Below are 57,671 nucleotides of genomic sequence, written 5' to 3' on the forward strand. Positions count from 1 at the left end.
TAAGAACTTCGGTAGCAGCCTGAATAAACTCAGGCTCATTTGCGTTTTTTGCTTTCAGCTTTTCAAGCTGTTCACTTACATATGACATAAGTAAGTCCTCCTTAATAAAATTCGCATAAATTATACGGAAAAAATTCCGATTATGCTGTAGCACAGTAAAGCACTACAATCAACATATTTATAATACTATACTTTCAACGATTTTGCAATATCTTTTGTGAGTTTCTTGCAAATTTTTTTAAAATTATTGAAAAAACAGCCGATTTCATTCCTTTTCTGCAATTAATTTTACAAATCTCCCAAGTTTAGTTGCATTTTCGTACATTTTACGAGCTGAATTTTATGAAAATGTATTCATGAATCCAAGAATTTCATTTGCATTACAATATTTTGTATAATTCATATTTGATTTACCAATTAAATTTTAGTTGCAAACGGACATATTTTATGATAAAATCCTATCAGTAATACTATCTGTAATATTTTTAAAGGTGATTTATATGGACTACTGCAAAAGATTAAAAGAATTAAGAGTCAAAAACGGATACACTCAAGGGCAAATTGCATTTATACTTCACACAAGACAGGAACAATACAGCAAATACGAAAACGGAAAACGAGAACTGCCTATCAGACATTTGATAACACTTTGTTGTCTTTATAAAACTTCAAGTGATTATATTCTCGGAATAGAAAAATTTGTAAAATAAAGCCGTCGTCAATACCAAATCCGAGTATTGACAACGGCTTTATTGTTATATAAAATTGCCGGATTATTGAATTTTTTCTTTAAACATCATCAGAAAACTTACAAGGAGCAATCCGCATGAAACCCATATTATATGCGTTCCAAACGATAACGAAAGATTTCCTCCCAGACCTGCTCCGACTGCAAAGAAAAATATAACACCAAAATAATACATTGCCTGTCTGAGCTGTTCGGGCTTTCTTTCGTGAATAAAACCTGACAGAGCAGCCGTACCGCTTCTCAAATTACCTATACACATTGTACTGGCATAGGAATATCCTCTGACTTTTCTGAAAGTCTGAACCTGCATTGCACAGGAAAACGATACAATTACCGCCGCAACGGTATCCATACTCTTCGGCATGAATCCAACCGCAAATAATATGATAATTTCAAACAAGAGTATTCCCTGTCTCCAATGTATCTTTTTGAAATACTTGAATTTTTTCTGTATCAAATCAGCTACAAGGACACCTAACGCAAATGCAAGAATAGGAAAAAGATATTTAAGCCCCTCTCCCCACTTTCCTGTCATAAAATTTGTACTCATAAGCACAACGTTACCCGTCTGTGCATTTGCAAATACTCCGTCACGGGTAAAATATGTATATGCATCCTGAAATCCGCCTGATAACGCAAGAAATATACAATTTCTAAATGCCTCAGACATCTGTCGTGTCGGCTCAAGTTCCTTAAAAAAACTTCTTATCCTAAACACAATACTCAACTCCGAATCTATGCGCTAATCTACACAACACCGAACACAATTAAACGGTTCGGTGTTGCACAATAATTATAATTCGATTATCAGATATCGTTCTTTACTATATCCTCGTAGCTTTCACGCTTAACAACAACTCTTGCCTTGCCGTCTTTAACCATTACGATTGCAGGACGAGGGATTCTGTTGTAATTTGACGCCATAGAATAGTTATAAGCACCTGTTGAAAGAACAGCAAGTGTATCGCCTACTTCAACCTTAGCAACCTTTGTATGCTCCTGAACGAGGTCGCCGCTCTCGCAACACTTACCTGCTACCGTTACGATTTCATCAGGCTCTTTGTCAGCCTTACCTGCATTTACTACGGTATAAGCAGACTGATAAAGTGCATACCTAATGTTATCAGTCATACCACCGTCAACGGATACATATGTTCTTACATTAGGAATTTCCTTTTTGCCGCCAACTTTGTAAAGTGTAATACCTGCTTCGCCGACAATTGAACGACCCGGCTCAATAAAGATATACGGAACAGGAAGTCCGTGTTCTTTAGCCTTTGCCTTAACAGCCTCAGAAACCTTTTCCATATAGTTTTCGTAAGGAACAGGTTCATCATCCTTAGTGTACATAATACCAAAACCGCCGCCGAGGTTAAGCTCTGAAATAACGATTCCAAGCTCATCGTGAATCTTGCCCATAAAGTCAAGCATAATTTCAGCTGCAGTGACAAACGGATCAATATCAAAAATCTGTGAACCGATGTGACAATGAAGTTCCGTAAGATTTACATTATCGTACATCTGTGCCTTTTTAACTGCCTCAAAAGCTTCGCCTGTTTCAAGAGCAAAACCAAATTTTGAATCAATCTGACCTGTTCTGATGAAGTTATGAGTATGAGCGTCTACACCGGGCTTAATTCTAAAAGAAATATTAGCCTTCTTACCCACTTCACCGCAAATTTCATTGAGAAGTTCAAGCTCGTAAAGATTATCAACAACGAACTTTCCTACATTAGATTCAAGTGCAAATCTGATTTCATCAGCAGTTTTATTGTTTCCGTGGAAGTGAACTTTTTCCATCGGAAAGCCTGCCTGTACGGCTGTATAAATCTCACCGCCTGATACTACATCAAGACCGAGTCCCTCTTCCTTTGCAATTCTGCAAAGCTCCTTACAGGAAAGAGCCTTACTTGCATACAACGGCATACCATTACCGTGGTAATACTTTTCAAAGGACTTTACATAAGCCTTGCACACATTTCTGATTGTTGTTTCGTCAAGAACATATAAGGGTGTACCAAATTCTTTGGCAAGTTCGAGTGTATCACAACCGCCGATTGTAAGATGTCCCTTATTGTTCACATTAAGACATTCGCTAACGAACATTTTACTCATACCTCCGTATTTTTAAAATTTGCTATTGAAGTTTCAATAAGTTTCCTTATTTCATCATTTCCGAAGCCTGTTTGTGCAGAAAACGGTATCAGCGGAACATGTTCAATTGTACTGAAAATGTCCTTATAATACTCAATCTGCTTTTCAAACGCAGTCTTTTTGAGTTTATCACTCTTTGTAAGAACTGCGGCAAAGTTAAATCCGCCTCTGTAAAGGAAATCTATCATATGCAAGTCATCATCAGTCGGAGGATGACGCAAGTCAAGAATCTGAATAACGAGCGGACGCTGTCTGTCCTGTGCAAAATAGCCTTCCACAAGCTTTGCCCATCTGTCTTTTTCTGCTTTTGAAACCTTTGCATAACCGTAGCCCGGCAAATCAACCATACGAAACTCTTTGAGTTTATAAAAATTAATGGTAGCCGTTTTGCCCGGCTGAGCGCTTACCCTTGCAAGAGCTTTTCTCTGAACAAGTTTATTGATAAGAGAGGATTTTCCTACATTTGAATGACCTGAAAATACAATTTCAGGCATATCCGATTCCGGCAACTGATCAACACGACCTGCCGCAAATTCAAAAGCGACTTCATTAAAGTTCATAAAATCCCTCTCTTTCACTGTTTTACTGCGTTTACAGTTTTCGTTGCAGAACGAACTGCTGTCATATCAATTCCGTTCCATTGGTTATCGGTAATTCTTACGGTATTATTCACCGCAAGTGCAACTACCTCCGAAAAATTCCTAACAGGAATAAACTTAACCTTTTCAAGAACCACCTTATCGACATCTTCAAGATCAGGTTCGTTATCCTTTGGAATAATTACTGTTGTAATTCCGTTTTTAAAAGCAGCCATGCTTTTCTCTTTAAGACCACCTATAGCAAGAACATTCCCTCTGAGGGTAATTTCACCTGTCATGGCTATATCGTGTCTTGCAGGCTTTAAAGTCAGCGCTGAGTAAATTGCGGTTGCCATTGTAATACCTGCAGACGGTCCGTCCTTTGGAACAGCACCCTCGGGAGCATGAATATGAATATCCTTGTTTTTGTAAAAATCTGGATCAATTCCAAGAACCGCCGCATGACTTCTAATACAGGTGATTGCTGTTTTAGCAGACTCCTGCATAACATCACCGAGAGAACCTGTAAGTTCAATCTTTCCTGTACCCTCCATAACGGCAACTTCAATAGGTAAGATTTCTCCGCCCACTGAGGTCCATGCAAGTCCGTTTACTATTCCGATTTCATCCATTTTGGCAAGTGAATCAGGAATAAACTTTTTATGGCCTAAAAATCTTTCTACCTCTTTTTCGTCAATCTTGAATACTTCTGTACCCTCTGTAAGCTTTTCAACGGCACATTTTCTCATAACTGATGCAATAAGCCTTTCAAGAGTTCTTACGCCGGCTTCTCTCGTATAGAAGTCTATGAGAGCGTATATGGCTTTCTGAGTGAATTTGAGTTCCTTTGAAGTAAAACCGCACTCATCAAGCTGTTTAGGAATGAGGTGCTTCTTTGCAATATGGAATTTCTCTTCTCTTGTATAACTGCTGATTTCTATAATTTCCATTCTGTCACGAAGCGGTGCCGGAATAGCTGAAATGTCATTTGCAGTTGTAATAAACATCACATTTGACAAGTCAAACGGAAGTTCAATGTAGTGATCAACAAACTTATTATTCTGTTCGATATCAAGAACCTCAAGCAATGCAGATGTTGGATCGCCCTTATAATCAGCGGCAAGCTTGTCTATTTCGTCAAGAATAAGTACAGGATTATTAGTGCCGGCATGTTGCAATGCATTAATAATTCTACCCGGCATCGAACCGATATAAGTCTTTCTGTGGCCTCTGATTTCAGCCTCGTCACGAACGCCGCCAAGAGCGATTCTTTCACTTTTTCTGCCTATTGCCTTTGCAATCGACTGAGCAATTGAGGTTTTACCGACACCCGGAGGTCCTGCAAGACAGATGATCTGTCCCTTTTGCTTTTCACTTAACACACGAACGGCAAGCTGTTCAATGATTCTCTTTTTAACTTTGTCAAGTCCATAGTGAGTCTTATCAAGAGCCTTCTGAACTTTAGGTATAACGATTTTATCTTTAGATGACTTATTCCACGGCAAATCAAGAACCGTATCAAGATATGTACGAATCACAGCCGCTTCCTGACTGCCATAAGGCATTTTACTGAGTTTCTTACATTCTTTATAAAGAATGTCGGCAGACTTTTCATCAAGATTAAGCTTCTCAATTTTATCGACATAGTTTTCAGCATCGTCAATCGGTGAATCATCTTCGCCGAGTTCTTCCTCGATTGCTCTTTTCTGTTCACGAAGAAAATAATCACGCTGATTTTCATCAATTCTCATTTTAGCTTTTTGAGATATTTCGTCCTCAAGTTTAAGAACAAAATTTTCATTTACAAGTACATCAAGAACAGATTCAAGTCTTTCGGATTCCGGGAAAGTTTCAAGAATCGACTGTTTAACTCTGTAGTCAAGAATGAGATTAGCTGTGATAAAGTCGGCAAGTTCACCCGGTCTTTTGCAAAGGGCAACCTTAAAAATAATATCCGACGGCATCTTCGGAGAAATCTCAAGATACTTGTCAAATTCATTTTTTACGGTTCGCATAAGAGCGGAATCTCTTGCTGTAAGATACTCGCTTTCTTCCTCATACGGTTTAACTTCTGCAACAAGACACTTTTCGTCAAAAACAGGATTTATAATTGTAGCCCTGCATTGACCTTCAATTACAATTCGTGTAGTATTTTCAGGCTGTTTCAAAACCTGAACGACCTTGGCAATTACGCCCGTGTCATAAACATCAAATATATCCGGTTCGTTTATTGCGGCATCCTTCTGAGAAGTAAGAAAAACAAGTTGATCGGCTTTCATAGCTTTATTTATAGCCGTAATACTCTTTTTCCGTCCAACATCAAAATGAATAAGTGATTTTGGAAAAACCACCAACCCTCGCAACGGGAGAACAGGGAGAGTCAGATTTTTTTGCATATCAAAATCCATTTAAATTCCTTTCATAAAAGCAAAAAGCTGTATTGTAATTGCAATACAGCTTTAATTCACAATATCAAGACGCTGTGCTGCGCTTCTGACGCTTCTTTGCATCTTTTTGAGTCAATTTTACGGAATTTGTCTGTAACAATTCCTTTTTGCGAGTAATTTGCGGAGCAGCACCGTTTTTGATAACGCCCTCTGTAATAATAATCTTATCAATAGTAGGATCAGACGGAGCCTCAAACATAAGGTCTGTAAGAATATCTTCCATAATTCCTCGAAGTCCTCTTGCACCTGTATGCTGATCCTGCGCCTGTTGTGCAATAGCTCTGAGTGCCTCTTCTTCAAAAAGAAGTTCAACACCGTCAAGTTCAAAAAGTTTCTTATACTGCTGAACAATAGAATTTTTCGGAACAGTAAGAATCTTGACAAGTGCATCCGTGTCAAGACCGCTCAAAGCAGTAATAACAGGCAAACGACCGATGAGTTCAGGAATAATTCCGTACTTTACAAGATCATGTGCTGTGACCTCTTTCATCCAATCGGTCGAATCAAGCTCCTGCTTTGACTGAACAAGTGACTCAAAACCGATAACAGAAGAGCCCTTGCGCTTTTCAACTATCTTTTCAAGACCGTCAAATGCACCGCCGCAGATAAAAAGAATATTCTTAGTATCAATCTGTAAATATTCCTGTTGCGGATGTTTTCTGCCACCCTGTGGCGGAACATTGGATACAGTTCCCTCAACAATTTTAAGCAAAGCCTGCTGAACTCCCTCACCGCTTACATCTCGTGTAATAGAGGGGTTTTCGGATTTTCTCGCAATTTTATCAATTTCATCAATGTAAATTATGCCGTGCTCTGCCTTTTCAATATCAAAATCGGCTGCCTGAATGAGTTTTAAGAGAATGTTCTCTACATCCTCGCCGACATAACCTGCTTCGGTCAGCGTAGTTGCATCAGCAATTGCAAAAGGAACATCAAGAGCCTTTGCAAGCGTCTGAGCAAGTAATGTCTTACCGACACCTGTCGGGCCGAGAAGCAACACATTACTCTTAGCGAAATCTACGCTCTGATCATTTGAAAAAGCACGCTTATAGTGATTGTAAACAGCAACGCTCAGGGTAACTTTTGCATGATCCTGTCCGATAACATATTCATCAAGAATTGCCTTGATTTCCTTTGGCTTTAAAAGTTCATCAACGGACAGTTCGGGGGTCTGAGGTTCTCCCGATTTTGAAAGTTTATTTTCATTTTCACGTTCAAGCTCGCCTGATTCGCGAAGAATATTCATACAGAGCTCAACACACCGGTCACAAATATAGACACCGTTGCCGGCAATAAGTCTGCCTGCCATCTCCTGAGGTTTTCCGCAGAAAGAGCAATAAATATCTTCGTTATTTTTGTTAGCCATCAGTTTACCTCACCTTTATCTTTTTTCGATAACCTTATCAATCAAACCATACTCAAGTGCCTGCTGTGCAGTCATGAAGTTATCACGATTGGTATCCTTTGCAATAACATCAATCGGCTGACCTGTGTTGTCAGCAAGAATCTGATTGAGTCGTTTTTTCATATCAAGAATGTGTCTTGTGTGAATTTCCATGTCAGTAGCCTGACCCTGAGCACCGCCTGAAGGCTGGTGAATCATAATGTCACTGTTAGGAAGTGCAAGACGCTTACCCTTAGCGCCTGCGGCAAGAAGGAATGCACCCATACTTGCAGCCATACCCATACAGATTGTGGAAACATCACACTTGATGTAATTCATTGTATCAAAAATAGCAAAGCCGTCTGTTACGCTGCCGCCGGGGCTGTTGATGTAAAGACTGATATCCTTTGTCGGATCTTTACTTTCAAGGTAAAGCAACTGAGCAACTACAACGCTTGCACTTGCACTGTTTACCTCTTCGTTAAGCATAACAATTCTGTCTTCAAGAAGACGGGAATAGATATCAAAAGAGCGTTCGCCCCTGCTTGACTGTTCGATAACATATGGTACTAATGCCATTTAATCATAACCTTTCTTAAATAGTGATTAACAGATATAAGAAAAATATTCAAATTACTTAATAACAGCTTTGTCCTTTACGAGATTAAGAGCCTTTTCAACCTTAACATCTTCTGTGAGTGATTCAGCAGGAACAGCCTCCTTAACCTTATCAACATCCATCTTGTAAGCCTCTGCCATCTTGCCGTATTCAGCGTCAAGGTCATCCTCTGTAACTTCAATATTTTCTTTTCTTGCAACTGCTTCAAGAGCAAGTCTTAACTTAACTCTCTTTTCAGCCTCTTCTTTATACATACCCTTGAGTGCGTTTGCATCCATACCCATGTACTGCATATATGTCTTCATATCAAGGCCCTGTGAACGGAGACGCATATCAAATTCTCTTACCATCTCGTTAGCCTGATTGTCATACATTGCCTCAGGAATTTCACCCTCAAGGAGTTCCATAAGCTTTTCGGAAATCTGATTGTCAACATCCTTGTCAGCCTCATCCTGAAGGCGTTTAGCAACAGTTTCTTTAAGCTCAGCCTTGTACTCGTCAAGTGTTTCCTTATCGGAAACATCCTTTACAAACTCATCATCGACTTCCGGAAGTTCCTTAGCCTTAATTTCGTGAAGGTTGATCTTGAATTCAGCTTCCTTACCTTTAAGCTCTTCAGCCTGATAATCATCCGGGAACTTAACTGTGATTGTAAACTCTTCACCTGTCTTGTGACCTACAATCTGCTCCTCAAAGCCGGGGATGAAGTTGCCTGATCCAAGCTTAAGGTTGTAGTTTTCAGCCTTACCGCCTTCAAACGCTTCACCGTCAACAAAACCCTCAAAGTCAATAACTGCTACATCATCATTCTGAGCAGCTCTGTCGTCAACAGTTACCATTCTTGAGTTGCGGTCACGAACCTTCTCAATTTCTTCGTCAACGAGCTCGTCTGTAACTTCTGTTGACTTCTTTGTAACTTCAATGCCGAGGTAGTTATTAATTTCCATTTCAGGCTCAACAACAACATTAGCCTTAAATGAGAAACCTTCCTTGCTTGCCTCAATAGCCTCAAGAGTTTCAACCGAAACTATCTTGATACCTGCTTCTTTAGCGGCCTCATAAAGAGCGTCCGGATAACAATCCTGCATAGCATCTTCATAGAATACTTCCGAGCCGTACATTTTCTCAATTACATGACGGGGAGCTTTGCCCTTTCTGAAACCGGGGATATTGATGCTTTTAACCTGCTTTTTATAAACTCTGTTAACAGCGTTACCAAAAGTTTCACCGTCAACATTAACCTCTAATTCATATGAATTAGCCTGTTCTTTTTTTGTACATTCCTTTAATGCCATTTTAATATTCCTCCAAAGTTTAAATTCAAAATCAAGAAATCATCTTATTATATCACAACAAAATAATTTTGCCAATAGAAAATACAGAATTTATCTGACTAAAATTGGCATAAATGACAACCTGTCACAAGAAATCAGCTTAAAATCAATACCTTCGTATTCACCTTCAATCGCAAACCTCATATTCTTTTTTCCGTGAAGGTGTCCGTAATAACATTTTTTGATGTCATATTTCAAAAGAACATTAAATATTTCGTCACATTTTGTTGTTCCGTAAACAGGAGGATAGTGTAAAAACACTATTGGTTCCTTTCCTGTTTTTATAGCTGATTGTATTGACATTTCAAGTCTGCCGACTTCCCTGTTCAGGACTTTTATATCATTTTGAGATTCATTCTCAAGAAACCATCCTCTTGTACCGCAAATTGCGTAATCGTCAACAACATATGAATTATTGAAAAGGATAGATATCGAATCAAGTGAATTATTTTTCAGAAACACATCCATTTTTGTCTTGGTGCTCCACCAATAATCGTGATTGCCTTTATTGAAAATTTTCTTACCGGGAAGATTTTCTATGAAAGTAAAATCCGTAAGAGTTTCTTCAAGCTTCATTGCCCAGGAAATATCGCCAGACACAACAACCGTGTCATTATCGGTAACAAGCTTTCTCCAGTTATTTTCAAGTCTTGAAGTATAATCGTTCCAGCCTGCGAAAACATCCATAGGCTTATCTTCACCAAGTGAAAGATGTAAATCCGCTATAGCAAATAATGCCATTAATCTATACCGAGTGCTCCGAGAACATAATTCTCCATATCACTAACTTCTGTAACATCAGAGAATCGAGCCGTTTTATTTTTAAGATTTGCAAGAGGTGCAGGCACTTCGGCACCGGAAACCTTATGAAGTTCATCAACCATATCAAATTCTGTTTCAGGAAGTGTTGCGTTTGGTTCAACAGCCTCAAGAACAGCCTTAGAGAATTTATACGGACTTGCAGTTGACGCAATTACAGATGGTGTCTTGTCGCCTGTTTCCTCAACATACTGCTTGTACACATTGATTGCAACAGCTGTGTGAGTGTCGCAAAGGTACTTATCCTGTTCAAACATCTCGTGAATGGTAGCCTCTGTGTTCTTATCATCACAGAATCCGCCGTAGAACTTTTCGTTGATAACAGCCTTTACATCATCACTTACTTCATACTTGCCTTCTGATTTGAGTGCATTCATCCAGCCTCTTGTAACTTCGTCATTATCACCTGAAAGCTTGTAGAGAAGTCGTTCAAGGTTACTTGAAACAAGGATATCCATTGAAGGTGAAATTGTTGTATAGAAGTTTCTGTTCTTATCATAAACGCCTGTTTTGATAAAATCTGTAAGAACATTATTAGAGTTTGACGCACAAATGAACTTGTTGATTGGAAGTCCCATGAGACTTGCATAGTATGATGCAAGGATGTTACCGAAGTTACCTGTCGGAACAACAACATTAATTTTGTCACCAAGCTCGATTTTACCGTCATTTACAAGATCGCAGTAAGCCGAAATATAGTAAACAATCTGCGGAAGAAGTCTGCCCCAGTTGATTGAGTTTGCTGATGAGAAAAGCATATTATTCTCAGCGAGCTTTTCTGCAACCGAAGGTGTAGTGAATATCTTCTTAACACCTGTCTGAGCGTCATCAAAGTTACCCTTGATTGCACAAACACGAACATTTTCACCTTCCTGAGTATTCATCTGATGCTTCTGCATCGGACTTACACCGTCAACAGGATAGAAAACAACAATCTTTGTGTGGTCAACATCTTTAAAGCCTTCAAGAGCAGCCTTGCCTGTATCGCCTGATGTAGCAACGAGAATAACAGCCGTCTTGCCGTCATATTTCTTCTTGAGTGACTTTGTGAGAAGATGCGGGAGAATCTGGAGTGCCATATCCTTAAACGCACATGTAGGACCATGCCAGAGTTCAAGAATATTCAGGGTTGTTCCGTCAAGATTACAGTATGAAATAGGAGCAGGATTTTCACCGCCGAATTTCTGAGCTGTATAAGCCTTTTCTACGCAGTCACTGATTTCCTCTTCTGTGAAATCAGAAAGAAAATCAGAAAATACTTTCTTTGCTCTTCCTTTGTAATCTGTTTTCAAAAGTGCCTTGAAGGTATTTTCATCATACTTAGGAAATTCCTGCGGTACAAAAAGACCGCCGTCCTTTGAAATACCCTGTGCAATGGCCTGTGCCGCAGAAACTACTTCTTTGGCATTTTGTGTGCTGTTGTATAACATTGAAATCTTCCTTTCAAATTGCTTTAAACATCAAGTATTTTACTACATTATTCGCTGATTGTCAAAGTTTTCAAAGAAATTATACGCATTTTCGTAAAAAATCTTTTTCAAAACGCTTTCGTTGTAGTTATTTCTAAGAAAAAGTTCATAAATTTCGCCGATTGAATCGCTTCCGACAATATCCCTCGGCAAATCGCAGCCGTCAAAATCCGTACCGAAGCAAAGAGAATTTTCGCATCCGAGCGACAGCATATATTCGCAATGCTTTAAAATATCGTTCATGCATGCTTTATCCGGGTTATTATTAAGAAAAGCATTGTGCAAATTTAGACCTATAAGTCCGCCTCTCTGTATTATAATTTTAATCTGCTCATCTGTAAGATTTCTCGGATTTTGAGTAATTGTCCGTGAATCTGAATGAGTTGCGATAAACGGCTTATTCGTCTGATTGACAACATCATAAAACAGTTCATCGCTTGCATGGGATATATCAATTACAATACCGTACTTTTCCATTTCGGTTACTGCAAGTTTTCCGAAGTCCGTTAAACCGCATTTATCTTCCGATAAAACACCTGAACCAATCTCGTTCATCTCATTCCATGTGAGAGTCATTATTCTGACGCCGATTTCCGCAAATCGTTTTACATTCTCGATTTTGCCGTTCAATGCTTTTCCGTTTTCTACTGTAAAAAACGCTGAGTTTCTATACTTTGAAAAAGCATTATCCGTGAATTCACCGATACCTAACAATTCAATTCCAAGTCGGTTACATTCGGATTTCAGATAATCAGCCGATTCAAAGAACAATTTTTCCGCCGCATTACCGTCAAGCGTGTCGGGCAACCATATAGCATAGCACTGTAACCTGTGGGATTTGGAATTGTTATTTAATTTCACTTCATATAAGGGATTATCCAGTTCGGACTTTTCGGTTACTGCCTTATAGAGCGTGTCACAATGCAAGTCAAAAAAATTCATGGCAACCTCCCGTCAGAATGCATCTTCAATATAATTAATGCCGACAAGCTTAAGATTATCACTGTTGACAAAAACTTCGCATACATCAAATCGACATTCTTTATCTATATTGTTTTCATACATATACATATCGGCAGTTTTTAATATTTTCATCTGCTTTTTACGGTTAACCGCATCAACGGGTTGTGTAAGAGAATTCTCTTTTCTTGTTTTAACCTCAACAAAGGCAATTACTTCCTTATTCTCGGCTATGATATCTATTTCGCCGTAAGGCTTTTTATAATTTCTGGCAATAATTTTATACTTATGCTTTTTCAGATATTTTGCGGCATAAGCCTCTCCCTTATCACCTGTTTGTTTAGTAGTAAAAATCATTTCTTATTGTATATTTTCTTCAAGAAGCTCGGTCTGTGATACTTACACGGTCCGTATTTAAGAATCGCCTCAATATGAGCCTTTGTGCCGTAACCCTTATGCTTTGCAAATAGGTACTGAGGAAATTCTTTGTCGTATTCATAAAGAAGTCTATCCCTTGATACCTTGGCAAGAATTGACGCACAGGCAATTGACATTGACTTTGCATCGCCTTTTACAATACATTCGCCTTCAATTGACAACGGAGGCATTCTGTTGCCGTCAATCATAGCATAATCAGCCCTTGGTTCAAGTCCTTCAACTGCCCGTTTCATTGCAAGCATAGCAGCGTTAAGAATATTCATTTCCTCAATTTCTTCAACGCTTGCAAATGCAATGCTGTATGCCAATGTCTGTTCCTTTATTACATCAAACAAAGCCTCTCTCTTTTTTTCAGAAAGCTTTTTTGAATCATTGACTCCTTCAATAACAGTGTTTTCGGGAAGTATAACTGCGGCGGCACACACAGGTCCTGCAAGCGGTCCTCTGCCGGCTTCATCAACACCGCAGATATTCAGAAAACCTCTTGCAATATTTTTATTTTCATATTCAAGCCAATCCATTGTTATCTCCCCTGCGGCATTTCAACTGTAATTCTGCCAAGCTTTGCACTTCTGAATTCATCAAGCAACATAATTGCGGCTCTCTCGGTATCTATCTCACCGCCTGAAACAAGCATACCTCTCTTTTTGCCAATCATTTTCAAAAGCTCGTATGAATCAATATTTTCGATATCTTCGTTTTCTAATTTGAATCTTGTTATAAAATCAGCAGGCTTGAGTTCCTTGATGAAATCAAGCAGTCTTACCGCCAATAGTTCGATATCAAGAATTTGGTCTTTAACCGCACCTGTGAACGCAAGATGCTCTCCGACTGTCTTATCGTCAAACTTTGGCCAAAGCACACCCGGAGTGTCAAGCATTTCAAGGTTCTTTGCAATTGTATACCATTGATTACCTCTTGTAACGCCCGGTCTGTCCTCAACCTTTGCACGGTTTTTCTTTACCATTTTATTGATAAAAGAAGATTTGCCTACATTCGGAATACCGACAATCATAATTCTGATTGTGGGATTTACCATTCCTTTTTCTTTTAATCTTGCAATCTTATGGCTCATAACCGTATTTACGGCAGGTGCAAATTTGTCAAGACCTCTGCCGCTTTTACAGTCAACAGGGATAGCAACAAGATTCTGCTTTTTAAAATAGTCAATCCACATTTTCGTGGCAGTTTGATTAGCCATATCGCATTTATTGAGAAGAATAACTCTCGGCTTGTTCTGAACAAGTTTTGCAAGGTCGGGGTTACGACTGCTGACAGGAATTCTTGCATCAATAATTTCTGCGACAGCATCAACAAGTTTAAGACTTGACTGAATCTGTCTTTTTGTTTTGGTCATATGACCGGGGAACCATTGAATAGTCTGCATTTCGCTCATATATGTACATCCTTTAAAAATTTTCTGTTAATATAAATACTTGAATCTGTCAAGCGGGAAAAATATAAATTGTGCTTTTCCGATTACATCATCGACAGACACAAGGCCTATACTCTTATCACGGCTGTCAAGAGAAATAATTCTGTTATCACCCATTACAAAGATATAACCTTCAGGGATAACATACGGAATTTGCAATGGATTTGACGGTTCTCGTGTTAAAGAAGAAACATACGGTTCATCAATTTTTATACCGTCAACATAAACTGCATTTTTACTGTAATCCACAACAAGCGTCTGTCCTTCAACGGCTATAACCCGTTTTATAATTCTCTTTTCAATCTGATTTTCAGCGTTGATAGCTACAATATCGCCGCATTTTGGCTCATACATAAAATTTGTAATGAAAATTTTATCATCGCTGTGAAGGGTGTCAAGCATCGAATTTCCCACAACATTGGCATCTCTGATGATAAAAGTAAACGCTACGGATATAATTGCAAACACAAAAATTATTGTCCGTGTAAAATCAAACATATAATCCGTGATTTTTTTATCGTTAATTTTAATTCTGATTTTATTCTTTTTAGGTTTTTGAGGCATATAACCCTCCGTAAAAAATAAAGCTTATTTCTATTATAAAACAGAAATAAGCTTTTCACAATATCAAAATTTAAATTAACATTAAATTTTTACAATCTTTAGCATCAGTACAGATAGCCGAAGTGGTCAAACGGATAAACTACAAACTGTGCCTTACCGATTACATCATCAACATCTATAAGACCGATTTTTGTACTGCGGCTGTCCATTGAATCCTTTCTGTTATCACCCATAACAAAAATTTTGCCCTCAGGAATAACTTCCGGAATTTCATTGTCACCTATATTGTTGCCGTAGGTTGAACCCTCTATGTACGGTTCATCAAGAACAACACCGTCAACTATGATTTGGTCGTTGTCATAATCGACCTTAACAGTCTGTCCCGCAACAGCGATAACACGCTTAATAATCGGACTGTTATACTCTGCACCGTGAGAAATAACAACGATATCGTTATTTTTGGGAGTGTAGAATAGATTTGTTACGATAACCTTGTCGTTAGTGGCAAGTGTGTTATTCATTGATCTGCCTTCAACATCAACAAGGCGGAACAAAAAGATAAGGCAAACCACAACAACCGAAATTGCAAACAGGATGCATCTTACCCAGTCATAAAAACCGGACATTGCGCCTTCCTCTTTTGCAACAAGAAATTGTTTTTCGGAAATTGACGGTTTCTTATCCACATACATTTCAGGATTGATATCTGAAGAATCGTTCACACCCTCAGGCTGAAGCACAGCCATATTAGCCTCATTGACATTATTTTTGCTTTTCTTCAACTTTGTCACCTGCTATAAAGAAAAATAGTAAAAAAAGGGACTTTTAAAAGTCCCTTTTGATTTCGTGAATTACTTACGAATCTGCTCTTTAACCTTAGCAGCCTTACCAACTCTGTCACGGAGATAGTAGAGCTTGCTTCTGCGAACCTTACCGTAACGAACAACCTGTACATCTTTAACATTGGGTGAATGGAGAGGGAATACTCTTTCAACACCAACGCCGTAAGCTACTCTTCTTACAGTAAATGTTTCAGCTACGCCACTGCCTCTTTTAGCAATAACAGTACCCTCAAACATCTGGATTCTTTCTCTTTCGCCTTCACGAATGTTTACTGATACCTTTACAGTATCACCTACGCTGAACTCAGGTGTTGTTTCCTTCACGCTTGATGCAGCAATAGTCTTTAATGCGTCCATTTTTTATCCTCCTTATTTTTCCGACATTCTTACTCAAACGAGCAGCGGACTGTCACATCAAAATGACGGTTAAACCGTTATTTGAACCTCGTCGAGAGTTACGACGGTTTCAAATGCTTTAATATAATACCACATACGGAATAATAATGCAAGTGTTTTTTCAATTTAGTTTAAAAAAATCGGAATATATCCCGTCAAGCTCCGATTAATGTGATGATATATTTTCAAGCTTTTTAAGATATTTTTTGAAATAATCAGGCAATTCGGAAGTGAATTCAATATATTCATTGGTTTTTGGATGAATAAAACCGATTTTTCTTGCATGAAGGCATTGTCCTTCAAAATCAACTTTTTCATTCTTTACGCCATACACCTTATCACCCGACACAGGATGACCTATATAAGCCATATGAACTCTGATTTGATGAGTACGACCTGTTTCAAGCTTGCATTTTATATGTGTGTAACCTTTATACCTTGTTATTACCGAATAATGAGTAACCGCATTTTTGCTGTTCTTTTCGATAACACACATTTTCTTTCTGTCTTTAGGATTTCTTCCAATTGGAGCGTCAACTGTTCCCTCATCATCTTTCAGATTACCAAATACAATTGACTCATACTCCCTTGTAAAAGAATGCTCCTTAATTTGTTCTGCAAGAGAACGGTGAGCAAAATCATTTTTTGCAACAATCAAAAGACCGCTTGTATCCTTGTCGATGCGGTGAACAATGCCGGGACGAAGTACGCCGTTAATTCCCGAAAGGCTGTCACCGCAATGATAAAGCAAAGCATTTACAAGAGTACCGTCATAATTTCCTGCGGCAGGATGCACCACCATTCCCTTTGGCTTATTCACAACAAGCAAGCATTCATCTTCATAAACTATATCAAGAGGAATATTTTCCGCTTTAGCCTCATAAGGCGTCGGATCGGGAACATTTACAACAACAATATCACCTTGTGAAAGCTTGTACTTTTTTGAAACAACAGAGTCGTTTACAAGCACAGCTCCGTTCTCAATAAGATTAACAGCAGCAGAGCGTGATAAATCAATATTTGCATCCGAAATAAATTTATCAAGTCTTACACCGCTTGTTTCACAATTAAGTTTAAATTCATTCATTGCTTTTGTTGACCTTTTTTTCGGATTTCATAACATTAGAGAAAAACAGAACATAAACTATAAGAAGTAGTGTTCCGACTGTAATGCAGTAGTCGGCAAAGTTACAAACAGGGGGAAAGAATGAAACGCTGATGTAATCGACTACAAAACCGTAAAAAATCCTGTCAATCAAATTACCTATTCCGCCGCCGATTATAAGTGCCGCAGAAATATAGAACATCTTTCCTGACGGTTTCTTCTTGAACATAATATATATTATTATTGCAATAAGAACAACAGTAACCGCTACGAAAAACCAACGCATATCCGAAAACATTCCGAAAGCAACGCCTCGATTCTCAACATAAGTAAAATCGAGTAACCCGTCAATGGCAGTTACCGAACCTACAGGCTGAAGATAGGTAAGCACAAAATATTTTATTATCTGATCAGTGGCAGCTAAAAGCACACCGATTATAAGAGCAATAACAGGCATTTTATCCTCCATAAACATAAATCGGTGTGTTTTATCACACCGATTTATTGTAATAGCAGTTATTATTTAAGATTCTGAACACAGCGGAAACAGATTGTAGGATGCTCTGCACACTGACCCACCGTCTTGCTGATAGCCCAGCAACGCTCGCACTTTTCACCCTCAGCTTTTTCAGGCTTGATTTCAAGCTCACCGCCGTTATCAACAATTTCAACTTCGGAAACTATGAATGCTGCACAAAGCTCAGGCTCAGCCTTTTTAAGGAATTCAAGTGTTTCGCCGCCTGCACAAAGTTTTACCTTTGCTTCAAGCGAACCCTTAATTGTCTTATCCTTTATAAGAGATTCGAGTGACTTTTTAACATTATCACGGAGTTCGTGGATTCTGTCCCAGAAAGCCATAAATTTATCGTCAACATCAATAGCGATGTTTTCGGGAATCTCATTAAAGATAACATGTTCTGCATTCTCATTTGAGGAATGAGGCATGTATTTCCAAATTTCATCTGATGTATACGCAAGGAGCGGAGCAATCATTCTTGTCATTGCGTCAAGGATAACATAGATTACGGTCTGAGCGGCTCTTCTTGAGAGGCTGTCAGCCTTTTCTGTATAAAGTCTGTCCTTGAGAACATCAAGATAGAAGTTAGACATATCAACAACACAGAAGTTGTGAATGCTGTGATATACAATATGAAACTCATAATTATCGTATGAAGTTCTAACCTTTGTGATAAGGTCATTAAGCTTTGCAAGCGCCCATTTATCAATCGGCAACACCTTGTCAAAGTCAACCATATCTGTATCGGGATTAAAGTCAGAAATGTTACCGAGAATATATCTTGCGGTATTTCTGATTTTTCTGTATGACTCGGAAATCTGCTTGAGGATATCCTTGGAAATATGAACATCAGTCTGATAGTCGGTTGATGCAACCCAAAGTCTGAGTACATCAGCACCGTACTGCTTAATAACATCCTGTGGGCTGATGCCGTTACCAAGTGACTTACTCATCTTTCTTGATTCATCGTCAAGAATCATACCGTGAGTAAGAACAGCCTTGTAAGGTGCTCTGCCTCTTGTAGCAACGGATGTAAGAAGTGATGACTGGAACCAACCTCTGTACTGGTCGTTACCCTCAAGGTAAAGGTCAGCAGGTGATTCAAGGTTATCACGCTGTTCAAGAACAGCGGCATGTGATGAACCGCTATCGAACCAAACATCCATAATATCTTTTTCTTTATCAAATTCAGTACAACCGCACTTTTTACACTTTGTGCCGTCAGGAAGAATCTCTGCGGCTGTGTGATTGTACCAAGCGTTTGAGCCTTCTTTACCGAATAAGTCAGCAACAGCAAGCATAGCATCCTTATCAATAAGAGCCTCTCCGCAATCCTTACAGAAGAAAATCGGAATCGGAACACCCCATTTTCTTTGACGGGAAATACACCAATCTTTTCTTTCTCTTACCATTGATGTAATTCTATCCTTGCCCCATGCAGGAATCCACTTAACCGTATTGATAGCGTCAACAGCCTCATCCTTGAAATCATCAACCGAACAGAACCACTGGTCTGTTGCTCTGAAAAGGATAGGAGTTTTACATCTCCAGCAATGCGGATACTGATGGACAATTTTCTTTAATGCAAAAAGTGAGCCGTTTTCTTCAAGATAGGCGGCAATCTTCTTATTAGCCTCATCAGTTGTAAGACCTGCAAACTGACCTGCTTCTTCTGTAAGAACACCGTTAGAATCAACAGGACAGATAATCGGAATCTCAGGGTAATTCTGACATACATTATAGTCGTCAACACCGTGTCCGGGAGCTGTGTGTACACAACCTGTACCGCTTTCGAGAGTTACATGCTCACCAACGATAACAAGGGACTCTCTGTCAAGGAAAGGATGTGCTGTTTTTATATACTCAAGCTCACTGCCCTTTACCGTTGCTACAACTTCAAAGTCTGTTATACCTGCCTCATCAAGAGCAGACTTATAAAGCTCTGACGCCATAACAAGGTATTCATCACCTGTTTTGATTACAGAATATTCAAATCTCGGACCTACGCAAATTGCGACATTTGCAGGGAGTGTCCAAGTTGTAGTTGTCCAAATTACAAACTTAACCTTTGAAGGATCGATTCCCATATTTGAGAAAACGCCCTTATCGTCGGTTACATTAAACTTTACATAGATTGAATGGCAAGGATCTTCAGCATACTCAATCTCAGCCTCTGCAAGAGCAGTCTTACACTCCGGACACCAATAAACAGGCTTTAAGCCCTTGTAGATATAGCCCTTTGTAGCCATTTCTGCAAACACTCTGATCTGTTCAGCCTCAAACTCATGGTTAAGAGTGATGTATGGCTTATCCCATTCACCGATTACGCCAAGTCTTTTAAACTGCGTACGCTGATCGTTAATATAGCCTTTTACGAACTCTTCGCACATTTTACGAAGTTCAACAACAGAAATTTCAGCAGAATTACCGATACCGGCTTTCTTTCTTGCTTTAAGTTCCGTAGGAAGTCCGTGTGTATCCCAACCCGGAACATACGGAGCTTTAAAGCCTGCCATATTCTTATATCTTACGATAAAATCCTTAAGAATCTTATTAAGTGCATGACCAAGGTGAATGTCACCGTTAGCATAAGGAGGGCCGTCATGAAGAATGAACAGAGGCTTTCCCTCATTTACTTTCATAAGATTTTCGTAAACCTTTTCATCTTCCCAATTTTGAAGTGTAACAGGCTCGCTTTTCGGTAGACCTGCTCTCATAGGGAAGTCTGTCTTTGGAAGATTAAGTGTTGAATTATAATCCTGGGACATTTTATATTCTCTCCAATATCTAAAATCTAAATAAAAATCAGTCGGCAGTTACATCATAGTTATCACCGAACTTGAGATGACTGAACTTGCTCTGTCTTTTAGGATGAGCAGATACTTCTTCAGTTTCAGCAATAGGCTCAGCTTTCATTTCCGAAGGTACTGCAATCTTAACATCATCTTCAACCTGAGGCTGTGCAGGAGCTGTCACTTCCTCTGTAGGATACTTTTCGTCAAGTTCAGCTTTTGAAGCCTCAACATCGGAGGTTGAAGGAAGATCATCAATTGACTTAATATGCTTACTGTAAAGTGAAATAAGTTCATTTCTGAGATTAGCCGCATCTGACTGAAGCTGTAAATAATGCTCTTTCTCGGCAGCAGTCATATTGTTTGCGTCAACAAGGAGAGTCTGAGCCTTTGTTTCAGCATCACGAACAATCTTTGCAGCCTTTTCCTTTGCTTCTCTTATGCAGGCATCAGCAACCTTCTGCGAAGCAAGCAAAGCATTTCTTACTGTTTCTTCATCTGCTCTGTATTGTTCAACTCTTGTTGCAAGAACATCAATCTTATGAACAAGGTTAGTTTTTTCTTTCTTCAATTGTTCAAAAGAAACAATGACTTCATCAATAAACGAGTCAACATCTTCAGCTCTGTAACCACCGTTAAGAGTGGCTTTTCTGAAGCTTATATTTTTAATTTCATCAATTGTAAGCATTTATCTGCACTCCTTATTTATAATGTATAACCGAAATTCTCATTCGACCTTTTCCTGTAGTTCCAAGTATACCTTTTAAAACGAATTTGCCTTTTCCGCGAATTGTAAAAACATCATTTTCCTTTAGGTTAAAACTGACATTTTTAGTTTCTTCAAAATTAACACATACGCTGTCCGACATAATGACAGTTTTTGTTTTTTCTCGTGACAGTTTACATACAGCGGCAACAATATTATCAAGTCGTAAAGAAGAAACTATAAATGTTTTTTCTTCTACTCCTCTTCCCTGCGGAAGCTTTGACAAATCAGCATCATCAACCTTAACGCCTACTCTGCTGACTTTTGAAATCTGCGACTTGACATAATCGGACAATTCCGCTTTTACAAATACAACAGCCCGTCCGTCCTCAACAAGAATATCCCCGACAGTTTCACGCTCTATTCCGAGCGACATCAAAGAACCGAGGAAATCACGATGAGTGAGTCGGTCGCATTTTCTGAATGAAAATTCAATGCCGCATATCGGGAACATACTCGTACTCGGTTCGTCAAAAAACAAGCCAAGCATTTTTCTCTCGGAATCATCATACCCGCCAAAGAAAAGGTAGTTGTCGAAATATGCTTTTTTAAGTTCGGAAACAAGAAGAGCTTGTTTCCTTTCGCTCATAAAAGGCATAAAATACGGTTTCTGTCTTGTCAGACAAAGGTCAATACCGTTATTAAGCCGAGCAATCAGCTGTTTGTCATCATCCGAAGTAAACACCGTTGTTCTCAAGCTCATCAAGCAAATCGTCGCCTGTCAGGTCAACATTGCTCGGAATAATGATATATGTATTTGTAGCGACACGCTTGATTTTACCACGGTTTGCATACGCAACACCGCTGAGGAAATCAAGGATTCTTCTTGCCATATCTTTATTTGTATCTTCAAGATTAAGAACTACTGTGTGAGCCTTCATAAGCTCATCGGCAATTGTGCGGGTTTCTTCGCCGAAACGCTCAGGCTTGAATAAACCAACCTGAAGATTGGTGGTAGCATTAATGTTTACGACCTTGTTTCCGCCGCCGAGATCTCTTTCTTTTTTAGTGTTTCTTACAGGTTCTTCTTTATAGTCTTCTTCTGCACCTTCGTCAGCATAACCATATTCATCGTACTCATACTCATCATCGGGGGCGTCCCACATGCGTTTAAACTTATCTACAAAACCAGCCATTATATAATCCTCCTAAAATTATGTATAATTCCTTGCGCCGAATAATGCCGAACCAACTCTGACCATATTTGCACCTGCAAGTACGGCTTCGTAATAATCGGCAGACATACCCATTGAAAGAATATTCATATCTATATTATCTAATTTTTTTTGCGAGATGTCAATAAATATATTATGCATTTTATTGAAAAATTCAGAAATTTTCTGTGAAGATTCACAAATCGGAGGTATTGCCATAAGACCTTTAACTGAAATACCGTCCAATTCGGCAATCTGACAAAGTAATTCTTCAAGCTGTTCGGGCATAACGCCTGACTTGTTTTCTTCTCTGCCGATATTTACCTCAACAAGAACATCACAGTTTTTATTGATTTTTAAAGCCTGTTTAGAAATTTCCGATGCAAGCTTTATTGAATCGACAGACTGGATAAGATCAACCTTATCGATAATCTGTCTTACCTTGTTTGTCTGCAAGTGACCGATAAACTGAAGAGAACAGTTGTCAAGGTTATACTTATCATACTTTGACAAAAGCTCCTGAACCTTGTTTTCACCTATGTGGTCAAGTCCGAGTGAAATTGCGTGGTTAATAACCTCAGGTTCAACCATTTTTGTTGCAGCAAGAAATGTAATATCCTCACGCTTTCTTCCGGACTTTTCGGCAGCCTCGGCTATTCGCTCATCAATAAATTTGTAATTGTATTCAACGTCAGTTAACAACTTTTCCGTCATACAAATCATCTCCTTCAAGAATTACCTGATCATATAACTCAACTGTTGTGCCGTCAACAAGGTCTTTGCTGTCCGGCTCCGGATCGCAAATAACATAATCATCGTCGGCATACAGAATAGATATCTGTTTGAATCTCACTTCACTTCCGTGAAGCACATATACACCCTGAACCTTAACCTGTTCGGTATGTTTATTGTCATTGTCATCATAGGTTGTCTTTGTTACATAGTCATCATGAATAGCCTTTTTGCTGATTCTCAAGCCAGTGTATGAACCAAGACCTATTTCAATCGGTTCCTGTCTTGCCTGAGCAAGGTCGGAATTCATATAGTCACACTCAAGAATAAGAAGGGCGTCGCTGTCTTTTGATTCCTGATAAATCCTCTTGATAGTGGCAGGAATGCTTTCAGACGATGCGTCAGAGAACAGCACCGTAGCGGAACCGTCCCACAAAGAAAGTCTTGTTGCCTCATCAGCCGTAACCTTACAGGCAACATACCATTTCAATCCGGTTACAACCTTGCCTGCAATATTGTCGGACACTTTTGTCTGCTTTACATTATCAAGGTCAGAAAGCGTCAGACGATCAAGATTATTGTAATCAAGTGCATTTTCATATCCGTCACAATGCGAGAGAAAACAACCTGATTTTTCAGTCGTAATATTACCTGTTGATTTCCCTGTTTTGCCTTCAAGAGTGGCTATTTCAGCCTGGAGTTCTGAAATTCTGTCATTAAAGTTAGTGGCTTTGCCTGTGTAAATCTGTCTTTGGTTTATTGAATAAAGCAGATTATTTGTGACATTATCAATATTTGCCAAATCGCCGTCATTGATACTGCGAATTTGTGAAATGATATTATTATTTATATTGTTGTTGATAGTATCAATACCTATGTTGCCGGCCGTGCTTGTTTTTTGAAGTGTCTGCAAATCGGAAAGCTGTTCCTGTAATGCGCTGATTTTTGACTGTGAAGCTGCGTCATCATCATTTGCATATGATTTTGCAATTTCACCGCCGGCTTTTACCTCGTCACCGTCATGCACTGTATATGAAAGCACACCTGAAGTATTATTCTGAATCATATTTTCATCACGGATAATAAATCCGTTTGAATAAATTTTATCCGTGACTGTTGTTTGAACAGCATTTTCAGTCGGATACATTTTAAAATTTGTACTTATCAGAAGATAGGCGGCATAAACAACTGCAAGAACTGATAACGCAATCATCAAAATTCGTCTGAAAAGCAATTTATCCATAAAGTAAGCCTCTTTCGATTACAGCCTTTGCATAACTGTATATTTCTTCAAATGAATTATATTCATCAATATAAATCCAATTAATCTCCGAATCCCGCTTAAACCAAGTAATTTGTCTTTTTGCATATCTGCGGGTTTCCATTTTCAATTTTTCAACACAATCATTCAGGTTTTTATTTTCTTTAAAATAAGGAATCAATTCCTTGTATCCTATCGCCTTTATTGATGTATAGCTCAGGTCGGAATTAATAACCCGTTTAGCCTCCTCAAGCAAACCTTCTTCAAGCATAATATCTACACGCTTGTTTATTCTGTCATAAAGCACCTGTCTGTCACGGCAATTAAGACCGATTTTTACAGTTATATACGGAGACGGAATTTTATGTGATTCTTCAATTTGTTGTGTGATAGTTTTTCCTGTTGTTTTGTAAAATTCAATGGCACGGATTATTCTTTTAAGATTTCTGCTTTCACGAAGTCTTTCAGCCGATTCCGGATCGAATTTTGCAAGCATTTCAAGCAACCTGTCTGTTCCATGTTCTTCGGCAATCTTGCGAAGTTCTAAACAATATTCTTCATCCCGTTTATCATCACTGAAAGAAACATTGTTCAGAAGTGAATCAACATAAAGACCTGTTCCGCCGACGATAAACGGTAATTTGCCTCTTGAATGGATATCTGCTATACATTTTGAAGCATCAGTTACATATGACGCAACCGAATAGGTTTTATCAGGCGGAAGAAAGTCCATCATATAATGAGGAATTCCGTCCATCTCTTCTTTGGTAGGTTTGGCTGTTGCAATCTGCATTCCCTTGTATATCTGCATGGAATCGGCAGATACGATTTCACCGTTAAAATGCTTTGCAAGTTCAACCGAAAGTTTTGTTTTGCCTGATGCGGTAGGACCGACAATTGAAACCGTATTAATAGATTTTCCCAAAAAATCACACCCTGCCAAATTGTTTTTCAATTTCACCCTTTGTAAGAACAATGCAAATCGGTCTGCCGTGGGGACAATACTTTATTTCAGGATGTTCTTCAAGGTGTTTTACAATCCCTATAAGCTCCTCAGGCGTACTTTTATTGCCTGCCTTTATAGCTGAACGGCAAGCAACATTGCTGTAAAACCAATCCATTTTTTCGGTAAAGATATCGGTTTTACCCTGAGAAATGTAGCCCGACATCTCGGTAATGCAATCTTCAATTTCAACAGCCGGAATATACTGCGGAGAACTTCTTACAATAACCGTACTGTTACCGAAATCTTCAACTTCAAAGCCGCAATCGGAAAACATATCAAGATTATTAATTGCCGCATCATACTCGATTTTTCCGAGAGTGACTGTAACAGGAGCAAGTAAAATCTGCCTGTAATCAGCAGCCTTTTCGGCTTTGAGTTTTTCATAAATAATTCTCTCATGGGCGGCATGTTTGTCTATCAAAAGAATATCTTTATTGTTTTTTTCTGCTATGATATATGTATCGAAAGCCTCTCCGATATATTTGATGCTCGTCTGATTATCGTTTACAAGAACAGGCTCTTTTGATTTCTCAATAGATTCTTCCGAAACAATTACATTAACCTCTTTAGGGCTTACAATCAGATCTTTATCGGTAATACTTTCTGTATTGTTTTTTTCATCTTCGACAAGCGAAGTTGGCTGAACAATTTCAGGCTTGAAAGTTGATTTTAACTTTTCTTCCTCTTTTGCCTTATTTATCGCCTGTTTGCTGAAAATATCAAACGGATTGGATATATCCGCAACTTTTGTATCATCAATGGACTTTGTAACAGAACGAATAGCTGCCTCGCCAATCTTCTTATTATCATTAAATGCGACATCCGAAAACGGATTAAAATCATCGGATTTTCCGGATGTAGCAACAGGTTTTGTAACCTCTGTTTTGGGATTGTCAGGTATCGGTTTGGCATACTGTTTTTGTACAAAATCATTTTTAGAACTTTGCACAACAGGCTTATTCAGAATGGCAGGTGCATTGTTAAACGGATTAAATTTATTTTGCACCTCATTAAAAGCCGTTTCCTTTTTAAATGATGCTTTTTTACGGCTGTCATACTTCATAAGTGAAGATTTTACCGCATGATAAATCGCATCAAAAACAGGTCTTTCATTTATAAATCTAACCTCAAGCTTTGAAGGATGAACATTGACATCAATAATTTCACACGGCAATTCGATATTAAGGACACACGACGGAAATTTTCCGACCATAATTGAGCCCTTAAAAGCCTCCTCAAGTGCAACCATAGCCGTTCTGGTTTTGATGTACCTCCCGTTGATGAAAAAATTCTGCATATTACGATTTGGTCTTGAGTGTTCGGGCTTTGAAATATAGCCGTAAACCTTTATTGCATCAAGCTGATAATCAACAGGAATAAGTCCTTTCGCAAAATCTTTTCCAAAAACCGAATATATTGCAGAAATAAGTTTTCCGTCGCCGAATGTACGAAGAACCTGCTTTCCGTCTTTAATGTATGTAAATGCAATTTCGGGATGTGACAAAGCAGTTTTGTCGATTATATTTGAAACTGCGTTACCCTCCGAAACATCTTTTTTCAAAAATTTTGCACGGGCAGGAATGTTGTAGAACAAATCTCTGATAACAAATGTTGTGCCGACAGGACAACCTGCATCATCAAAGCTCTGTTCTTCACCGCCGTCAATTTCATATGAAGTTCCGATTTCCTCGTTTACATTCCTCGTAATAAGTTGAAGTCGTGACACTGCACAAATTGACGCAAGAGCCTCTCCTCTGAATCCAAGTGTAGAAATACTGTCCAGGTCAGATTCGACCTTAACTTTACTGGTTGCGTGTCTTAAAAACGCAACTTTGATATCGTCACGGTAAATACCGCAACCGTCATCGGCAACACGCATGAATGTTGTACCGCCGTTTTTTATCTCAACGGTGATATTTTTTGCGCCTGCGTCAATTGAATTTTCTACAAGCTCCTTTATAACCGATGCCGGTCTTTCAACAACCTCACCCGCAGCGATAAGTTCTGCAACATGCTTATCAAGTACATTGATTACACCCATTTGTGTCACCTCCTAATATTAAATCATACCCTTGAGTTCGTAAAGCAAGTTCATTGCTTCAATCGGAGTAAGAGTATTTATATCTGTATCTTTCAGCTTTTCAATCACGGGACTTTCAGCCGAACCGATAAGTGAAAGCTGCATATCGTCTGAATTATCCTGCTTTTGAATATTGGCATTCTCTTTTTTATATTTACCGTGTTCAAGGTCTTTTAAAATTTCCTTTGCTCTTGAAATTACAGACTGCGGAATGCCTGCAAGCTTTGCAACCTCAATACCGTAGCTGTCATCTGCTCCGCCGGGAATAATTCTTCGCAGAAAAGTAATGTCATCGCCACGCTTTTTAACTGCTATGTTATAGTTTTTTACACCGTCAAGGAGTTGTTCCATAACCGTGAGTTCGTGATAATGAGTTGCAAAAAGTGTTTTTGCACCGAGTTTTTTTCTGTCGGCACAAAATTCAAGTACAGCCCTTGCGATGCTCATACCGTCAAAGGTCGAAGTACCTCTGCCGATTTCGTCAAGAATAAGTAAGCTTTTTGAAGTTGCATTTTTAATAATATTGGCAACCTCGCTCATCTCAACCATAAAGGTTGACTGTCCGGATGCAAGATCATCAGACGCACCTACACGAGTAAAGATGCTGTCTACAATTCCGATTTCGGCAGAAGACGCCGGAACAAAACTGCCTATCTGCGCCATAAGAACAATAATGGCAATCTGTCGCATATAGGTTGACTTACCCGCCATATTGGGACCTGTAATAATTGCTACTCTGTCATTGGCAGAATCAAGGCTGACATCATTCGGAACAAACGGTGCATCCTTTAATAGAGCCTCAACAACCGGATGTCTCGAATCTTTAATTCTTATAGCGGTTGAAAGGTTTACATCAGGTCTTATGTATCTGTTGTCAGCCGCAACATTTGCAAGTGATGTAATAACATCAAGATTAGCAATGGCTTTTGCGGTTTTCTGAATTCTTTCAAGATTATCCGAAACCGTCTTTCTGACATCATCAAAGAGGTTGTATTCAAGTGCAACCGATCTGTCTTTTGCACCGAGGATTCTGCCCTCTACATCTTTCAAATCCTGAGTAATATATCTTTCACAATTGGTGAGTGTCTGCTTTCTTATGTATGTTTCGGGTACCATGGATTTATACGAATTTGATACTTCAATATAATATCCGAATACCCTGTTATAACCGACTTTAAGCTTAGGAATTCCCGTTATATCACGCTGTTCAGCCTCAATACGGGCAAGAATTCCCTTTGAGTCATTCATATCACCTGTCACGGAATCAAGTTCTTCGTTATAACCTCTCTTAATCATACCGCCCTCACGGACTGTAAACGGAGGTTCTTCAACGATTGCAGAATCAATAAGAGAATGAATGTCCTCAAGCTTATCAATACTTTTATAAATATATTTAAGATAAACCGATTTACAATCAACGAGCAAATCCGAAATCTGCGGAAGATTCTGAATTGCTCCGCAGAGTGAACGCAAATCTCTTGCATTTGCAGAACCGTAAACGATTCTTGTCATAAGTCTTTCAATGTCAAATATACCCGAGAGTGTGTCTGTAACATCCATACGGAGCATATTATCGTTTACAAGCTCTTCAATTGCACTCTGACGGTTGTTGATTGAAGTTATATTGAGTAAAGGATGTTCAAGCCATGAACGCATAAGGCGTTTGCCCATTGCGGTTTTTGTCTTGTCAAGCACCCACAAAAGTGAACCTTTTTTATCCTTTGTCAGCATTGTTTGTGTGAGCTCAAGATTACGCTGTGTATTGTAATCAAGGCTCATATATTGATTTTCTTTGTAGAACTCAATGTGATTTATTCTTTCAAGTCCCGTTTTCTGAGTATCACGAAGATATGAAAGCAACGCACCGAGAACGCATACAACAACAGATTTGTCAGATACGGTACTGTATTCATCCGCAAACTGTGATTTTACAACATCAGTACATACCGACTCGTCAAATTTTTCATCTTCGAGCATTTCAACTCCCGCCGAAAGTTTCGCTTTAATGAACTTCGGCAGCTCTTTCAGCTTTACAATGTCACCGCCAATAAGAATTTCACGGGGATTATAGCTTGTAAGCTGATTGGTAAGGACATTATAGCTGTCATGACCCCTGATTTCCGTAGCGTATAATTCTCCTGTGGAAATATCGCAAAAACAAAGTCCTATAGTTTTATTTTTAGAATACATACAGCAAATGTAGTTGTTTTTGCTCTCATCAAGCATACTCGATTCCATTACGGTACCGGGAGTAATTACTCGAATAATATCACGCTTTACAAGACCTTTTGCCTTTGCAGGATCTTCCGTCTGTTCGCAAATTGCAACCTTATAGCCCTTTGCAACAAGTCTTGCAATGTAACCCTCACAGCTGTGAAACGGAACTCCGCACATGGGAGCACGCTCGGCCTGTCCGCAATCCCTTCCTGTAAGAGTAAGTTCAAGTTCCTTTGATGCAAGCTTTGCATCATCGTAAAACATTTCGTAGAAATCTCCAAGTCGGAAGAACAAAATGCTGTCTTTGTTTTCTTCTTTAATTTTGAAATACTGTTGCATCATTGGAGATAACTCCGCCATTTGTTTCACTTCCTTAACAAAATTTAGAACCGTTTATCAGCCGCAACCGCCGCATGTAGCACAGCTGCCTGAGCATGATGACTGGCTGTAATCAGCAGTTTCGGGATCTGCACCCTCAGCAGACTGCTGAACAATTGCGAGAACTCTGTTTGCAACAACATCAAAAGCAGCCTTTGCATCATTGTAGGCAATCATATTCTCGTTTGACATAATCTGAGAATATGCCTCTCTCATCTCGGTATTAAGCTTAGAAAGCTTTTCCTGATCTCTCTCTTTTTTTGATGCTTCATTGTTTATTGACATTCTTTTAAGATTGAATTCACCGATAAGACGCTGAAGCTCCATATCTGCATCTGCATTCTTCTGAGCGTCCTGCAATTTTTTATATGAGTCTTCTTCCTGAATGAGTCTTCCGAGTTCTCTTGCTTTCTCAATGATATCCATAGTTTTAACCTCCGATTATTTTACAAGCTCACCCTTTAATATCCAGTTGCGAGCCTTTGTTATTTTTACATTTCTGAATGTTCCGATACAGTCCTTTGATCCTTCAAGCTCAACTATTATGTTACCGCTTGTACGACCGCACAATTCACCGTTCTTATCGTTTTCACCTTCAATAAGTACCTTTTCGGTTTTGCCAACCATTGAAGAACAACGCTTTGCCGCAATTTCTTCCTGAACATCAAGAAGTTCACGGAACCATTTTGATTTTTCTTCAGCGGAAATCGGATCGTCCATTTTAGCCGCAGGAGTACCCACTCTCGGTGAGAAAATGAAGGTAAAGAGTGATGTAAACTCAACCTCACGGATAAGCGATAAAGTTTCTTTGAAATCTTCATATGTTTCACCCGGAAAACCTACAATGATATCACTTGTAAGTGAAAGACCGTCAATTTTCTCTTTAGCATAATTGATTATTTCAAGATACTTTCTGCGGTCATAGTGACGGTTCATTGCTTTAAGCACTCTGTCCGAACCGCATTGGAACGGAAGATGAAGATGCTTGCTTATATGAGTACCCGATGCAATTGTGTCAATAAGTTCCTTTGAACAATCCTTAGGGTGAGATGTCATAAAGCGAAGCCAATAATCTCCGTCAATTGAATCAACCTCACGCAAAAGCTGTGAAAAGTTTACTTTCTCGGAAAGACCTTTTCCGTAGGAATTTACATTCTGACCGAGAAGGGTAATGTCTTTATAACCCGACTCAATCATATTTTTAGCCTCAGAAACAATAATATTCTTTTCACGACTGCGTTCTCTGCCTCTTACATAAGGCACAATGCAATATGTACAGAAGTTGTTGCAACCGTACATAATCGGTAACCAACCCTTGAAAGTGCCGTCACGCTTAACAGGAAATCCCTCATAAAGCTGATTATCGTCATTACCTCTTTCAAACACTCTTTTGCCGTCAAGAAGAGCGTTATACATAAGCTCAGGAAAATGGTGCAATGAATGAGTACCAAACACAAGTCCTACAAAAGGAAAGCTCTTGTAAATTTTATTGGCAACATGCTCCTGCTCCATCATACAACCGCACAAAGCAATAAGAATCTGCGGATGCTTTCGCTTTAGATTTTTTAATGCACCTACATTGCCGAACACTCTGTCCTCAGCATGTTCTCTTACGGCACAGGTATTGAAAAGTATGAAATCCGCATTGTCCGGTTCATCTGCAAACTCAAATCCCGACTGTTCAAGCATACCCTTAATTTTTTCACTATCAGCCACATTCTGCTGGCAGCCGTATGTTCTGATATACGCAACAGGCTTCTCTCCTCTTTTGCGGATATCCATAATTTCAGCTATTAAATTCATATACTCCGATTGTTTTTCGGAAATTTTCTGACTGTCAGGCAAAGAAATGCCTCCTAACCCATTGTATTAACTGTTAGATTATAACACAAGATATACGGTTTTTCAATGTTTTTCACAGGTTTTTCAAAATTTACTTCTTATAAGTTTGAAACAGAGAACCGTATCCGGACGGTATATTACCCACTATTACGGATTGTGCAATTTCAAAATCGGTAGTAAATGTTATTTTGCCTGAATAATCAAGCGAGGTTGTCATTATTTTTGAGGTGAGCAAAAGCTTTATATGGTGGATTGTCTGATTTATTCCCGCTTGTTCAAATGTACTTATAACTTCCGAGGAAAAGCTTCCTGTAAGATTGAAATTTACGGGAATGCAAGGTCCGACATTTGAGAGTATTGAAATATTCGTAAATGAACCGAGAGGTATTTCAATTTCATTGTCATATACCTTAGCTATTTCCTTTTGTACGGCTTTCGTGATGTCGGCTTTAATTCTGTTGATTTTGAATGAATCCGTTTCGATGGACTGCACATTTCCGTTTTTATCACAATTAATCTTTGCAATATCACTGTAAGAATAATTAAGCTTGTCAAGTGTATTATTCACTGCATCGCAGACAGAATTTACAGACAATATTTCAGCCTGAATTCTTATGTACTCCGGTCTGAAATCTGACAAATGCACCTCGCAGAAAACAGTAACACCGATAATCAGTAAAACCACAGAAAGAAGTATTTTCTTTAAAAGAACAAATTTTCTTTTACACCTTTTTCTGTACAACATAAAAACACCCCTCGTATATACTATACGAAGGGTGTTTGTTTTGTTAATTATTCTTCTGCGTCCGAACAACCGCCGCATGATGCACAATCGGCATCACACTCGTCATCTTCCTCATTGCTGAAAAGCTCTGAAAAATCAAACTCAAGGTTCTCACCGCAGTTAGGACACTCGATTTCGCCTTCAAGAAGGACATCTTCGGAAACATTAAGCTTCTGACCGCATGAATCACAAGTTACCTCATAAAAAGGATTCTCTTCATCATCAAAATCGTAATCGTCATCTTCATCGTCATAATCTTCAATGTCATAGTCCTCGTCATCGTAAACATCAGACTCAACATCAGCAAGATCCTGATCAATTTCGTCAACCTGAGCGCTTAACTCATCGTAAAGTTCTTCCATGTCAGATACTTCAAAAGCCATATCATCAAGAAGATCAACGATTGCATTAAGAACCTTTACTTCAGGTTTTGACTCATCAAGCTCCAAACCGTCGCAAAGGCCGCGAATGTAAGAAATTTTTTCAGTAAGATTCATAACTGATTCTCCCGCAGAAATTATGCTCTGCCCATATATTCGCCTGTTCTTGTGTCGATCTGAATAACTTCGCCCTCATCAATAAAGAGAGGAACTTTAATTTCAGCACCTGTTTCAAGAGTTGCAGGCTTTGTAGCGTTGGTTGCTGTGTCACCCTTAAAGCCGGGATCTGTCTTTGTAACCTTAAGTTCAACAAAGTTCGGAGGCTCAATACCGAATACATTGCCCTTGTAAGAAAGAACCTTGCACACCATATTTTCCTTAACAAACTTAAAGTTGTCGCCGAGAACGCTCTTGTTAATCGGAATCTGCTCCCATGTTTCTGTATCCATGAAGTAGTAAAGATCGCCGTCTGAATAGCTGTATTCCATATCCTTTCTGTCAATGAAAGCTGTGGGATACTTATCGTTCGGGTTGAAAGTTTTTTCAACTACTGCGCCTGTAATAACATTTCTGATTTTAGTTCTTACAAATGCAGCACCCTTACCGGGCTTTACATGCTGGAATTCAATGATTGATACAACCTGACCGTCCATTTCAAATGTAACGCCGTTTCTGAAATCACCTGCTGATATCATTAGTAATACCTCCTAATTATCTTTCATACGGAAATACGGTAATGTATGCCGTAATATAACAATTTACATTATACATAACAATGACAAAAAATGCAAGACTTTTATTACACAATAATGAGTTCTTTGGGGAGTGAAACAAAGTTTTTGTACCCTGTATCAGTCACGCAAAGCATATCTTCAATGCGAACACCGAATTTACCCGGCAGATATATTCCCGGTTCATCGGTTATTATCATACCTTTTTTCAGCATTGTTTCACTTCTCGGAGATACAACGGGAGATTCGTGGATATCAAGTCCTACACCGTGACCGGTTGCATGACCGAAATATTTTCCGTAACCGTTTTCCGAGATTATATCTCTTGCAATTTTATCGACATCAGAACATTTTGCTCCGGGTTTTACGCTGTCAAGTACAGCAAGCTGAGCTTTTAATACGATGTCATAAACCTTTTTCATTTCTTCATCAGCCGACTTGATTGCTACCGTACGCGTAGTATCGCTATGATAGCCGTCAAAAATTGAGCCGATATCAAAAGTAAAGAAATCTCCCTCACTGACAATATCATCTGACGGAACTCCGTGAGGCAATGAAGTCTTTTTGCCTGTAATCGTGATGAGATCAAATGAAACACCTTCACCGCCGTTAAGCTTTATTAGATGTTCAAGCTCAAGTGCAACCCTGCGTTCACTGACACCGGGTTTTAGGTAATTCAACACTTCAAGATATGACTTTTCGGTTATCTCCTGTGCTTTAGCTATTTTTTTAATTTCTGATTCATCCTTGATACATCTGATTTCTTCGATCTTATGATCAAGACTGCCGTCACAAACGCACTCAATATTATTTTCCGAAAAAGCCTTTTTAAAACTATTATATTTTTCAACCGTAATATCGGATGCCTCAAAAAATACATTCACAACAGACTTGTTCTTCAATTCGCTTATAAGGTCTTTAAACAACTTAGTAAAGCAAACAACCCTGCATCCTCTTGATTTTTTTAAAGCAGCCTCATAATATCTGAAATCAACAAAAAGGACAGTTTCATTTTCAGTCACAAGCAAATAACCTTCGCTGTGAAAGAATCCGCAAAAATAGCCGATATTCTTCTCATTAGTCAACAAAACAGCCTGACTGTTACTGTCAAGAACAGTCTTTAAATTTTCAAGTCTTTGCTCAAATAAAAAGTTTTGCATTACATCAAGTCCTTTAATGCATTGATTGCGAGAAAGTAACTGTTTTTGCCGAAACCTGCAATCTGACCGACACAAACAGGTGCGATTACAGATGTATGTCTGAACTCTTCTCTTGCGTGAATATTAGACATATGAACCTCTACAAAAGGAATCTTTACACAAGCAATGGCATCTCTTAAAGCATAGCTGTAATGTGTGAGAGCGCCTGCGTTAATTACAACACCGTCAAAGTTACCCTTTGCCGAATGAATTTTATCGATAAGATCTCCCTCGTGATTTGACTGAAAAACTTCGGCAGAAAAGCCGCTACTTTCTGCATATGAAATAATCTGCTTTTCAATATCGGAGGCAGTTTCTTCTCCGTATATTCCCTTTTCACGGACGCCTACCATATTGAGGTTAGGTCCGAGTATAACAAGAATCTTTTTCATAGTGTCACCTTTTTTCAAAGAAATATGAAGATAAAACAAAAAGCGGACAGAATGCTCTGTCCGCCTGTTTGATTACCTGTATTTGCGTTTGCGAGCTGCTTCGGATTTTTTCTTACGCTTTACAGAGGGCTTTTCATAAGCTTCTCTTTTGCGAACCTCAGCAATAACGCCAGCTCTGGCACACTGCTTTTTGAATCTTCTTAAAGCACTTTCAAGGGATTCATTCTCTTTAAGTCTAATCTCTGCCATCTATCTTCCCTCCCATCTGCCACCGGGCATGGGTAATTTGCATATAATTGCAAATGTTATTATACATTATAACTCGAATAATGTCAATAGCATTGTAGAAATTTAGGTTAAATTAATTTTAAAAGTTGAATTATGGCTTAACAACAAGGTTTACAAGTTTCTTCGGAACAACAATTTCTTTAATAATTTTCATTCCGTCAATAGCCTTTTTGACATTCTCATCATTCTTTGCAAGATCAAGAACAGCATCCTTGTCTGCATCAACAGGAATGTTAAGCTTAGCTTTAATTTTGCCGTTTACCTGAACAACAATTTCTACACTTTCGTCAACGCATTTTGACTCGTCATATTCAGGCCACTCGGCTTCGGCAAGAATACCGTTACCAAGCTTACAAGCCTCGTAAACTTCTTCCGTAACATGAGGAGCAAACGGATTAAGGAGAATTGAGAAAATTCTGAGTTCTTCCTTATTAATTGACTTTACATTTGAAATATCGTTGATTAAAGCCATAAGAGTTGCGATAGCAGTATTGAACTTTATATTTTCAATATCCTCGCCAACCTTTTTAATTGCCTTGTTAAATGCACTTTCAAGCTCAGGTCGGATTTTATCACCGTCAATGAGAACACTCTGAAGATTCCAGTAACGCTCAACGAATCTGCGACAGCCTCTGATGCTTGCCTTACTCCACGGAGCAGCCTTTTCAAAGTCACCAATGAACATTTCATATAAACGCATTGTATCTGCACCGTATTCGTCAACGATTTCATCGGGATTTACGACATTGCCTCTTGATTTACTCATCTTCTCGCCGTTTTCACCGAGAATCATACCGTGTGAAGTACGCTTAGCGTATGGTTCCGGAGTAGGAACAACACCGATATCATAGAGGAACTTATGCCAGAAACGGCTGTAAAGAAGGTGGAGAGTTGTATGCTCCATACCGCCGTTGTACCAATCAACAGGTGACCAGTAGTTAAGAGCCTCTTTTGATGCAATGGCATTTTTATTGTGCGGATCCATATATCTGAGATAGTACCATGATGAACCTGCCCACTGAGGCATTGTATCGGTTTCTCTCTTAGCCTTACCGCCGCAGCAAGGACAGGTTGTGTTAATCCAGTCTGTCATCTTGGCAAGCGGTGATTCTCCGTTATCAGTCGGTTCATATGACTCAACCATAGGCAGTCTGAGCGGAAGGTCTTTTTCATCAATCGGAACATAGCCGCACTTCTCACAATATACCATCGGAATAGGCTCGCCCCAATAACGCTGACGGGAGAATACCCAGTCACGGAGTTTGTAGTTAACCTTTGAATGACCCTTACCCTCACTTGTGAGCCAGTCAATAATTTTCTTCTTTGCTTCATCAACAGTAAGGCCGTCAAGCATGCCCGAGTTAACCATAATACCCTTGGCACAATCTGTGTAAGCCTCTTCCTGAACATTGCCGCCTTTAACAACTTCAATAATAGGAAGGTCGAATTTTTTTGCAAATTCCCAGTCACGGGTATCGTGAGCAGGAACAGCCATAATAGCACCTGTACCGTATGATACAAGAACATAGTCAGAAATAAAAATCGGGATTTCCTTATTGTTTACAGGGTTTATAGCGTTAACACCGTCAATTCTGACGCCTGTCTTTTCTTTAGCTACCTCTGTTCTTTCAAAGTCAGACTTACGAGCGGCAGCCTCCTGATATTTCTTAATTTCGTCCATATTAGAAATCTTGTCGGCCCACTTTTCAATCATTGGGTGTTCAGGAGAAATTACCATGTATGTAGCACCGTAAAGTGTATCGGCACGAGTTGTATAAATTGTAAGTGTGTCGCCTGTTGTAGTTGTAAAATCAACCTCCGCACCCTTACTTCTGCCGATCCAGTTCTTCTGCTGTGCTTTTACTCTGTCAGGATAATTTACAAGGTCAAGGTCATTGATAAGTCTGTCTGCATATTCTGTAATTTTAAGCATCCACTGTGACTTAACCTTGTGAACGACTTCACTTCCGCAACGCTCGCAAACGCCGTTTACAACTTCTTCGTTTGCAAGAACGCATTTGCACGAAGTACACCAGTTTACATTCATCTCTTTTTTATAAGCAAGACCGTGCTTATAGAGCTGAATGAAAATCCACTGTGTCCACTTGTAGTATTCGGGATCTGTTGTATTGATTTCTCTGCTCCAGTCAAAAGAAATGCCGAGTGACTGAATCTGCTTTTTAAAACGGGCAATATTCTTCTTTGTTACAATTTCAGGGTGAATGTGATTCTTGATTGCATAGTTCTCGGTAGGAAGACCGAAAGCATCCCAACCGATAGGATAAAGAACATTGTAACCCTCAAGTCTGCGTTTTCTTGCAACTGTATCAAGTGCTGTGTACGGACGGGGATGACCTACATGAAGGCCCTGTCCCGACGGATACGGGAACTCGATAAGAGCATAAAACTTTTCTTTTTCTGTGTCATCACTTGCATGGAACACACCCTTATCTTCCCAGATTTTTTGCCATTTCTCTTCTACGGCTTTATGATTGTATTTCAAAGTAACCCCTCCTGCAATTAATCAACGATACCTGTCAGGTCAACGCTTTCGCCGTCCTGCCAAAGTCTTTCAAGGTCATAAAAATCACGGGCCTCATCATCAAACACATTGACAATAACATCAATGTAGTCAAGAAGAATCCATGAATTTGATCTGTAACCTTCTATATGACTTACCGAAATTCCTGCCTGATCAAGCTTGTATTCAACCTCATCGGCAAGCGCCTTGACATGGGTTGAGCTTGTACCTGTTGCAATTACCATATAATCGGCAAGAACAGAAACATCGGCAATTTTTATAATCTGAATATCAAGTCCCTTTTTTGAACTCAGGGCTTTTGCTGCAAGTATTGCTTCATCGTAAGAACTCATTTGTTTTTTCCTTTCGTTTGGGATATTTGCAGAACAATTTCATTATAGCAGGCAACTTCATCGGGATGAATCGCAAGCTGTCTTTTAGAAAGATCCTTGAATGTAAACTGATAGCCGTAAAGCATAGCCTCCTCAAGGCTCTTTTTAGATTTCTTTCTCATTGTTGCCACACCGCTGTATGTACGCTCCTCGGAAGTAAAATCAGCGGTAAAAATAACTTTTTCCAAAAGACTCATTCCCGCTCGTCCTGTTGTGTGATACCTTATTGCGTTGAGTATATCTTCATCGTCAATGCCAAGCTCATCACGGACAACAATGCTTCCGCTCATTCCGTGCCAAAGCTTTGGTGCATGAAGTTGAACATTGTCTAAAATTATACCACTGTCGATAATAATTTGCAACTGCTGTTCCTTTGGCATTTCTTTGGTTATATCATGCAAAATACCGGCAATCTCAGCCTTATTTTCATCAGCGCCATAATGTTTTGCAAGCTTTTTAGCCTCTTTCGCAACATTTACACTGTGACTAAATCTGTAATCGCCCATTCTTTCACGGATTATTTTTTTGTAATCAGAGATATTCAAAGCACTCACTTCCGATATAAATTATTTTTTATAATATAATCGTAAACACTTTTATCAAGCATACCGCTTATCAAATCAAATTCATCAAGGTTATCCCTTATGAATGTTGACGATACGCTTATTACGGGATTTGGCAGAATAACTGCATCTGCTCCCATAGGTTTCAGAACATTCTTGTAGAATTTTTCAAGTTCAGACTTATTTTCATCATCACGGGGAATTGTTATTATTGACGATTTTTCAAATATAATTTTGGGATTTTTCCACCTATCCAAAGTCAGAAACATATCCGCACCCATTATTGTATATAAGTGATCATCAGGATAAATTTCTTTTAGCTGTGTAACAGTTTCGTAGGTGTAGCTTTTTCCCTGTCTTTTAATTTCGATATCGGACACAGAAAAGTTTTTCTTTCCCTTGCACGCAAGTTCACACATATTAAGGCGATCGTTTTCGTTTGCAAGATTCTTGCTTATTTTGTGCGGCGGAACAGCCGTAGGTATCATAATAATACGATCAAGTCCAACGCTGTCCATACAATACTCGGCAAGCATTATGTGTCCTTTGTGAACAGGATTAAAAGTTCCGCCGAAAATACCTGTTTTCATAATTACTTCTTTGCCTTTGGAAGCTCGATAACAGGCTCATCATCATTTCTTCTGTAAAGTACAAATTTTGAACCGATTACCTGAACAACATCCGCAGAACATTTTTCTGCGATAGCTTCGGCAGCTTCTCTTGATGAATATGCACTGTTTTCAAGAACCTTACCTTTTATAATTTCTCTTGCCGTAAGAGCATCGTCTGCCTGTTTGATGATATTATCCGTAATTTCACCCTTACCAACAATAAGAATTGTATCAATACGATTTGCAAGTCCTCTGAGAAATGCTCTCTGTTTGCTGTTCAACATATATTAATTCCTTTCAAATCAGTTGTTTTTGAAATAGTTTTCAAGTTTAGCTTTAAGTTCTGTCAAAGCCTTTCCTCGATGACTTACGGCATCCTTTTCTTCGGCTGAAAGCTCTGCAAAACTCTTGTCGCCAAACATAAAAATCGGATCATAGCCAAATCCGTCTTTGCCTATTGGCTCATAACCAATTTTACCTTCACAAATACCTTCGGCTGTTATCTTTGAACCGTCGGGAAGAATGCAACAGATTGAAGAAGTGAAGTGAGCAGAACGCTTGTCATCATCGACATTTTTCATCTCATCAAGAAGTTTAATGTATCTTTCTTCATCTGTCAAGCCTTCACCGCCATAGCGAGCCGTGTAAACGCCGGGTCTGCCGTCAAGAGCGTCAACACACAAACCCGAATCATCGGCAACAGCCGGAAGTCCCGTTTTTAAATAAGCCGCATTAGCTTTGAGAAAAGCGTTTTCGGCAAAAGTAGTTCCGTTCTCCTCTACATCATCAAGAGTTATTCCCTCTTCTTTCGGAGTAACCGCATTGATTCCGAGAGGATTAAGTATTCTTTCAAGTTCGACAAGTTTCTTTTTATTATTGCTCGCAATTATAAACTTCATATTCATCATTCCTTAATGCTGAAAAGTGCGTCTGCAAAAGCATCCGGATTAAACGGCTGTAAATCGTCAATTTGCTCGCCTACACCGATATATTTAACAGGGATTCCAAGACCGTCCTTAATTGCAAGAACCACACCGCCTTTTGCAGTGCCGTCAAGCTTTGTAAGAACAATGCCCGTAATTCCGGTTGCCTGTCTGAACTGCTCAGCCTGATTAACCGCATTCTGACCTGTTGTCGCATCAAGAACAAGAAGCTTTTCTTTTGACGCATCCGGAAGCTCACGGTCAATTACACGGTTGATTTTTGCAAGCTCATCCATAAGGTGCTTTTTGTTATGAAGTCTGCCCGCAGTATCACAGATTATTACATCTGCATGTCTTGCCTTTGCGGCTGAAATTGCATCATAAATTACAGCAGCAGGATCACTGCCTTCTTTCTGCTTAATAATTTCGCACTTGCTTCTGTCTGCCCAGATTTCAAGCTGTTCAATTGCGGCAGCTCTGAATGTATCGGCTGCGGCAAGAATAACTTTTTTACCCTCTTTTGAAAGTGCATTTGCAAGCTTACCGATTGTAGTTGTTTTTCCTACACCGTTCACTCCGATTACAAGAATAATTGACGGAGATGTTGCAAGATCAAGTTCTTCACCGCCTCTGAGCATATCGGCAATAATTTCTTTGAGAAGCGAAGTAATTTCAGACGGATCTTTTATACCTTCCTTTTTTACTCTTTCCCTGAGTTCTTTACAAATCTTTTCGGCTGTCGGAACACCTACATCGCCCATAACGAGCAATTCTTCAAGTTCTTCAAAAAGCTCATCGTCAATTTTTGTAAAAGATTTGAGCATTGAGTCAATCTGACCTACAACCGCATCACGAGTTTTTTTCAGTCCCTCTTTAATCTTTTTGAAAAATCCCATATTATCACTGTCCTTATAATTACTTTGAATCTATACCGAGTTTTTCCGCAACTTCAGTTGAACGAAGTTCGAGTAATTTTGAAATGCCCTCATCCTGCATTGTAACACCGTAAAGCACATCGGCTTCTTCCATTGTACCACGGCGATGCGTAATGAGAATAAACTGTGTATTATCTGTCATTCTGCGAAGATATGCGGCAAAACGATAAACATTTACATCATCAAGAGCCGCCTCTATCTCGTCCATTACGCAGAACGGAGCAGGTCTTACTTTCATTATAGCAAAATAAAGTGCAATTGCAACAAGCGCTTTTTCACCGCCTGACAACGCCTCAAGATTTATAACAATCTTACCCGGCGGATGAACAAGAATATCAATTCCGCTTGTCAGAATATTTTCCGGATCCGCAAGCGAAAGTGACGCTGTACCGCCGCCGAAAAGTTCTTTGAAGGTGTAGGTAAAGTTCTTGTTAATTTGGTCAAAGCTCTCCACAAACACTTCTTTCATCTGCTTTGTGAGGTCAGTAATAAGCTTTTCAATCTCTTTCTTTGACTTTTCGACATCATTTACCTGTGCGCTCATAAATTCATATCTTTCGGAAACTTCTTTGTACTCTTCAATAGCGGATACATTTACATTTCCCAAAGACCTGATTTTTTGTTTAAGCTCGTTAAGTCGCCTCTGCGCCTGTTTTGAGTCATCAATTTCAACAGCACAATCTTCTGCCTCTCGTCTTGTCAGTTCGTATTCTTCCCAAAGCTTTGAGATAATATCATCATACTGCTTCTGAATGTTGATTTTTCTCTCTTCAAGTCTGGCGAGCTCTCTGCCCGAGGTATCACGCTCTGATGTTTTATCACGCTCAATCGCTCTGATTTCGGCACTGCGTTTTTCAAGCTGTTCTCTGTCAGCATTGATTTTTTCAATAGCTTTTGAGCGTTCATTCTGATTGGCAATCAACTTTTCAATTTCTGCATTTGTAGAATTTATAAGCTCTGTCTTTTCAAGAATAACACTTTTGATTCTTTCAATCTCTTGATTTAGTTCAACTTTTCTTTCAAGGTTTTCATTGCCTGTTGATTTTGCAAAAACAATATCCGAATTAAGAGCGTCGATATCCTTTTGCGAAGAAACAATTTCAAGTCGAAGATTCTGTAACTGCAAAGAAATTTCTTCACGCTTTTTTGTAAGCTCTGCTCTGCTGCCCGTAAGTTCATTTACCTTTTCTTCGGCAGCAAGGATTTTCTTATTGAGTTCAACAAGGAGCTGCTTTGCGGAATTTTTATCTTTTTCAAGAGTTTCAATTCTCCGACGACAATTTGTAATTTCATTCATTGAATTTTCAACAGAAGCACCTGCATTGGCAAGTTCATTGTCACAAGCTCTCTTTTCAGCCTCGAGTCTTACAAGCTCTTGTCGAAGATTTGAAAGATCTGCTCTTGAACCGAGAAGCTGAGCCTCAAGCGCCGAATATTCACGAGAAATTTCAATACTTCTGTTTTCGGCATCTTTTGATTTCTGTTCAAGGACTGCAGTCTGCTTTTTAAGTGTTTCAATCTCATTTGCTCTGCTGAGAAGTCCTGTGTTTCTGTTAAGCGAACCGCCTGTGAGTGAACCGCCGGCATTAACAACCTGACCGTCAAGAGTTACAATTTTAAATCTGTAAGAATATTTCTTAGCAATTGTTGTTGCACAGTTCAAATCCTCTGCAATCACAATTTTGCCGAGTAAGGAATAGAGGATTCCGTTGTATTTATTATCGCATGAACAAAGATTTGCGGCAACCCCTACAAATCCGTAGCAATCTTCAAGACCGTTTTCACGGAGTTCTCTCGGCTTGATTGTGTTAAGCGGAAGAAATGTTGCACGACCGCCGTCAACGGATTTAAGATATCTAATTGCCCGCTTTGCATCCTCATCGGTTTCGGTTACAATGTTCTGCATAGCCGAACCGAGAGCAGTTTCAATTGCAACTCCGTATTCTTTCGGAACTGAAATTACTCGTGAAACAGGACCGCATATTCCGTGAACCTTGCCGTGACTTTGAGCATTGACAACTGTTTTTACGCTCTTTGAAAAGCCCTCAAGATTACGCTCAAGATTTTCAAGGAATGAAATTTTTCTCATATGCTCCTTGACATCAAGCATAAGTTTGTTGCTTTCTTCACGGAGTTCGTCTTTTTTCTTTTCTTTTGAAGACAGTTTAAGCTGTAAACCGTCTATTGTATTTTTCAGCGATTCAATTTTTTCTTCTGCAACACAGATTTTATTATCATAATCTTTTGAAATATCGGCAAGTTCTTCAGACTGCGTTTTCTTTTCGTCATTAGATGAAATTAAAGATTCTATTCTTGAATTAAGTTCCGAAACCGTGCTTTCGGCAGTCATCTCGGTAACTCTTGCATCAGCCGACTTTGAAGTAAGAACAGAAAGTTCGGCAGTAATTTCCTGCAAAACATCACTGCTTTTACCCGAAGTCGTATTAATTTCGTTAAGCTGTTCCGAAAGCTCACTGTACATTTTCTTTTTTGCGATTATATCAGCGTCAAGTTCCGAAATTTCTTTTTCCTTATCGGCAATTCTTTTTATAAGTTCATCCGCATTGACATCAAACTGTGCAATATCATTTTTTATTCTGTCAATATTTTCATTGTTATGCAGAATATCATTCTCCGCAACAGACACAAGAGAACGCTTCTCTGAAATCTGCGATTCAATATCCGTGATTTCGGTTCTGATATTTTCTATTTTAGAAGAATACTCACCGTTTCTTATGTAAATTTCTTCACTTTCGGTCTGAATTTGTTCAAGTGCGGTTTCTGCATCATCATATTGAGATTTTGCAATTGAAATTTTCTCATCCTGAACCTTTAATTCATTTTGTGAACGGTCAAGAGTTAAAAGCCAGAGTGCAATTTCAAGACCTCTTTTTTCTTCGGAATATTCAAGAAATTTTTGAGCTTTTTCAGACTGCTTTTCAAGAGGACCGACTCTTTCTTCAAGTTCGGTTACAATATCACGAAGTCTTAAAAGGTTGTCCTCCGTACTTTTCAGCTTTCTCTCAGCGTCAATTTTTCTGTATCTGTAGCGAGAAATACCCGCAGCTTCTTCAAAAATCTCTCGTCTGTCCTCACCTTTTGATGAAACAATGCTGTCAATCTTACCCTGCCCGATCATTGAATAACCGTCACGACCGAGGCCTGTGTCCATAAAGAGTTCGTTGATGTCTTTAAGACGAACAGCCGCTTTATTGATAAGATATTCGCTTTCACCGCTTCTGTAGTATCTTCTTGTAACGGCTATGTCATCACCGTTAAAATCAAGGGCACGGTCTTTGTTGTCAATATTCAGAGTAACTTCGGCATAGCCCTGTCTTTTACGCTTATCTGTTCCGTTAAAGACAACATCTTCCATTTTGGCACAACGAAGGCTCTTCGGGGACTGTTCACCGAGAACCCAGCGGATAGCGTCACTGATGTTACTTTTGCCTGAACCGTTAGGACCGACAACCGAGGTAATTCCCTGTTCAAAAGATAATTTAGTTTTATCGGGAAAGGTCTTGAAACCTTGAATTTCCAAAGACTTTAATCGCATCAGCAAGCTCCTATTTTAAATATAATTCATATTTCTGCAAAGAATCGTCAAAACAAACCGAAAAATTATATCCGAGTTCGTTCAATTTGTTTACATTACTTCTCTTTTGTCCGAGAAATTTTGACAGAGATTTAGAATTGATAACAACCGTTTTAATTTCATTCAAATCGGGAAAATCTTTTGCTTTTTCGATAAACTTATCATAAAAAAGCTTATTTTCGCACAATTCCTTAAAAGCCGGGTGATAGTTGTCACCGTAGCTGTTATTTACAAGGCTGTCGGAATAATGAAGTCCGAGCCTGATAATTTTTATATTGTTCTTTTCAAAAAGTTCAATCAGCTTTGAACAAAGGCTGACGGACTTTTCAAGACTATACGGTGTGTATTCTCCGTTAAGGTAAAGTTCGGCAAGCTTTGTATCTTTCATAATGACCGTAGGATAAATTCTTACGGTATCGGGATTTATTTTCGCAAATGTTTCGGCTGTGTGTAAATCCTTTTGAATATCTGATTTATACAGTCCCGTCATCATCTGCAAGCCAAGTGAAAAGCCATAACTTTTAATAAGCTCTGAGGATTTGAAAACACTTTCAGCGCTATGTCCTCTGTCATTTGCAAGCAGTACATCGTCTGACATAGATTGCGCACCAAGTTCAATTGATGTCACACCATAGCTTTTCAAAATATCAAGAATTTCTTTATCAATATAGTCGGGACGGGTAGAAATTCTTATTCCGCAAAATTTATCTCTGAACTTTTTAGTTGCATCAAGGAGAGATAACATATAGGTTCTGTCAATAGCTGTAAAACTTCCGCCGAAAAATGCAATCTCAGCATTTTTGGTGCGTTCGCCCAAATCAGAAGCCGCTTTACCAAGTGTCTGTTCAACATCAAGGGGAGTCGGCTGATATGCCTGACCTGTTATCTTATTTTGATTGCAAAAACTGCACATATGCGGACAACCGTTGTGCGGAATAAAAATTGATACATTACTGTGTTTAATAACCCATCAGCTCCAAAGCTTCTCTGGCGGCCTGTTGTTCCGCTTCTTTCTTACTTCTTCCGCCGCCTTTGCCGATTACATTACTGTTGAGATGAACTTCAACAACAAAGTGTTTGTTGTGGTCAGGACCGCTTTCACCCACGAGAACATATTCAAGCTGTTCACCGGGATTCTTCTGGATAATCTCCTGCAAGGCGGTTTTATAATCGTTAAGTTTCTTCTTCTTTGAGTTCTTGATTGCAGGAATTACAAAATTAAGAATATGTTTCGACGCAGGATCAATACCACCGTCAATATAAATTGCTGCAATCAAAGCCTCAAAGGCATCCGAAAGAATTGACGGGCGTTCTGCACCGCCGTTGTTTCTTTCGCCTTTACTTAACACAAGGTACTTTCCGAGTTCAATCTGCTTTGCAAATTCAAAAAGAGTTTTCTCGCAGACAAGTGACGCTCTGAGCTTTGTCAATTCGCCTTCGGGAAGTTCGGGACAATGCTTGAAAATATAATCGGAAACAACAATTGAAAGTACCGCATCACCGAGAAATTCAAGTCTTTCATTATATTTTATGTGTTTAGCCTTATGTTCATTTGCATAAGAAGAATGAGTAAGTGCCTCTGTAAGCAAATCTGTATTTTTGAATGTATAGCCGATTCTCTTTTGTAAATCTTCCATTATAAAACTCCTAAAGCAACATTATTTGCAAAAATTAAAGTGATGAAGAGATCGCTTCAATAGCGTTTGCTTTTACATATTCAACAGAAAGTCTGATAGCATTCTTAACTGTAACAGCCTTGGCACTTCCGTGTGCTTTGAACACCGGCTTTGATGCACCGAGAATAGGCGCACCGCCGTATCTGTTGTAATCAAAATGCGTTTTCATATTTTTTAGGTCCTTCATAACAAGACCTGCTGCAAGTTTGCCCTTGACGCTGCCCATAAACATATTTTTAATCTGATTCATCATTACAAGAGCAACGCCCTCATATGTTTTGAGAATCAAATTACCTGTAAAGCCGTCACAAACTACGACATCACACACTCCGTTCGGAATATCCCTGCCTTCTACATTTCCGATGAAATTCAAGTTGCTGTTCTGAAGAAGTTCATGCGTATTTCTGTAAAGTTCTGTTCCCTTGTGTTCTTCTGCACCGACATTGGCAAGTCCGACACGGGGGTTTTTGATACCCATAACCTTTTCCATATATATTGAACCCATAACAGCAAACTGATACAGCATTTCGGGACGACACTCAACATTTGCACCTCCGTCCATAAGCATAAAGAATCCGCTTTCAGACGGCATAACAGGAGCAAATGCAGGGCGTTTAATCCCCTTAATTCTTTTTATTGCAAGAGTTGCACCGACACACAATGCACCGCTGTTTCCTGCACTGACAAATGCATCGCCCTTGCCCTCGTTAAGCAAGCGAAGACCTACAGCCATAGAACTGTCCTTTTTTTCTTTAAGAACGGACTCAGCAGAATCTTCCATTGTGATTTTCTGTGTGCAATGACAAATATCAATATTATTCATTGAAAGTGAATTTTCCGAAAATATATTTTTAATTTTGGTTTCATCACCGGTCAAAGTTACATTTATGTTATATTCGGCAACTGCCTCAACACAGCCTTTGATAATTTCCAATGGAGCGTTATCACCGCCGAATGCGTCAACAATTATGTTCATTCCATTCACCTTAAATATCCTTTAAATAATTATCCAAACTTTTTAATGCTCTTGTAGAATAAACTGCACCACGCTCTTTTTTATTCCTCGGTCGGTTTTCAAGCTCCGGCAAAACTCCGAAGTTTGCACCCATTGGCTGAAACTTTTTAACCGACGAATCAGAGATGTATGCCGAAAGTGCGCCAATCATTGTATCATTTGGTAATGTAATTGTGCTTTTCCCCTCAGCAACTCGACAAGCATTTATACCTGCCATAATTCCCGAAGCTGCGGATTCCATGTATCCTTCAACACCTGTAATCTGACCGGCAAAAAAAAGACTATGATTGTCCTTAACAGAAAAATCGCTGTTAAGTATTCTCGGCGAATCAAGAAAAGTATTTCTGTGCATAACACCATAACGAACAAAGTCTGCATTATGAAGTGCAGGAATAAGCGAAAACACTCTCTTTTGTTCGGGAAATTTAAGATTAGTCTGAAATCCTACAAGATTGTACATATTGCCGGCTTTGTTTTCTTTTCTGAGCTGAAGAACCGCCCAAGGTCTGTGACCTGTCTTTGGATTCACAAGACCGACAGGTTTCATAGGTCCAAAGCGAAGTGTTCCCTCGCCTCTTTGTGCCATTACCTCAACAGGCATACAGCCCTCATACACCTTCGGATTGCTGACATCGCAATCATGCAAAGGAGCTCTTTCTGCCGATATGAGTGCATTGTAGAAGGTTTCATATTCCTCCTTGTTCATCGGACAGTTGATATAATCGTCACCGTCGCCCTTATCGTATCTTGATGCACAAAAAGCGTACTCCATGTCAATACTTTCAGCGGTAACAATAGGAGCGGCGGCATCAAAAAACGAAAGTGAGGAACCGAACATTCCTCTTATATATTCGGCAAGCGGTTCAGAAGTAAGCGGTCCGCTTGCCACAACCGTGATTTCATCTTTCGGAATTTCACAAACTTCTTCTTCGTAAACCTCAATAAGCTCACAGCTCTTTATCCCTTCCGTTGCAAGAGAAGAAAAAATATCCCTGTCAACGGCAAGCGCTCCGCCTGCAGGAACTTTGCAGGCATCTGCACACTTCATAAGGAAAGAATCGAGTCTGCGCATTTCTTCTTTCAAAAGCCCTGCGGCGCTTTCAACACGCATGGCTTTAAGAGAATTTGAACAAACAAGTTCAGCGTATTTCTCAGTATGATGAGCAGGCGTTTTTTTATTCGGTTTCATTTCATAAAGATGCACTTTTATTCCGCAAGAGGCAATCTGCATTGCCGCCTCACAACCTGCAAGTCCTGCACCGATTACATTAATATGCATTTATTTATCATCCGTATCTGCTGTTTTAGTATAACCACATCCCTCTGTTGCACAGAACAATGTCGGCTTTTTGCCTTTTTTCTTGAAGAGAATTCCTCCGCACTGCGGACACTTCTCGTTTGTTGGCTCATTCCAACTTACAAAATCACACTTGGGATAGTTGGAGCAGCCGTAAAAAATTCTTTTTGTCTTGGTACGCTTGATAATGACATCGCCGCCGCACTTCGGACACTTAACACCCGTTTTTTCTACATACTTAATGATGTTTTTACATTCAGGGTATCCGGGGCAGGCAATAAATTTACCGTATCTGCCGACTTTAACAACCATCTGACGACCGCACTTGTCACAGATAATATCGGTTTCGTCTTCTTTTAAGTGAAGCTTTACGCCTTCCATATCTGCTTTTGCTTTTTTGAGAGTTTTATCAAAATCTCCGTAGAAATTGTCAAGCAAAGCATGCCACTCTTCTGTTCCTTTTTCAACCTTATCAAGGTCTTCCTCCATCTGATTTGTAAATTTTACATTTACGATCTTTGGAAAACGCTCTTTCATAAGATTGGTTGTAACCTCACCGAGTTCCGTAGGAACAAGGCTTTTGCCCTCACGCTTAACATATTCATGACTTGTAATTGTTGTAATAGTTGCGGCATAAGTTGACGGTCTGCCAATGCCGTATTCTTCAAGCGCTTTGATGAGTGACGCCTCCGTATATCTTGCAGGCGGCTGTGTAAAGTGTTGATTTTTCTTCAACTCTTTACATCTCACAATCATATCTTTTTCAAGTGGTGGGAGCTGTGTAGTCTTTTCTTCTTCAACATCCTTGCTTTCCACATAAAGTGTTGTAAAGCCTTCAAAATCGACTCTGTATCCCGACGCCTTAAATGTATAACCGTTGGCAACAATATCAGCCTGTGTTGTTTTCTGGATACAATCAGCCATTTGTGATGCAGTAAATCTGTTCCAAATGAGCTTATAAAGCTTATACTGATCCGATGTAAGGCTTGCCTTTACGCTGTCGGGAGTAAGAGAGGGCATTGACGGTCTTATAGCTTCATGACCGTCCTGTGCATTACTTCTTGATTTAAAAAATCTTGGCTTTGGCGGAAGAAACTTTTCACCGTAAGAATTTTTTATGTATTCGGTTACCTCTTCAATTGCAACATTTGAAATTCTGAGTGAGTCTGTTCTCATATAAGTGATAAGACCGGTTGCACCCATACCTTCGATATCAACGCCTTCGTAGAGTTCCTGAGCAACCTTCATTGTTCTTCTCGACTGGAAACCGAGTTTTCTCGATGCTTCCTGCTGAAGAGTTGATGTTATAAACGGAGGTGCAGGAGATTTCTTTCTTGTACCGTTCTTAACCTTTGTAATTACATACTCGGCATTCTGAAGATCAGCCTCAATTTTATCAGCCTGTTCACCGTTGGTAATCTTAATCTTACCGTTTTCATCGGAATATAAAGATGCAGAAAAAGATTTTCTGCTGCCCTTTGGGATGAACTTTGCATCAATCGACCAGTATTCCTCAGGCTTAAATTTTCTGATTTCCTCTTCCCTGTCAACAATAATCCTTACAGCAACAGACTGAACTCGTCCTGCAGAAAGACCTCTTCTGATTTTCTGAGAAATAAACGGACTGAGTTTATAACCGACAAGTCTGTCAAGAATTCTTCTTGCCTGCTGAGCATTTACAAGGTCAATATTAATTGATCTCGGATTGCTCATACCGTTTGTAACACCGGATTTTGTAATTTCATTGAATTCCACACGGTTAGTTTCATCTGTGGGTAAACCAAGAATATAGGCAAGATGCCAAGAAATTGCCTCTCCCTCACGGTCAGGGTCGGTTGCTAAATAAATATGCTCGCTTTTTTCAGCGGCTGATTTTAAATCATCAACAAGTTTTTCTTTTCCTTTTATAATTTCATACTTTGGAGCGAAGTTCTTTTTTATATCAACACTTAATCTTGATTTAGGCAAATCACGGACATGACCCATTGAGGCAACAACCTCGTAACCGCTACCAAGGTATTTTTTAATTGTTTTTGCCTTAGCAGGTGACTCAACAATTACTAAATCTGACATATGTTTTCACTGCCTTTCTGCCCTGTTATGTGTAAAAGGGCAACGGAATATCGGATAACGAATAAGAATATTCGGTAAATATCATTTTAAAATATAATTTCTTCCCTGTAGTGCCGAAACAAGATCTTTCATTTCAAGCATCGTAAGTGCGGTAAGCACCTTAAACACAGGGATTTTCAAATCAGCTGAAATTTTATCTATATGAACAGGCTCATTACCGATGTATTCATATACATCCTGAGCTGTTTTTGGCAAATTTAAGTTTTCTTTATGAACAGGTTTTTGCACAACCGTTTCTGATTTTTCTGATGCATACGGCACTGCGGTTTTAGCCGGCTGTTGATCATTTTGTTTATTAACATAAATTCTTGCAGGAGCTTGTTTTCTTATACCTTTAACAGGAAAATTGCCCGTATCAGCAAGAGAAATATTGTCAATATCAAATTCATCATCAGTGGTTGCATACAGGTTGTCAAACTCGCAGAGTATGTCCATAAAATCGGTAACGGGTATTGCAAGACCTTCTTTAATAAGAGCGTTTGAACCTTCATTCTGAGGGCTGTTATTTCCGAGCAGAGCAAAAATTGTTTTGCCTTGTTCTGCGGCAAGATTTGCGGTAATAAGCGAACCACTCTTCTTTCCCGCTTCCATAACAAGCAATCCGTCCGATAAAGCGGCTATAATTCTGTTTCGGGCAGGAAAATAGTAATTCCTCGGTGTTTCATCAGGCGGATACTCTGTAATGACAGCACCTCTTTTTGGAATTGTACTTCTAATGTCTGAATTTTCCCTGAGATATGAACAATTAAGTCCGCAACCTCTGACACAAATTGTAATTCCGTCCGTAGCAAGTGCGCCTCTGTGCGACGCACCGTCAACACCTAATGCGCCTCCGCTGACTATAATTGTTCCGTATTTTGAAAGTGCATATGCAAAGCGGTAAGAATTTTCTATTCCATACTTAGTTGCTCTGCGAGTACCGACAATACCGATTGAAAAAGTATTGTCAATATCAGGCATAACACCGTTTACATATATGAGAGCAGGAGGACATTCAATATTGTAAAGACATTTTGGAAACAATTCATCGTCAATGCATAATATCGAATAATTGCATTCAATACATCTGTCTACGATTTTCTTAGCGTCATCAAGACCGGTTGAAGCAAATCGTTCAAGGTCTTTTTGTGAAAAAATTCCGCAAAGACGCCACTCCGAAATACCACCGTAATAAAAGGCAGACACATCGGAATACATTTCGGATATTCTCTTTACCTTTGGATTATTATAGCCTATCGAAAGTGTAATCCAAATCCAGTAACAGGCATTACGCGAAATCATTTCATCATTTCCCACATTATTATTGACGCCGCAACGGCGGCATTAAGCGACTCGGCTCTTCCCTCCATAGGAATAGTAATTTTATGTTTACAGGCACTTATTGTTTCTTCTTTAAGACCGTTTCCTTCATTACCTACTGCAACAATGCAAGGTGAAACAAAGGGAGTCGTTGTAATCTTATCAGCCGACACCGATACGACCGCCGCATAAGATTCAAGTTCACTGTGTGCATTCAGATAACCTGAAATTGTATCCGAAACAACAAACGGAAGCCTGAACACTGCCCCCATACTGCCTCTTACAACTTTAGGACTGTAAATATCGCAACAATCGGCAGAAAGAACAATACCGGTAACATTCAGAGCCTCAGCCGTTCTAAGAATTGTACCTAAATTGCCGGGATCCTGCAGATTATCGAGTGCCAAAAATTTGTCACCAGTCTTTATTTTATCAAAACAAGCAGTTTTGTCAAGTGCTTTTATTACACACAGAAATCCTTGAGGCGACTCTGTATCACACATCTGATTAAATATCTTATCAGATACAATGAATGTTTTGTCGGAATATTTTTGCAGTTTTAAAAAGTCATCCGCATATTTCTCACTGGCCTTTTCACTTGCGAAAAAGGTGTCAATATGTGCCTTACTGAGCATTGCATCCATACAAATGCGAACACCTTCTGCAATGAAGAGTCCTGATTCACGCCTATATTTTGCACTTTTTCTGAGCTTTACGGCATTTTTTATATTAGAATTATCTTTACTTGAAAGTATAGTCATAAAACCATCCAATTTTCTGTAAAAAACAATTGCGTTTGGGATAACCCAAACGCAATTACAAAGTAAGTTAAATTAAGCATTCTTAGCCTGTTCAACAAGTGAAGTAAAAGCAGCAGGGTCTGAAATTGCAATTTCAGAGAGCATCTTACGGTTAAGAGCAATGCCAGCCTTCTTCAAGCCGTTCATGAAAGTTGAATAATTTGTGCCGTTAGCCTTGCAGGCAGCCGAAATACGAGTAATCCAAAGACGACGGAAATCTCTCTTTCTCTGCTTACGACCGATATATGCATAATTGCCGGACTTCATAACAGCCTGTTTAGCCATTTTAAAGTGTCTTGATTTTGCACCCCAGTAACCCTTAGCAAGCTTTAATGTCTTTTTTCTTCTTTTGCGAGTCATCATCGCACCTTTTACTCGTGCCATTATATATTACCTCCGTTTATGTTAGTTAGTAGTCCTCAATAATTATTTGTAAGGAATAAGACGCTTGATCTGAGCTGTGTTTGTCTTATCTGCAGCAACAGTCTGACGAAGACCTCTTTTACGCTTTGTTGTCTTCTTGTTCAAGATGTGACTTTTGTTAGCGTGAGCACGGATAACCTTACCATTCTTAGAAAGTTTGAATCTCTTTTTGGCACCGCTGTGAGTTTTAATTTTAGGCATATTAGTATCCTCCTTAGCTTTAATTACTTATTAGTCTTTGGTGCAAGAAACATAAGCATATTTCTGCCTTCAAGCTTTGCAGGCTTTTCGACAACAGCTGTTTCACTGCAAGCATCAGCAAATCGTTTCATTGTTTCAAGACCGATTTCAGGGTGTCCCATTTCACGGCCTCTGAAACGAATTGAAACCTTAACCTTATCGCCGTGTTTGATAAACTTCAGAGCATTATTAAGCTTTGTATTAAAATCGTGTGTATCGATATTAAGAGAAAGCCTTACTTCCTTGATATCAACAACTCTCTGATTTTTTCTTGCTTCCTTTTCCCTTTTAGCCTGTTCAAAACGGTATTTTCCGTAATCCATAATTTTGCATACAGGAGGATTGCTCTGCGGAGCAATTTTAACCAAGTCAAGGTTCTTCTGTTCTGCCAAATCAAGTGCTTCTTTAGCTGACATAATGCCAAGCTGCTGACCATCAGAGCCGATAATTCTCAACTCTTTGTCACGGATTTCTTCGTTAATCTGAATTTCTTTCTTGCTGATGGGTAAACACCTCCAAAGTCTCATAAAAACAATAAATGCGGACAGAAACACTCCGTCCGCATAACAATACTAAAAAACTTCGGTATTGACCCGTGCAGACGGCACCCCACAGGTGAAAGCATCTCTGCTTTGCTTTATTTTACCTGACTATTATATTACATGTACATTTGTTTGTCAAGCGTTAATTTCGATAAAATAAAATTTATTTTTTTAACTTGCTATTGCAATTTGCGATATTTAAAATTTCTTAAAAATTAAAACTCGAAATTCGGTCAAACTGAATTTCGAGTTTTCTGCAAACCGAGAGCAGAGAAGTCATTCTCTGCTCCGATTATTATGCTTTGTACGCCAAAATAATTATTTAACCATGCTTGCAACTTCTGCGGCAAAGTCATCCTGACGCTTTTCAATGCCCTCGCCCTTTTCAAAGCGAACGAATCTCTTGATTTCGATAGAACCGCCAAGCTCCTTAGCAGTATTCTGTGTGTACTGCTTGATGTTGATCTTATTGTCCTTAACGAACTCCTGGTCAAGAAGGCAGTTCTCCTTGTAGAACTTACCAATCTTACCCATAACAATCTTGTCAGCAATCTGCTCCGGCTTACCTTCGTTGATTACCTGCTGACGCATAACTTCTTTCTCATGCTCGATGATTTCTGCAGGAACTTCACTCTCATTGAGGTAAGGAGTGTTAAGAGCTGCAATCTGCATTGCAACATCCTTGCCGTATGCAACAAACTCCGGCTTTGCAGCGAGGTCTGTATCAAAGTTAACGAGAACGCCAATCTTACCGCCTGCGTGTACATAAGCAACACAAGCACCTTCCATACGCTCAAAACGACGAATCTGGATATTCTCGCCAATTGTGAGAACCTTTTCCTGAAGCATTTCAGCGATTGTCTGCTCTGAACCTGTTGCCTTGAGTGTGAGGAGAGCCTCAACATCAGCAGGGTTCTGCTCGATAATTGTGTTAGCACAAGCCTTAACAAAATCCATAAATGAATCGTTCTTAGCAACAAAGTCTGTTTCAGCGTTAACTTCTACAACAACACCTACTGAGAGGTCATCGTTTGTGCAAGCGTATGCAACGCCTTCTGCTGCTATTCTGCCTGCCTTCTTAGCCTGCTTAGCAAGTCCCTGTTCTCTTAAAAAGTCAACTGCTTTATCCATATCACCGTCGGCATTTGTGAGTGCCTTTTTGCAATCCATCATGCCGCAGCCTGTTTTTTCTCTTAATGTCTTTACATCCTGAGCTGTAAATGCTGCCATTTTGAAAACATCCTTTCAAATAAATTTATATAAAACGGGGTTATAATCACAAATGATTATTCAGCTGTCTCTTCCTCAACAGCTGCAGCGCCCATGCGACCCTCTCTGCCTTCGATAACAGCGTTAGCCATTGCGCCTGCAATAAGCTTTACTGCACGAATAGCGTCATCGTTACCCGGGATTACATAGTCAATCTCATCAGGATCGCAGTTTGTATCTACGATAGCAACGATCGGGATATTGAGCTTCTTTGCCTCTGAAACGGCAATTCTTTCTTTTCTTGGATCAACAATGAAAAGTGCGCCCGGCATCTCTGTCATATCCTTGATACCGCCCATGAACTTCTCAAGCTTCTCAATTTCGAGGTTGAGCTTAATAACTTCCTTCTTAGGAAGAAGATCAAATGTGCCGTCTTCCTGCATAGCACGGAGCTGCTTTAAACGAGCAATTCTTCTTCTGATTGTTGCAAAGTTTGTGAGCATACCGCCGAGCCATCTTGCGTTTACATAGTAAGCGCCTGCACGCTCTGCCTCTTCCTTAACAGAATCCTGAGCCTGCTTCTTTGTACCTACAAAGAGAACGCTCTTGCCTTCTGCTGAAAGCTCACGAACAAAATTGTAAGCTTCTTCAAGCTTCTTTACACTCTTCTGAAGGTCGATAATGTAGATACCGTTACGCTCAGTAAAAATGTACTCAGCCATCTTAGGGTTCCATCTTCTTGTCTGGTGACCAAAGTGAACACCTGCTTCAAGAAGCTGTTTCATTGAAACTACTGCCATAATAAAAATCCTCCTTAGGTTAAAACCTCCGCTGTGCCTTTGTTTTTATCAACGCAATAAGCAAATTCTATGAATCTGCCACCCTGTTGACAAGCATCAGCGTGCGAATTGCCTGTATATTATACCATAAAAGTAAAAAAAATCAAGTGTTTTCGAAAAAGTTTTTTCAAAAACACCTGATATTTTCTTAAATATTAAATTGTATTCGGAAACTCCGATCAATACCACAAATCAAAGAATCTTACATTACCGATGCTTGTGATGTAATTCTGTGATTCATGCCAGCTGCTTGAACCGACATAGAAACAAAGAACTCTGTGCTGAACTGCCGAGCCGTTCTGATCAAAGATAAAGGAAACAGCATCTTTTACATCCTGATTCGGTGCATAATCAGTCGAACCGTAATACTGATATTCCGAAATAATTCTGTCAATTGATGTTGTGTTTGAACGGTTCATTGCGTCACGGATTGACTGTGCGATAAGGGCACAGCCTGTGTAACCCATTGAACCACCTTCGCCCATTACAAGTCTTTCGAGTTTCTCTCTGTCATAGCTTGAAAGAGAAACAGGAGAAGGACTGTAGGACGGATCCGGATTGGCGATACTTACAAGGTAGCCACTCTGATTACTGTCTGTATAGCCGTAATCCGATGAATTAGATGCGGAACTGCTATTATCCGATGAACTGTCAACATAGCTTGTATAGCTCTGTGAAGTTTCTGACTCCGAAGGCTCTGACTTTAAACTTTCAGCCTTTTTGGAAGCCTGTGAACTTTCAGCTTTCTTCTTCGCAGTTTTTGCAGATTTAGTTTCCTTTTCAGTTGTTTTCTGTGTAGTCGCTGCGGATGTTGTTATCTCTTGGGTTACGGGGGCAGTAGTTTCTT

58 protein-coding genes (2 of these 58 cut by a window edge) are annotated in these 57,671 nt (G+C 39.3%); 1 reads left to right on the top strand and 57 read right to left on the bottom strand.

What is annotated here, in order from left to right; genetic code table 11:
* Nucleotides 1-88, bottom strand: the beginning of a protein-coding gene (gene gdhA / locus AC2HW8_RS03720) for an NADP-specific glutamate dehydrogenase (protein ID WP_015523831.1). It extends 1,244 nt beyond the left edge of the window; only the first 88 of its 1,332 coding nucleotides appear in the window; its start codon is at nucleotides 86-88; the stop codon falls past the left edge of the window.
* A 412-nt stretch (nucleotides 89-500) separates the two neighbouring features.
* Between gdhA and AC2HW8_RS03725 the strand changes: the two genes are divergently transcribed.
* On the top strand, nucleotides 501-710 hold the full coding sequence (locus AC2HW8_RS03725) for a helix-turn-helix domain-containing protein (RefSeq protein ID WP_021883937.1): 210 nt from the start codon (nucleotides 501-503) through the stop codon (nucleotides 708-710).
* Between the two features lie 63 nt (nucleotides 711-773).
* On the opposite strand, the gene AC2HW8_RS03730 is transcribed toward AC2HW8_RS03725, so the two are convergent.
* From AC2HW8_RS03730 to AC2HW8_RS04005, 56 genes are all read right to left on the bottom strand, one after another.
* Nucleotides 774-1,466: a YoaK family protein gene (locus AC2HW8_RS03730; RefSeq protein WP_021883938.1), complete on the bottom strand. Its 693-nt coding sequence runs from the start codon at nucleotides 1,464-1,466 to the stop codon at nucleotides 774-776.
* Between the two features lie 89 nt (nucleotides 1,467-1,555).
* Nucleotides 1,556-2,854 (bottom strand): diaminopimelate decarboxylase, encoded by a 1,299-nt coding sequence (lysA, locus tag AC2HW8_RS03735; RefSeq protein ID WP_117950796.1) that lies wholly within the window; start codon nucleotides 2,852-2,854, stop codon nucleotides 1,556-1,558.
* A 5-nt stretch (nucleotides 2,855-2,859) separates the two neighbouring features.
* The gene (gene yihA / locus AC2HW8_RS03740; protein WP_015523829.1) at nucleotides 2,860-3,462 is read right to left on the bottom strand and encodes a ribosome biogenesis GTP-binding protein YihA/YsxC; all 603 of its coding nucleotides are present in this window, start codon (nucleotides 3,460-3,462) and stop codon (nucleotides 2,860-2,862) included.
* A gap of 14 nt (nucleotides 3,463-3,476) precedes the next feature.
* A complete protein-coding gene (gene lon / locus AC2HW8_RS03745; protein WP_484327175.1) occupies nucleotides 3,477-5,888 on the bottom strand; it encodes an endopeptidase La in 2,412 nt (803 codons plus the stop codon).
* A 64-nt stretch (nucleotides 5,889-5,952) separates the two neighbouring features.
* Complete coding sequence (clpX, locus tag AC2HW8_RS03750) at nucleotides 5,953-7,293, bottom strand: ATP-dependent Clp protease ATP-binding subunit ClpX (protein ID WP_021883941.1); 1,341 nt, start codon at nucleotides 7,291-7,293, stop codon at nucleotides 5,953-5,955.
* Between the two features lie 15 nt (nucleotides 7,294-7,308).
* Nucleotides 7,309-7,890 (bottom strand): ATP-dependent Clp endopeptidase proteolytic subunit ClpP, encoded by a 582-nt coding sequence (gene clpP, locus AC2HW8_RS03755; protein WP_015523826.1) that lies wholly within the window; start codon nucleotides 7,888-7,890, stop codon nucleotides 7,309-7,311.
* 54 nt (nucleotides 7,891-7,944) lie between these two features.
* A complete protein-coding gene (tig, locus tag AC2HW8_RS03760; RefSeq protein WP_117930729.1) occupies nucleotides 7,945-9,225 on the bottom strand; it encodes a trigger factor in 1,281 nt (426 codons plus the stop codon).
* A 90-nt stretch (nucleotides 9,226-9,315) separates the two neighbouring features.
* A complete protein-coding gene (locus AC2HW8_RS03765; RefSeq protein WP_015523824.1) occupies nucleotides 9,316-10,005 on the bottom strand; it encodes a metallophosphoesterase in 690 nt (229 codons plus the stop codon).
* Nucleotides 10,005-11,513 carry a threonine synthase gene (thrC, locus tag AC2HW8_RS03770; protein WP_021883942.1) on the bottom strand — a complete coding sequence of 503 codons (1,509 nt, stop codon included), beginning with the start codon at nucleotides 11,511-11,513 and terminating at the stop codon, nucleotides 10,005-10,007. Before thrC ends, AC2HW8_RS03765 begins: the two co-directional genes overlap by 1 nt.
* A 42-nt stretch (nucleotides 11,514-11,555) precedes the next feature.
* The gene (locus AC2HW8_RS03775; protein WP_443951967.1) at nucleotides 11,556-12,494 is read right to left on the bottom strand and encodes a membrane dipeptidase; all 939 of its coding nucleotides are present in this window, start codon (nucleotides 12,492-12,494) and stop codon (nucleotides 11,556-11,558) included.
* A 12-nt stretch (nucleotides 12,495-12,506) separates the two neighbouring features.
* Complete coding sequence (locus AC2HW8_RS03780; RefSeq protein ID WP_015523821.1) at nucleotides 12,507-12,869, bottom strand: YraN family protein; 363 nt, start codon at nucleotides 12,867-12,869, stop codon at nucleotides 12,507-12,509.
* A complete protein-coding gene (locus tag AC2HW8_RS03785; RefSeq protein ID WP_482606674.1) occupies nucleotides 12,866-13,471 on the bottom strand; it encodes a ribonuclease HII in 606 nt (201 codons plus the stop codon). Before AC2HW8_RS03785 ends, AC2HW8_RS03780 begins: the two co-directional genes overlap by 4 nt.
* A 2-nt stretch (nucleotides 13,472-13,473) precedes the next feature.
* Nucleotides 13,474-14,346 carry a ribosome biogenesis GTPase YlqF gene (gene ylqF, locus AC2HW8_RS03790; protein WP_021883946.1) on the bottom strand — a complete coding sequence of 291 codons (873 nt, stop codon included), beginning with the start codon at nucleotides 14,344-14,346 and terminating at the stop codon, nucleotides 13,474-13,476.
* A gap of 27 nt (nucleotides 14,347-14,373) precedes the next feature.
* Nucleotides 14,374-14,949, bottom strand: a complete 576-nt coding sequence (gene lepB, locus AC2HW8_RS03795) for a signal peptidase I (protein WP_015523818.1) — start codon at nucleotides 14,947-14,949, stop codon at nucleotides 14,374-14,376.
* Between the two features lie 104 nt (nucleotides 14,950-15,053).
* Nucleotides 15,054-15,731: a signal peptidase I gene (gene lepB / locus AC2HW8_RS03800; RefSeq protein ID WP_242987262.1), complete on the bottom strand. Its 678-nt coding sequence runs from the start codon at nucleotides 15,729-15,731 to the stop codon at nucleotides 15,054-15,056.
* A gap of 69 nt (nucleotides 15,732-15,800) precedes the next feature.
* A complete protein-coding gene (rplS, locus tag AC2HW8_RS03805; RefSeq protein ID WP_101029615.1) occupies nucleotides 15,801-16,148 on the bottom strand; it encodes a 50S ribosomal protein L19 in 348 nt (115 codons plus the stop codon).
* A gap of 205 nt (nucleotides 16,149-16,353) precedes the next feature.
* The gene (locus tag AC2HW8_RS03810) at nucleotides 16,354-17,274 is read right to left on the bottom strand and encodes an RluA family pseudouridine synthase (protein ID WP_021883948.1); all 921 of its coding nucleotides are present in this window, start codon (nucleotides 17,272-17,274) and stop codon (nucleotides 16,354-16,356) included.
* On the bottom strand, nucleotides 17,267-17,749 hold the full coding sequence (lspA, locus tag AC2HW8_RS03815; RefSeq protein ID WP_021883949.1) for a signal peptidase II: 483 nt from the start codon (nucleotides 17,747-17,749) through the stop codon (nucleotides 17,267-17,269). The genes AC2HW8_RS03810 and lspA overlap by 8 nt, the downstream gene beginning before the upstream one ends.
* Nucleotides 17,750-17,811: 62 nt before the next feature.
* Complete coding sequence (gene ileS / locus AC2HW8_RS03820; RefSeq protein WP_021883950.1) at nucleotides 17,812-20,577, bottom strand: isoleucine--tRNA ligase; 2,766 nt, start codon at nucleotides 20,575-20,577, stop codon at nucleotides 17,812-17,814.
* Nucleotides 20,578-20,614: 37 nt separating this feature from the next.
* Nucleotides 20,615-21,289 (bottom strand): DivIVA domain-containing protein, encoded by a 675-nt coding sequence (locus tag AC2HW8_RS03825; RefSeq protein WP_021883951.1) that lies wholly within the window; start codon nucleotides 21,287-21,289, stop codon nucleotides 20,615-20,617.
* Between the two features lie 13 nt (nucleotides 21,290-21,302).
* Nucleotides 21,303-22,070 carry a YlmH family RNA-binding protein gene (locus AC2HW8_RS03830; RefSeq protein ID WP_295239786.1) on the bottom strand — a complete coding sequence of 256 codons (768 nt, stop codon included), beginning with the start codon at nucleotides 22,068-22,070 and terminating at the stop codon, nucleotides 21,303-21,305.
* Nucleotides 22,036-22,503 (bottom strand): cell division protein SepF, encoded by a 468-nt coding sequence (locus AC2HW8_RS03835; RefSeq protein ID WP_015523811.1) that lies wholly within the window; start codon nucleotides 22,501-22,503, stop codon nucleotides 22,036-22,038. Before AC2HW8_RS03835 ends, AC2HW8_RS03830 begins: the two co-directional genes overlap by 35 nt.
* Nucleotides 22,504-22,521: 18 nt before the next feature.
* A complete protein-coding gene (locus tag AC2HW8_RS03840; protein ID WP_015523810.1) occupies nucleotides 22,522-23,235 on the bottom strand; it encodes a YggS family pyridoxal phosphate-dependent enzyme in 714 nt (237 codons plus the stop codon).
* Entirely contained in the window at nucleotides 23,213-24,496 is a 1,284-nt protein-coding gene (locus AC2HW8_RS03845) for a biotin/lipoyl attachment domain-containing protein (protein ID WP_303664965.1), read from the bottom strand. The genes AC2HW8_RS03840 and AC2HW8_RS03845 overlap by 23 nt, the downstream gene beginning before the upstream one ends.
* On the bottom strand, nucleotides 24,489-25,439 hold the full coding sequence (gene miaA, locus AC2HW8_RS03850) for a tRNA (adenosine(37)-N6)-dimethylallyltransferase MiaA (RefSeq protein ID WP_181980499.1): 951 nt from the start codon (nucleotides 25,437-25,439) through the stop codon (nucleotides 24,489-24,491). Before miaA ends, AC2HW8_RS03845 begins: the two co-directional genes overlap by 8 nt.
* A 4-nt stretch (nucleotides 25,440-25,443) precedes the next feature.
* A complete protein-coding gene (mutL, locus tag AC2HW8_RS03855) occupies nucleotides 25,444-27,561 on the bottom strand; it encodes a DNA mismatch repair endonuclease MutL (RefSeq protein ID WP_484327176.1) in 2,118 nt (705 codons plus the stop codon).
* 18 nt (nucleotides 27,562-27,579) lie between these two features.
* The gene (mutS, locus tag AC2HW8_RS03860; protein ID WP_118101598.1) at nucleotides 27,580-30,177 is read right to left on the bottom strand and encodes a DNA mismatch repair protein MutS; all 2,598 of its coding nucleotides are present in this window, start codon (nucleotides 30,175-30,177) and stop codon (nucleotides 27,580-27,582) included.
* A gap of 36 nt (nucleotides 30,178-30,213) precedes the next feature.
* Entirely contained in the window at nucleotides 30,214-30,621 is a 408-nt protein-coding gene (locus tag AC2HW8_RS03865) for a YlbF/YmcA family competence regulator (RefSeq protein WP_015523806.1), read from the bottom strand.
* Nucleotides 30,622-30,636: 15 nt separating this feature from the next.
* Nucleotides 30,637-32,040 (bottom strand): tRNA (N6-isopentenyl adenosine(37)-C2)-methylthiotransferase MiaB, encoded by a 1,404-nt coding sequence (gene miaB / locus AC2HW8_RS03870; RefSeq protein WP_484327177.1) that lies wholly within the window; start codon nucleotides 32,038-32,040, stop codon nucleotides 30,637-30,639.
* Nucleotides 32,041-32,128: 88 nt separating this feature from the next.
* Nucleotides 32,129-32,782 (bottom strand): sporulation protein YunB, encoded by a 654-nt coding sequence (gene yunB / locus AC2HW8_RS03875; RefSeq protein WP_021883958.1) that lies wholly within the window; start codon nucleotides 32,780-32,782, stop codon nucleotides 32,129-32,131.
* A gap of 47 nt (nucleotides 32,783-32,829) precedes the next feature.
* Entirely contained in the window at nucleotides 32,830-33,318 is a 489-nt protein-coding gene (locus tag AC2HW8_RS03880; protein ID WP_117950782.1) for a CD1247 N-terminal domain-containing protein, read from the bottom strand.
* Nucleotides 33,319-33,338: 20 nt separating this feature from the next.
* A complete protein-coding gene (gene efp / locus AC2HW8_RS03885; RefSeq protein ID WP_015523803.1) occupies nucleotides 33,339-33,896 on the bottom strand; it encodes an elongation factor P in 558 nt (185 codons plus the stop codon).
* Nucleotides 33,897-34,000: 104 nt separating this feature from the next.
* Nucleotides 34,001-35,092, bottom strand: a complete 1,092-nt coding sequence (locus AC2HW8_RS03890; RefSeq protein ID WP_484327178.1) for an aminopeptidase P family protein — start codon at nucleotides 35,090-35,092, stop codon at nucleotides 34,001-34,003.
* Nucleotides 35,092-35,523 carry a type II 3-dehydroquinate dehydratase gene (gene aroQ, locus AC2HW8_RS03895; protein WP_117837384.1) on the bottom strand — a complete coding sequence of 144 codons (432 nt, stop codon included), beginning with the start codon at nucleotides 35,521-35,523 and terminating at the stop codon, nucleotides 35,092-35,094. The genes AC2HW8_RS03890 and aroQ overlap by 1 nt, the downstream gene beginning before the upstream one ends.
* A 72-nt stretch (nucleotides 35,524-35,595) precedes the next feature.
* The gene (gene rpsU, locus AC2HW8_RS03900; RefSeq protein ID WP_015523801.1) at nucleotides 35,596-35,772 is read right to left on the bottom strand and encodes a 30S ribosomal protein S21; all 177 of its coding nucleotides are present in this window, start codon (nucleotides 35,770-35,772) and stop codon (nucleotides 35,596-35,598) included.
* A 130-nt stretch (nucleotides 35,773-35,902) separates the two neighbouring features.
* Nucleotides 35,903-38,314, bottom strand: a complete 2,412-nt coding sequence (leuS, locus tag AC2HW8_RS03905) for a leucine--tRNA ligase (protein WP_117523882.1) — start codon at nucleotides 38,312-38,314, stop codon at nucleotides 35,903-35,905.
* Nucleotides 38,315-38,331: 17 nt separating this feature from the next.
* Nucleotides 38,332-38,685: a ribosome silencing factor gene (rsfS, locus tag AC2HW8_RS03910; protein WP_021883963.1), complete on the bottom strand. Its 354-nt coding sequence runs from the start codon at nucleotides 38,683-38,685 to the stop codon at nucleotides 38,332-38,334.
* Entirely contained in the window at nucleotides 38,682-39,269 is a 588-nt protein-coding gene (yqeK, locus tag AC2HW8_RS03915; RefSeq protein WP_021883964.1) for a bis(5'-nucleosyl)-tetraphosphatase (symmetrical) YqeK, read from the bottom strand. Before yqeK ends, rsfS begins: the two co-directional genes overlap by 4 nt.
* A 5-nt stretch (nucleotides 39,270-39,274) precedes the next feature.
* A complete protein-coding gene (nadD, locus tag AC2HW8_RS03920) occupies nucleotides 39,275-39,877 on the bottom strand; it encodes a nicotinate-nucleotide adenylyltransferase (protein WP_484327179.1) in 603 nt (200 codons plus the stop codon).
* Nucleotides 39,878-39,879: 2 nt separating this feature from the next.
* Entirely contained in the window at nucleotides 39,880-40,182 is a 303-nt protein-coding gene (gene yhbY / locus AC2HW8_RS03925; RefSeq protein WP_015523798.1) for a ribosome assembly RNA-binding protein YhbY, read from the bottom strand.
* 18 nt (nucleotides 40,183-40,200) lie between these two features.
* Nucleotides 40,201-40,797 (bottom strand): RdgB/HAM1 family non-canonical purine NTP pyrophosphatase, encoded by a 597-nt coding sequence (rdgB, locus tag AC2HW8_RS03930; RefSeq protein WP_046431683.1) that lies wholly within the window; start codon nucleotides 40,795-40,797, stop codon nucleotides 40,201-40,203.
* Between the two features lie 5 nt (nucleotides 40,798-40,802).
* Nucleotides 40,803-41,717 (bottom strand): signal recognition particle-docking protein FtsY, encoded by a 915-nt coding sequence (gene ftsY / locus AC2HW8_RS03935; RefSeq protein ID WP_015523796.1) that lies wholly within the window; start codon nucleotides 41,715-41,717, stop codon nucleotides 40,803-40,805.
* A gap of 19 nt (nucleotides 41,718-41,736) precedes the next feature.
* Nucleotides 41,737-45,312: a chromosome segregation protein SMC gene (smc, locus tag AC2HW8_RS03940; protein ID WP_484327180.1), complete on the bottom strand. Its 3,576-nt coding sequence runs from the start codon at nucleotides 45,310-45,312 to the stop codon at nucleotides 41,737-41,739.
* Between the two features lie 10 nt (nucleotides 45,313-45,322).
* Entirely contained in the window at nucleotides 45,323-46,315 is a 993-nt protein-coding gene (locus tag AC2HW8_RS03945; protein ID WP_118101603.1) for an elongator complex protein 3, read from the bottom strand.
* A complete protein-coding gene (rnc, locus tag AC2HW8_RS03950) occupies nucleotides 46,311-46,988 on the bottom strand; it encodes a ribonuclease III (protein ID WP_015523794.1) in 678 nt (225 codons plus the stop codon). The genes AC2HW8_RS03945 and rnc overlap by 5 nt, the downstream gene beginning before the upstream one ends.
* Before the next feature lie 34 nt (nucleotides 46,989-47,022).
* Nucleotides 47,023-48,003, bottom strand: coding sequence for a phosphate acyltransferase PlsX (plsX, locus tag AC2HW8_RS03955; RefSeq protein ID WP_295024815.1), 981 nt, complete (start codon nucleotides 48,001-48,003; stop codon nucleotides 47,023-47,025).
* 10 nt (nucleotides 48,004-48,013) lie between these two features.
* Nucleotides 48,014-49,321: a methylenetetrahydrofolate--tRNA-(uracil(54)-C(5))-methyltransferase (FADH(2)-oxidizing) TrmFO gene (gene trmFO / locus AC2HW8_RS03960; protein ID WP_295024813.1), complete on the bottom strand. Its 1,308-nt coding sequence runs from the start codon at nucleotides 49,319-49,321 to the stop codon at nucleotides 48,014-48,016.
* Complete coding sequence (gene topA / locus AC2HW8_RS03965; protein WP_117837392.1) at nucleotides 49,322-51,412, bottom strand: type I DNA topoisomerase; 2,091 nt, start codon at nucleotides 51,410-51,412, stop codon at nucleotides 49,322-49,324.
* 81 nt (nucleotides 51,413-51,493) lie between these two features.
* Nucleotides 51,494-52,753 carry a DNA-processing protein DprA gene (dprA, locus tag AC2HW8_RS03970; RefSeq protein ID WP_296665545.1) on the bottom strand — a complete coding sequence of 420 codons (1,260 nt, stop codon included), beginning with the start codon at nucleotides 52,751-52,753 and terminating at the stop codon, nucleotides 51,494-51,496.
* Nucleotides 52,750-53,532, bottom strand: a complete 783-nt coding sequence (locus AC2HW8_RS03975) for a TrmH family RNA methyltransferase (RefSeq protein ID WP_117950774.1) — start codon at nucleotides 53,530-53,532, stop codon at nucleotides 52,750-52,752. Before AC2HW8_RS03975 ends, dprA begins: the two co-directional genes overlap by 4 nt.
* A gap of 72 nt (nucleotides 53,533-53,604) precedes the next feature.
* Nucleotides 53,605-53,955, bottom strand: coding sequence for a 50S ribosomal protein L20 (rplT, locus tag AC2HW8_RS03980; protein WP_015523788.1), 351 nt, complete (start codon nucleotides 53,953-53,955; stop codon nucleotides 53,605-53,607).
* A 42-nt stretch (nucleotides 53,956-53,997) separates the two neighbouring features.
* Complete coding sequence (gene rpmI / locus AC2HW8_RS03985; RefSeq protein WP_015523787.1) at nucleotides 53,998-54,195, bottom strand: 50S ribosomal protein L35; 198 nt, start codon at nucleotides 54,193-54,195, stop codon at nucleotides 53,998-54,000.
* Between the two features lie 23 nt (nucleotides 54,196-54,218).
* Nucleotides 54,219-54,761, bottom strand: coding sequence for a translation initiation factor IF-3 (infC, locus tag AC2HW8_RS03990; RefSeq protein WP_021883974.1), 543 nt, complete (start codon nucleotides 54,759-54,761; stop codon nucleotides 54,219-54,221).
* Nucleotides 54,762-55,094: 333 nt separating this feature from the next.
* Nucleotides 55,095-56,006, bottom strand: coding sequence for a translation elongation factor Ts (tsf, locus tag AC2HW8_RS03995; RefSeq protein ID WP_117950773.1), 912 nt, complete (start codon nucleotides 56,004-56,006; stop codon nucleotides 55,095-55,097).
* A 56-nt stretch (nucleotides 56,007-56,062) separates the two neighbouring features.
* On the bottom strand, nucleotides 56,063-56,785 hold the full coding sequence (gene rpsB / locus AC2HW8_RS04000; protein ID WP_015523785.1) for a 30S ribosomal protein S2: 723 nt from the start codon (nucleotides 56,783-56,785) through the stop codon (nucleotides 56,063-56,065).
* A gap of 218 nt (nucleotides 56,786-57,003) precedes the next feature.
* On the bottom strand, nucleotides 57,004-57,671 hold the 3' portion of the coding sequence (locus tag AC2HW8_RS04005) for a hypothetical protein (RefSeq protein WP_021883975.1). It continues 265 nt past the right edge of the window; the window shows 668 of its 933 coding nt (coding positions 266-933); its start codon lies beyond the right edge, outside the window — the gene reads right to left on this strand; its stop codon occupies nucleotides 57,004-57,006.

Source organism: Ruminococcoides sp., from assembly GCF_057037865.1.

Coding starts and splice junctions, on each gene's coding strand:
- AC2HW8_RS03725 (WP_021883937.1), top strand. CDS start 501: ATGGACTACTGCAAAAGATTAAAAGAATTAAGAGTCAAAAACGGATAC.
- lysA (WP_117950796.1), bottom strand. CDS start 2,854: ATGTTCGTTAGCGAATGTCTTAATGTGAACAATAAGGGACATCTTACA.
- yihA (WP_015523829.1), bottom strand. CDS start 3,462: ATGAACTTTAATGAAGTCGCTTTTGAATTTGCGGCAGGTCGTGTTGAT.
- lon (WP_484327175.1), bottom strand. CDS start 5,888: ATGGATTTTGATATGCAAAAAAATCTGACTCTCCCTGTTCTCCCGTTG.
- clpX (WP_021883941.1), bottom strand. CDS start 7,293: ATGGCTAACAAAAATAACGAAGATATTTATTGCTCTTTCTGCGGAAAA.
- clpP (WP_015523826.1), bottom strand. CDS start 7,890: ATGGCATTAGTACCATATGTTATCGAACAGTCAAGCAGGGGCGAACGC.
- tig (WP_117930729.1), bottom strand. CDS start 9,225: ATGGCATTAAAGGAATGTACAAAAAAAGAACAGGCTAATTCATATGAA.
- AC2HW8_RS03765 (WP_015523824.1), bottom strand. CDS start 10,005: ATGGCATTATTTGCTATAGCGGATTTACATCTTTCACTTGGTGAAGAT.
- thrC (WP_021883942.1), bottom strand. CDS start 11,513: ATGTTATACAACAGCACACAAAATGCCAAAGAAGTAGTTTCTGCGGCA.
- AC2HW8_RS03775 (WP_443951967.1), bottom strand. CDS start 12,494: ATGAATTTTTTTGACTTGCATTGTGACACGCTCTATAAGGCAGTAACC.
- AC2HW8_RS03780 (WP_015523821.1), bottom strand. CDS start 12,869: ATGATTTTTACTACTAAACAAACAGGTGATAAGGGAGAGGCTTATGCC.
- AC2HW8_RS03785 (WP_482606674.1), bottom strand. CDS start 13,471: ATGGATTGGCTTGAATATGAAAATAAAAATATTGCAAGAGGTTTTCTG.
- ylqF (WP_021883946.1), bottom strand. CDS start 14,346: ATGAGCGAAATGCAGACTATTCAATGGTTCCCCGGTCATATGACCAAA.
- lepB (WP_015523818.1), bottom strand. CDS start 14,949: ATGCCTCAAAAACCTAAAAAGAATAAAATCAGAATTAAAATTAACGAT.
- rplS (WP_101029615.1), bottom strand. CDS start 16,148: ATGGACGCATTAAAGACTATTGCTGCATCAAGCGTGAAGGAAACAACA.
- AC2HW8_RS03810 (WP_021883948.1), bottom strand. CDS start 17,274: ATGAATGAATTTAAACTTAATTGTGAAACAAGCGGTGTAAGACTTGAT.
- lspA (WP_021883949.1), bottom strand. CDS start 17,749: ATGCCTGTTATTGCTCTTATAATCGGTGTGCTTTTAGCTGCCACTGAT.
- ileS (WP_021883950.1), bottom strand. CDS start 20,577: ATGTCCCAGGATTATAATTCAACACTTAATCTTCCAAAGACAGACTTC.
- AC2HW8_RS03825 (WP_021883951.1), bottom strand. CDS start 21,289: ATGCTTACAATTGATGAAATTAAAAATATAAGCTTCAGAAAAGCCACT.
- AC2HW8_RS03830 (WP_295239786.1), bottom strand. CDS start 22,070: ATGAGCTTGAGAACAACGGTGTTTACTTCGGATGATGACAAACAGCTG.
- AC2HW8_RS03835 (WP_015523811.1), bottom strand. CDS start 22,503: ATGGCTGGTTTTGTAGATAAGTTTAAACGCATGTGGGACGCCCCCGAT.
- AC2HW8_RS03840 (WP_015523810.1), bottom strand. CDS start 23,235: ATGACGGAAAAGTTGTTAACTGACGTTGAATACAATTACAAATTTATT.
- AC2HW8_RS03845 (WP_303664965.1), bottom strand. CDS start 24,496: ATGGATAAATTGCTTTTCAGACGAATTTTGATGATTGCGTTATCAGTT.
- mutL (WP_484327176.1), bottom strand. CDS start 27,561: ATGGGTGTAATCAATGTACTTGATAAGCATGTTGCAGAACTTATCGCT.
- mutS (WP_118101598.1), bottom strand. CDS start 30,177: ATGGCGGAGTTATCTCCAATGATGCAACAGTATTTCAAAATTAAAGAA.
- AC2HW8_RS03865 (WP_015523806.1), bottom strand. CDS start 30,621: ATGGATATCATTGAGAAAGCAAGAGAACTCGGAAGACTCATTCAGGAA.
- yunB (WP_021883958.1), bottom strand. CDS start 32,782: ATGTTGTACAGAAAAAGGTGTAAAAGAAAATTTGTTCTTTTAAAGAAA.
- AC2HW8_RS03880 (WP_117950782.1), bottom strand. CDS start 33,318: ATGAATCTTACTGAAAAAATTTCTTACATTCGCGGCCTTTGCGACGGT.
- efp (WP_015523803.1), bottom strand. CDS start 33,896: ATGATATCAGCAGGTGATTTCAGAAACGGCGTTACATTTGAAATGGAC.
- AC2HW8_RS03890 (WP_484327178.1), bottom strand. CDS start 35,092: ATGCAAAACTTTTTATTTGAGCAAAGACTTGAAAATTTAAAGACTGTT.
- aroQ (WP_117837384.1), bottom strand. CDS start 35,523: ATGAAAAAGATTCTTGTTATACTCGGACCTAACCTCAATATGGTAGGC.
- rpsU (WP_015523801.1), bottom strand. CDS start 35,772: ATGGCAGAGATTAGACTTAAAGAGAATGAATCCCTTGAAAGTGCTTTA.
- rsfS (WP_021883963.1), bottom strand. CDS start 38,685: ATGAGTTCTTACGATGAAGCAATACTTGCAGCAAAAGCCCTGAGTTCA.
- nadD (WP_484327179.1), bottom strand. CDS start 39,877: ATGAAAACAGGTATTTTCGGCGGAACTTTTAATCCTGTTCACAAAGGA.
- yhbY (WP_015523798.1), bottom strand. CDS start 40,182: ATGTTGAACAGCAAACAGAGAGCATTTCTCAGAGGACTTGCAAATCGT.
- rdgB (WP_046431683.1), bottom strand. CDS start 40,797: ATGAAGTTTATAATTGCGAGCAATAATAAAAAGAAACTTGTCGAACTT.
- ftsY (WP_015523796.1), bottom strand. CDS start 41,717: ATGGGATTTTTCAAAAAGATTAAAGAGGGACTGAAAAAAACTCGTGAT.
- smc (WP_484327180.1), bottom strand. CDS start 45,312: ATGCGATTAAAGTCTTTGGAAATTCAAGGTTTCAAGACCTTTCCCGAT.
- rnc (WP_015523794.1), bottom strand. CDS start 46,988: ATGGAAGATTTACAAAAGAGAATCGGCTATACATTCAAAAATACAGAT.
- plsX (WP_295024815.1), bottom strand. CDS start 48,003: ATGAACATAATTGTTGACGCATTCGGCGGTGATAACGCTCCATTGGAA.
- trmFO (WP_295024813.1), bottom strand. CDS start 49,321: ATGCATATTAATGTAATCGGTGCAGGACTTGCAGGTTGTGAGGCGGCA.
- topA (WP_117837392.1), bottom strand. CDS start 51,412: ATGTCAGATTTAGTAATTGTTGAGTCACCTGCTAAGGCAAAAACAATT.
- dprA (WP_296665545.1), bottom strand. CDS start 52,753: ATGATTTCGCGTAATGCCTGTTACTGGATTTGGATTACACTTTCGATA.
- AC2HW8_RS03975 (WP_117950774.1), bottom strand. CDS start 53,532: ATGACTATACTTTCAAGTAAAGATAATTCTAATATAAAAAATGCCGTA.
- rplT (WP_015523788.1), bottom strand. CDS start 53,955: ATGGCACGAGTAAAAGGTGCGATGATGACTCGCAAAAGAAGAAAAAAG.
- rpmI (WP_015523787.1), bottom strand. CDS start 54,195: ATGCCTAAAATTAAAACTCACAGCGGTGCCAAAAAGAGATTCAAACTT.
- infC (WP_021883974.1), bottom strand. CDS start 54,761: ATGAGACTTTGGAGGTGTTTACCCATCAGCAAGAAAGAAATTCAGATT.
- tsf (WP_117950773.1), bottom strand. CDS start 56,006: ATGGCAGCATTTACAGCTCAGGATGTAAAGACATTAAGAGAAAAAACA.
- rpsB (WP_015523785.1), bottom strand. CDS start 56,785: ATGGCAGTAGTTTCAATGAAACAGCTTCTTGAAGCAGGTGTTCACTTT.